This is a genomic window from Paeniglutamicibacter psychrophenolicus, from assembly GCF_030812255.1.
GTDB lineage: Bacteria > Actinomycetota > Actinomycetes > Actinomycetales > Micrococcaceae > Paeniglutamicibacter > Paeniglutamicibacter psychrophenolicus_A.
This window is the reverse complement of record NZ_JAUSSH010000014.1, coordinates 1-55,577: the sequence shown is the minus strand read 5'-3', so window position 1 is coordinate 55,577 and position 55,577 is coordinate 1. Positions and strand designations below refer to the sequence as shown.

The 55,577-nt window shown below is 66.3% G+C and carries 54 protein-coding genes; 24 read left to right on the top strand and 30 right to left on the bottom strand.

Features of this window, described 5'->3' with window-relative positions; genetic code table 11:
• Nucleotides 1-241: 241 nt before the first annotated feature.
• Together J2T21_RS16505 and J2T21_RS16500 are read left to right on the top strand one after the other, a co-directional pair.
• Nucleotides 242-2,158, top strand: a complete 1,917-nt coding sequence (locus tag J2T21_RS16505; protein WP_307582800.1) for an HNH endonuclease signature motif containing protein — start codon at nt 242-244, stop codon at nt 2,156-2,158.
• 107 nt (nt 2,159-2,265) lie between these two features.
• On the top strand, nt 2,266-2,688 hold the full coding sequence (locus J2T21_RS16500; RefSeq protein WP_307582798.1) for a GNAT family N-acetyltransferase: 423 nt from the start codon (nt 2,266-2,268) through the stop codon (nt 2,686-2,688).
• A 162-nt stretch (nt 2,689-2,850) separates the two neighbouring features.
• On the opposite strand, the gene J2T21_RS16495 is transcribed toward J2T21_RS16500, so the two are convergent.
• From J2T21_RS16495 to hemE, 9 genes are all read right to left on the bottom strand, one after another.
• A complete protein-coding gene (locus J2T21_RS16495) occupies nt 2,851-4,377 on the bottom strand; it encodes an amino acid permease (protein WP_307582796.1) in 1,527 nt (508 codons plus the stop codon).
• A gap of 379 nt (nt 4,378-4,756) precedes the next feature.
• The gene (gene hemL, locus J2T21_RS16490; RefSeq protein WP_307582795.1) at nt 4,757-6,070 is read right to left on the bottom strand and encodes a glutamate-1-semialdehyde 2,1-aminomutase; all 1,314 of its coding nucleotides are present in this window, start codon (nt 6,068-6,070) and stop codon (nt 4,757-4,759) included.
• Nucleotides 6,070-7,053: a porphobilinogen synthase gene (hemB, locus tag J2T21_RS16485; RefSeq protein ID WP_307582793.1), complete on the bottom strand. Its 984-nt coding sequence runs from the start codon at nt 7,051-7,053 to the stop codon at nt 6,070-6,072. Before hemB ends, hemL begins: the two co-directional genes overlap by 1 nt.
• A 40-nt stretch (nt 7,054-7,093) precedes the next feature.
• Entirely contained in the window at nt 7,094-8,059 is a 966-nt protein-coding gene (locus J2T21_RS16480; RefSeq protein WP_307582791.1) for a uroporphyrinogen-III synthase, read from the bottom strand.
• A 5-nt stretch (nt 8,060-8,064) separates the two neighbouring features.
• Nucleotides 8,065-9,039, bottom strand: coding sequence for a hydroxymethylbilane synthase (gene hemC, locus J2T21_RS16475; RefSeq protein WP_307582789.1), 975 nt, complete (start codon nt 9,037-9,039; stop codon nt 8,065-8,067).
• Entirely contained in the window at nt 9,036-10,241 is a 1,206-nt protein-coding gene (locus J2T21_RS16470; RefSeq protein ID WP_307582787.1) for a ferrochelatase, read from the bottom strand. The genes hemC and J2T21_RS16470 overlap by 4 nt, the downstream gene beginning before the upstream one ends.
• Nucleotides 10,238-10,951: a hydrogen peroxide-dependent heme synthase gene (gene hemQ / locus J2T21_RS16465; RefSeq protein ID WP_373458060.1), complete on the bottom strand. Its 714-nt coding sequence runs from the start codon at nt 10,949-10,951 to the stop codon at nt 10,238-10,240. Before hemQ ends, J2T21_RS16470 begins: the two co-directional genes overlap by 4 nt.
• Nucleotides 10,952-11,080: 129 nt before the next feature.
• Nucleotides 11,081-12,949 carry a protoporphyrinogen/coproporphyrinogen oxidase gene (locus tag J2T21_RS16460; protein WP_307582785.1) on the bottom strand — a complete coding sequence of 623 codons (1,869 nt, stop codon included), beginning with the start codon at nt 12,947-12,949 and terminating at the stop codon, nt 11,081-11,083.
• A 128-nt stretch (nt 12,950-13,077) separates the two neighbouring features.
• The gene (gene hemE, locus J2T21_RS16455) at nt 13,078-14,148 is read right to left on the bottom strand and encodes a uroporphyrinogen decarboxylase (RefSeq protein WP_307582783.1); all 1,071 of its coding nucleotides are present in this window, start codon (nt 14,146-14,148) and stop codon (nt 13,078-13,080) included.
• Nucleotides 14,149-14,282: 134 nt separating this feature from the next.
• Here hemE and J2T21_RS16450 point away from each other — a divergent pair, with 134 nt between their 5' ends.
• The gene (locus J2T21_RS16450; RefSeq protein ID WP_307582879.1) at nt 14,283-15,641 is read left to right on the top strand and encodes a glutamyl-tRNA reductase; all 1,359 of its coding nucleotides are present in this window, start codon (nt 14,283-14,285) and stop codon (nt 15,639-15,641) included.
• Between the two features lie 119 nt (nt 15,642-15,760).
• Here J2T21_RS16450 and J2T21_RS16445 read toward each other — a convergent pair whose 3' ends face one another.
• Nucleotides 15,761-16,831, bottom strand: a complete 1,071-nt coding sequence (locus J2T21_RS16445; protein WP_307582781.1) for an SH3 domain-containing protein — start codon at nt 16,829-16,831, stop codon at nt 15,761-15,763.
• A 154-nt stretch (nt 16,832-16,985) separates the two neighbouring features.
• Nucleotides 16,986-18,209: a molybdopterin-synthase adenylyltransferase MoeB gene (gene moeB / locus J2T21_RS16440; RefSeq protein ID WP_307582779.1), complete on the bottom strand. Its 1,224-nt coding sequence runs from the start codon at nt 18,207-18,209 to the stop codon at nt 16,986-16,988.
• Between the two features lie 174 nt (nt 18,210-18,383).
• On the opposite strand from moeB, the gene J2T21_RS16435 reads away from it, so the two are divergent.
• Complete coding sequence (locus J2T21_RS16435) at nt 18,384-18,965, top strand: TetR/AcrR family transcriptional regulator (protein ID WP_307582877.1); 582 nt, start codon at nt 18,384-18,386, stop codon at nt 18,963-18,965.
• 71 nt (nt 18,966-19,036) lie between these two features.
• Nucleotides 19,037-19,258, top strand: a complete 222-nt coding sequence (locus J2T21_RS16430; protein ID WP_071213255.1) for a DUF3107 domain-containing protein — start codon at nt 19,037-19,039, stop codon at nt 19,256-19,258.
• A gap of 72 nt (nt 19,259-19,330) precedes the next feature.
• Here J2T21_RS16430 and J2T21_RS16425 read toward each other — a convergent pair whose 3' ends face one another.
• A complete protein-coding gene (locus J2T21_RS16425) occupies nt 19,331-20,047 on the bottom strand; it encodes a 4a-hydroxytetrahydrobiopterin dehydratase (protein ID WP_307582777.1) in 717 nt (238 codons plus the stop codon).
• A 63-nt stretch (nt 20,048-20,110) separates the two neighbouring features.
• Nucleotides 20,111-20,791 (bottom strand): ferritin-like fold-containing protein, encoded by a 681-nt coding sequence (locus J2T21_RS16420; protein ID WP_307582775.1) that lies wholly within the window; start codon nt 20,789-20,791, stop codon nt 20,111-20,113.
• Between the two features lie 76 nt (nt 20,792-20,867).
• Here J2T21_RS16420 and J2T21_RS16415 point away from each other — a divergent pair, with 76 nt between their 5' ends.
• From J2T21_RS16415 to J2T21_RS16390, 6 genes are all read left to right on the top strand, one after another.
• Entirely contained in the window at nt 20,868-22,319 is a 1,452-nt protein-coding gene (locus J2T21_RS16415) for an RNB domain-containing ribonuclease (protein ID WP_307582773.1), read from the top strand.
• A 291-nt stretch (nt 22,320-22,610) separates the two neighbouring features.
• The gene (locus J2T21_RS16410; RefSeq protein WP_373458059.1) at nt 22,611-24,296 is read left to right on the top strand and encodes a DEAD/DEAH box helicase; all 1,686 of its coding nucleotides are present in this window, start codon (nt 22,611-22,613) and stop codon (nt 24,294-24,296) included.
• A gap of 91 nt (nt 24,297-24,387) precedes the next feature.
• The gene (locus J2T21_RS16405; RefSeq protein ID WP_307582875.1) at nt 24,388-25,257 is read left to right on the top strand and encodes a DNA-methyltransferase; all 870 of its coding nucleotides are present in this window, start codon (nt 24,388-24,390) and stop codon (nt 25,255-25,257) included.
• 139 nt (nt 25,258-25,396) lie between these two features.
• The gene (locus J2T21_RS16400; protein ID WP_307582769.1) at nt 25,397-25,564 is read left to right on the top strand and encodes a hypothetical protein; all 168 of its coding nucleotides are present in this window, start codon (nt 25,397-25,399) and stop codon (nt 25,562-25,564) included.
• Between the two features lie 90 nt (nt 25,565-25,654).
• Nucleotides 25,655-26,317: a DUF6318 family protein gene (locus tag J2T21_RS16395; RefSeq protein ID WP_307582767.1), complete on the top strand. Its 663-nt coding sequence runs from the start codon at nt 25,655-25,657 to the stop codon at nt 26,315-26,317.
• A complete protein-coding gene (locus J2T21_RS16390) occupies nt 26,304-27,269 on the top strand; it encodes a hypothetical protein (RefSeq protein WP_307582765.1) in 966 nt (321 codons plus the stop codon). Before J2T21_RS16395 ends, J2T21_RS16390 begins: the two co-directional genes overlap by 14 nt.
• 152 nt (nt 27,270-27,421) lie before the next feature.
• Here the strand turns inward: J2T21_RS16390 and J2T21_RS16385 are convergent, their stop codons facing one another.
• From J2T21_RS16385 to J2T21_RS16375, 3 genes are all read right to left on the bottom strand, one after another.
• The gene (locus tag J2T21_RS16385) at nt 27,422-27,553 is read right to left on the bottom strand and encodes a putative transporter small subunit (protein ID WP_307582763.1); all 132 of its coding nucleotides are present in this window, start codon (nt 27,551-27,553) and stop codon (nt 27,422-27,424) included.
• A 23-nt stretch (nt 27,554-27,576) separates the two neighbouring features.
• Nucleotides 27,577-29,259, bottom strand: coding sequence for a sodium:solute symporter family protein (locus J2T21_RS16380; RefSeq protein WP_307582761.1), 1,683 nt, complete (start codon nt 29,257-29,259; stop codon nt 27,577-27,579).
• Nucleotides 29,260-29,909: 650 nt separating this feature from the next.
• Nucleotides 29,910-30,770, bottom strand: coding sequence for a PHP domain-containing protein (locus J2T21_RS16375; protein WP_307582759.1), 861 nt, complete (start codon nt 30,768-30,770; stop codon nt 29,910-29,912).
• Nucleotides 30,771-30,990: 220 nt separating this feature from the next.
• Between J2T21_RS16375 and J2T21_RS16370 the strand changes: the two genes are divergently transcribed.
• Nucleotides 30,991-32,541: an aminopeptidase P family protein gene (locus tag J2T21_RS16370; protein WP_307582757.1), complete on the top strand. Its 1,551-nt coding sequence runs from the start codon at nt 30,991-30,993 to the stop codon at nt 32,539-32,541.
• A gap of 164 nt (nt 32,542-32,705) precedes the next feature.
• Here the strand turns inward: J2T21_RS16370 and J2T21_RS16365 are convergent, their stop codons facing one another.
• Nucleotides 32,706-33,542, bottom strand: a complete 837-nt coding sequence (locus J2T21_RS16365) for a general stress protein (RefSeq protein WP_307582754.1) — start codon at nt 33,540-33,542, stop codon at nt 32,706-32,708.
• 150 nt (nt 33,543-33,692) lie between these two features.
• Here J2T21_RS16365 and J2T21_RS16360 point away from each other — a divergent pair, with 150 nt between their 5' ends.
• The 3 genes from J2T21_RS16360 to J2T21_RS16350 are packed head-to-tail and all read left to right on the top strand — an operon-like array spanning nt 33,693 to nt 36,752.
• A complete protein-coding gene (locus tag J2T21_RS16360) occupies nt 33,693-35,030 on the top strand; it encodes a magnesium transporter MgtE N-terminal domain-containing protein (protein ID WP_307582752.1) in 1,338 nt (445 codons plus the stop codon).
• A complete protein-coding gene (locus J2T21_RS16355; protein WP_209907222.1) occupies nt 35,023-35,646 on the top strand; it encodes a DUF1003 domain-containing protein in 624 nt (207 codons plus the stop codon). The genes J2T21_RS16360 and J2T21_RS16355 overlap by 8 nt, the downstream gene beginning before the upstream one ends.
• Nucleotides 35,643-36,752: an Mrp/NBP35 family ATP-binding protein gene (locus tag J2T21_RS16350; RefSeq protein ID WP_307582749.1), complete on the top strand. Its 1,110-nt coding sequence runs from the start codon at nt 35,643-35,645 to the stop codon at nt 36,750-36,752. The genes J2T21_RS16355 and J2T21_RS16350 overlap by 4 nt, the downstream gene beginning before the upstream one ends.
• A 168-nt stretch (nt 36,753-36,920) precedes the next feature.
• Here the strand turns inward: J2T21_RS16350 and J2T21_RS16345 are convergent, their stop codons facing one another.
• From J2T21_RS16345 to sigE, 3 genes are read right to left on the bottom strand one after another with little or no spacing between them, the layout of a single operon-like run.
• A complete protein-coding gene (locus J2T21_RS16345) occupies nt 36,921-37,298 on the bottom strand; it encodes a sec-independent translocase (RefSeq protein ID WP_209907220.1) in 378 nt (125 codons plus the stop codon).
• A gap of 42 nt (nt 37,299-37,340) precedes the next feature.
• The gene (locus J2T21_RS16340) at nt 37,341-38,219 is read right to left on the bottom strand and encodes a zf-HC2 domain-containing protein (RefSeq protein WP_307582746.1); all 879 of its coding nucleotides are present in this window, start codon (nt 38,217-38,219) and stop codon (nt 37,341-37,343) included.
• Nucleotides 38,220-38,243: 24 nt separating this feature from the next.
• Nucleotides 38,244-38,858 (bottom strand): RNA polymerase sigma factor SigE, encoded by a 615-nt coding sequence (gene sigE / locus J2T21_RS16335; protein ID WP_071213253.1) that lies wholly within the window; start codon nt 38,856-38,858, stop codon nt 38,244-38,246.
• Between the two features lie 222 nt (nt 38,859-39,080).
• Here sigE and J2T21_RS16330 point away from each other — a divergent pair, with 222 nt between their 5' ends.
• The gene (locus J2T21_RS16330; RefSeq protein ID WP_071213073.1) at nt 39,081-39,716 is read left to right on the top strand and encodes an O-methyltransferase; all 636 of its coding nucleotides are present in this window, start codon (nt 39,081-39,083) and stop codon (nt 39,714-39,716) included.
• 127 nt (nt 39,717-39,843) lie between these two features.
• Here the strand turns inward: J2T21_RS16330 and J2T21_RS16325 are convergent, their stop codons facing one another.
• The 3 genes from J2T21_RS16325 to J2T21_RS16315 form a co-directional block, all read right to left on the bottom strand.
• Entirely contained in the window at nt 39,844-40,011 is a 168-nt protein-coding gene (locus J2T21_RS16325; RefSeq protein ID WP_007269948.1) for a DUF3117 domain-containing protein, read from the bottom strand.
• Between the two features lie 110 nt (nt 40,012-40,121).
• Complete coding sequence (locus tag J2T21_RS16320; RefSeq protein WP_307582873.1) at nt 40,122-40,469, bottom strand: DivIVA domain-containing protein; 348 nt, start codon at nt 40,467-40,469, stop codon at nt 40,122-40,124.
• A gap of 48 nt (nt 40,470-40,517) precedes the next feature.
• Entirely contained in the window at nt 40,518-41,306 is a 789-nt protein-coding gene (locus J2T21_RS16315; protein ID WP_307582742.1) for an LOG family protein, read from the bottom strand.
• A gap of 124 nt (nt 41,307-41,430) precedes the next feature.
• Between J2T21_RS16315 and J2T21_RS16310 the strand changes: the two genes are divergently transcribed.
• From J2T21_RS16310 to J2T21_RS16295, 4 genes are all read left to right on the top strand, one after another.
• A complete protein-coding gene (locus J2T21_RS16310) occupies nt 41,431-42,207 on the top strand; it encodes an amino acid ABC transporter ATP-binding protein (RefSeq protein WP_373458062.1) in 777 nt (258 codons plus the stop codon).
• Between the two features lie 73 nt (nt 42,208-42,280).
• Nucleotides 42,281-43,108 carry a glutamate ABC transporter substrate-binding protein gene (locus J2T21_RS16305; protein ID WP_307582740.1) on the top strand — a complete coding sequence of 276 codons (828 nt, stop codon included), beginning with the start codon at nt 42,281-42,283 and terminating at the stop codon, nt 43,106-43,108.
• Between the two features lie 87 nt (nt 43,109-43,195).
• Nucleotides 43,196-43,876, top strand: coding sequence for an amino acid ABC transporter permease (locus J2T21_RS16300; protein ID WP_307582738.1), 681 nt, complete (start codon nt 43,196-43,198; stop codon nt 43,874-43,876).
• Nucleotides 43,873-44,778 (top strand): amino acid ABC transporter permease, encoded by a 906-nt coding sequence (locus tag J2T21_RS16295; protein ID WP_307582737.1) that lies wholly within the window; start codon nt 43,873-43,875, stop codon nt 44,776-44,778. Before J2T21_RS16300 ends, J2T21_RS16295 begins: the two co-directional genes overlap by 4 nt.
• A 125-nt stretch (nt 44,779-44,903) precedes the next feature.
• Here the strand turns inward: J2T21_RS16295 and dapE are convergent, their stop codons facing one another.
• Nucleotides 44,904-46,055: a succinyl-diaminopimelate desuccinylase gene (gene dapE, locus J2T21_RS16290; protein ID WP_307582870.1), complete on the bottom strand. Its 1,152-nt coding sequence runs from the start codon at nt 46,053-46,055 to the stop codon at nt 44,904-44,906.
• A gap of 37 nt (nt 46,056-46,092) precedes the next feature.
• Here dapE and dapD point away from each other — a divergent pair, with 37 nt between their 5' ends.
• Together dapD and J2T21_RS16280 are read left to right on the top strand one after the other, a co-directional pair.
• Entirely contained in the window at nt 46,093-47,055 is a 963-nt protein-coding gene (dapD, locus tag J2T21_RS16285; protein ID WP_307582736.1) for a 2,3,4,5-tetrahydropyridine-2,6-dicarboxylate N-succinyltransferase, read from the top strand.
• Nucleotides 47,045-47,962 (top strand): hypothetical protein, encoded by a 918-nt coding sequence (locus J2T21_RS16280; RefSeq protein WP_307582734.1) that lies wholly within the window; start codon nt 47,045-47,047, stop codon nt 47,960-47,962. Before dapD ends, J2T21_RS16280 begins: the two co-directional genes overlap by 11 nt.
• 11 nt (nt 47,963-47,973) lie before the next feature.
• On the opposite strand, the gene J2T21_RS16275 is transcribed toward J2T21_RS16280, so the two are convergent.
• The 4 genes from J2T21_RS16275 to fdxA form a co-directional block, all read right to left on the bottom strand.
• Entirely contained in the window at nt 47,974-48,519 is a 546-nt protein-coding gene (locus J2T21_RS16275) for a hypothetical protein (protein ID WP_307582732.1), read from the bottom strand.
• A 274-nt stretch (nt 48,520-48,793) separates the two neighbouring features.
• Entirely contained in the window at nt 48,794-50,077 is a 1,284-nt protein-coding gene (locus J2T21_RS16270; protein WP_071213063.1) for a citrate synthase, read from the bottom strand.
• A gap of 103 nt (nt 50,078-50,180) precedes the next feature.
• Nucleotides 50,181-51,290, bottom strand: a complete 1,110-nt coding sequence (gene dapC, locus J2T21_RS16265; RefSeq protein WP_307582731.1) for a succinyldiaminopimelate transaminase — start codon at nt 51,288-51,290, stop codon at nt 50,181-50,183.
• Nucleotides 51,291-51,301: 11 nt separating this feature from the next.
• A complete protein-coding gene (gene fdxA / locus J2T21_RS16260; RefSeq protein WP_307582729.1) occupies nt 51,302-51,625 on the bottom strand; it encodes a ferredoxin in 324 nt (107 codons plus the stop codon).
• Between the two features lie 270 nt (nt 51,626-51,895).
• Between fdxA and J2T21_RS16255 the strand changes: the two genes are divergently transcribed.
• Together J2T21_RS16255 and J2T21_RS16250 are read left to right on the top strand one after the other, a co-directional pair.
• Nucleotides 51,896-52,147 carry a putative acetyltransferase gene (locus tag J2T21_RS16255; protein WP_307582727.1) on the top strand — a complete coding sequence of 84 codons (252 nt, stop codon included), beginning with the start codon at nt 51,896-51,898 and terminating at the stop codon, nt 52,145-52,147.
• A 100-nt stretch (nt 52,148-52,247) separates the two neighbouring features.
• The gene (locus J2T21_RS16250; protein WP_307582724.1) at nt 52,248-52,742 is read left to right on the top strand and encodes a helix-turn-helix domain-containing protein; all 495 of its coding nucleotides are present in this window, start codon (nt 52,248-52,250) and stop codon (nt 52,740-52,742) included.
• 102 nt (nt 52,743-52,844) lie between these two features.
• Here the strand turns inward: J2T21_RS16250 and J2T21_RS16245 are convergent, their stop codons facing one another.
• Both J2T21_RS16245 and typA read right to left on the bottom strand, forming a co-directional pair.
• Nucleotides 52,845-53,285, bottom strand: coding sequence for a hypothetical protein (locus J2T21_RS16245; RefSeq protein WP_071213054.1), 441 nt, complete (start codon nt 53,283-53,285; stop codon nt 52,845-52,847).
• Complete coding sequence (gene typA, locus J2T21_RS16240; protein WP_307582723.1) at nt 53,266-55,176, bottom strand: translational GTPase TypA; 1,911 nt, start codon at nt 55,174-55,176, stop codon at nt 53,266-53,268. The genes J2T21_RS16245 and typA overlap by 20 nt, the downstream gene beginning before the upstream one ends.
• Nucleotides 55,177-55,577 lie beyond the last annotated feature (401 nt).

The window sequence follows — 55,577 nt, the reverse complement described above, 5'->3', positions numbered from 1 at the left end:
GTTCCCCCGATTGCCGCAAGGCAAAGAGGGGCACAGCATTTTTGTCTCGGCAACATTCCGATTCGCTGCCGCAGGCCCGGCGAACCGTTCTTGTTGGTTGACGCCGGCCTGCCCAGAAGCCGCTCCCATTCGCGCCCGTTGCCGGCAACCCCCGCCCCGCGCGACGGGCAACTTCCCGCACTTATCCACAATCCCGCCGAATCCCGCCCACCCGCGTCGCACCGGGCGCATCATGGGAGACATGACCACCTCCACCGGCACCACCGAAGCGGCACTGACCGCGCTCAACGGGGCATTGGGAACCGGGACCACCGGCCCAACCCCGGATGCCGGCACGCCCATCGACCCGTTGCGGACCCTGGCAGCCCTCGAACTCCTGCTGCGCCGCACGGTTGACGCAGCGCAACGGTCGGTCGGTGACTCCCCGGTCCGCGCCGCGGCCTTTGCACGGCTTTCCGAGCGCTTCGCCCACGCCGGCAGCCACGCGCAAATCGTCGCCGCGGGCTCATGCGACCGGACCGAGGTCAATACGCTGACCGACGGCACGCTGGCCGGGCTCAACCAAGTGCTGGCCGCCCCCGAGGCCTTCGCCCGCGGCGAAGTGCCGCTTCCTGCCGATGCGGTGAGCGCCGCCGACCGCAAGCCACTGTACAAGGGCACCCCCGAATTCCTCGAGTCCCAGTTCAACCTCGACTACTTCCAGGCCGAGCACCGGGTGAAATCCCACGACCGGCTGCTGCCGCACGTTGGCGCCAACGGGCAGAACGCCCCGGCCAAGTACCCGCAACTGGGCAGGATCCTGGTGTCGGGTGCGGCCGATCCGCGCGCCATTGCCAGCGCCGCAGCCAAGCTCGCTGCTCTCGAGCCCTCCATCGAGGCCCAACCGGATCCCGCCGACGTTCGCTCCAAGCTTGAGGGCCTGGTCGCCGGCACCTTGGCCACCGCCGGACAGAAGACCGTGGAAAAGCTGATCAAGCAGGCATCCGTGGATCTGGACCGCAGTCTCCTTGACCGTGACGAGGCCCGCATGGAGCGCAATCTCAGCCTGGATTTCAAGGGCAAACGGCCCACTGGCTACGTCTGGGAGTTGACCACCGACGCGGTGGGCCACGAGCTGCTGACGAGGCTGGCCGACGACCTGAACAACCCGCGCACATCCTCCGGCCAGCTCGCGCTCCCCACCGATCTTGTCGATCGCCAGATCCCCGGAGGCAGCAACACCGAGGACCACGCGGCCAATGCCGACGCAGCCGACGCAGCCGACGCAGCCGACGGCACAGCTTCCCCCGCGGACGACGCCGACGTCACCGGTTCCCCGGCAGATGTCGAGGATGTATCCACCGACGGCGAGTCGGCCACCCCCGGAGTCCAATTCACCGTATCCGGAACTCCCCGCACGCTCGGAACCCCGTTCGACCAGGACTTCCTGCCCATCCCCGAATGGGCTGCAAACCCCGACATTCCCGTCGACCAACGCCCACGGGCAGGATTCGCCGACGTTGGCAGACCGCTTGTTGCCTCCCCCGAGGAAGCACCGCGCCCCGGGGAAACCGCCAAGGAAACAAACGCCAGGTTGCGCGCGCGCAGGCTGTACCAATTGGTGTTCGACGCGATCACCAGGTCGATCGACCCGCAAACACCCGAAGACGTGTGGATGCCGATGAATTCCCGCATCGACATCCTGGTGACGATCACCTACGAGGCCCTGGCCGGGATCACCGACGTCCCCGGATTCACCCAGCACGGCGAACTCATTTCCGCTGCCACGGCACGCCGGCTGGCCTGCAACGCAGGGATCCTGCCGCTGGTCATGGGCGGCAAGAGCCAGCCGCTGGATCTGGGCCGAAAGGTTCGCTACTTCACCAAGGCGCAGAAGCGGGCCATCGCCGCCCGCGACCGCGGCTGTGCGAACCCGGGCTGTTCGATGCCGGTGCACCGCACCGAGGTCCACCACATCAAGGGATTTGCCGAGGGCGGGAACACCGATGTGTCCAACGGGCTCTTGTTGTGCATCCGGTGCCACACCGCCTACCACGCGGGGCATTTCGACGTCGTGGTGATCGACCAGGTCCCCCACGTGGTGCTGCCCGCATCGCGGGATCCGCTGCGATTACCCAGGCGGAACTGGGTCTTCCATCCCGAGGCCGCAGCCGCCTGATTTTCTCCTTCCGCCCGTGGGACGCAGGCCTGCCACGCCCGGGCCCGCGCGCGGCGCCGCGCCGTCGCCTCCCGGCCGACACCCGCCCGCGTGATAGAACTACGGGAATGGAGAACATCGCGTATTCACTCACAAAGCAGATCGAGACCGCCGAGCTGGTCGCCCTGTACGACGCCGTCGGCTGGAGCGCCTACGCGGACTCCCCCGGGACACTGCTGGCCGCGATCCAGGGTTCGCACACTGTCGCCGTGGCCCGTGCCGGTGGCCAACTGGTGGGGTTGGCCCGGAGCATTTCCGATGGTGCTTCGATCTGCTATCTGCAGGACATCCTCGTGCTCCCGGGGCACCACCGGGCGGGGATTGGCCGCGGCCTTGCCGAGCTGCTCTTCGCGCAGTACCCGGGTGTCCGGCAGAAGGTCTTGTTGACCGACGACGAGCCGGGGCAGAAGGCCTTCTACGAGTCCCTCGGCATGACGCAGGCCAGCGACTTCCCCTCCGGTGAAATGCGTGCCTTCGTCAGGTTCGACTGAAACCTCCGCGGAAACCGCTCCGCAGCCCGCCGAGGTTTCCCGGGATCGCGGCAGGTACGGCAAAGCGCCGGCTTCAACCCTGGATCTCGGGGATCCTGGTGGCACCGACGCCTTGCCGGGCAGCTGCTGCCGGCTGCTGTGGCAGCCACCTGCCCACGGGAACTACTTTGCGGCGAGCTCCGGCTCTGCGGTCTTTTCCATCGCCGCCACCTGATCTGAGTACTTCTGGTTCAGTCGCGAGTGGCGCCGTCCGTAGCCGAAGTAGATCAGCACGCCGAGCACCAACCACACGACAAAGTAGATCCACGTCTCGACGGCAAGGTTGACCATCAGGTAGGTGCACAGCAGTGCCGAAACGATCGGGATGACCGGGCCGAACGGAACCCGGAAGGCTGGCTTGAGGTCCGGGCGCTTGCGGCGCAGCACGATGATGCCCAGGCTGACCATCACGAAGGCCGACAGCGTACCGATGTTGATCATCTCCTCGAGCACATCCACGCGGGTGAAGCCGGCCACCAGGGCGACCAGCGAACCGCAGATGATGGTGATGCGCACCGGGGTGCCGCGCTTGGCGCTGGTCTTGGACAGCGCATAGGGCAACAGCCCGTCGCGGCTGATGGCGAGCACGACCCGGGAGAGCCCCATGAGCAGCACCATGACCACCGTGGTCAAGCCGATCAGCGAGCCGACGGCAATGACCGAGGCCGCCCCTTCGTTGCCCACCAGCGAGAACGCGGTGGCCAGCGTCGGGGTTTCCACTGCTGCCAGCTCCTTGTAGGAGACCATTCCGGTCAGCGCGAACGATACCCCGACGTAGAGCAGCGTGGTCAGGGCAAGGCCGGCGAAGATGCCGCGGGGCAGCGTCTTGTTCGGGTTCTTGACCTCTTCGGCACTGGTGGCCACGACGTCGAAGCCGACGAACGCAAAGAAGACCAGTGCGGCGCCGGCAAGCACGCCCATCATTCCGTATTGGGCCGGTGCGGCGCCGGTGGCAAAGGCGAAGAGCGATTGCTTGAGCACCTCGGCGGTGCCATCCCCCGTGGCCGGAACCGCCTCGGGGATGAACGGAGTGAAGTTCTCCGCCTTGATGTAGAACAGACCGGCGACGATGACGAAGAGCACGACGGCGATCTTGATGATGGTGAACACATTCCCGACCGTGGCTGACAGCTTGGTGCCCATGACGAGCAGCAGCGTGAACAGCGCAACGATCAGCAATGGTCCCCAGCTCATGGTGACGATGCCTAGGTCAATGGTGGGTGAGAGGTGTACTCCCACGAGCTGGAAAACTTCGGTGAGGTAGATGCCCCAATACTTGGCGATCACCGCTGATGCGGTGAAAAGTTCGAGGATCAGGTTCCACCCGATGATCCACGCAATGAACTCGCCCATGGTGGCGGAGGAAAACACATACGCCGAGCCCGCGACGGGAATCGCGGTCGCAAATTCCGCGTAACACATGATGGCCATGGCGCAGGTAAGCGCGGCAATCACAAAGGAGAGCGTGACTGCGGGTCCGGAAAAGTTTGCTGCGGCCCGCGCGCCCACGGAGAAGATGCCTGCGCCCACCGACACGGCCACACCCATGATCATCAGATCCCAGGTGTTCAGGGTCCGCTTGAGCTGGCGGCCGGGTTCCGCGGCGTCAGCCAGGAAACTCTCCACGGGTTTTGTACGAAAAAGGCTCACTGATTTCCTCGGCGGCAATGAAACGCGAAAACTAACCGGACAAGCCTAGCCGCGTTGCCCATGCGCCCCGGTGGACCGATTACTCCCCGATGCGCCCCGGCGCCGGGTATCCTTGCACCTGCCCCCACAGCCGGACATGTTGACCAATCGCTATCTGACGTGTTCTTTTATCGTATTTCGAATGCCCCAACCCCGTCGGCGCGACTTTCCCCCACGGGCCTCGGTCCGACAAATTCACCGGAGCGAAAAGTGGTCTAGAGCTCACCAAATTTCATCTCCCGGGCGGCACGAGCTGCCCAAAAACATGAAAAGGCCCCCGGAAACCTCTGCATCAAGCGATTGACGCGGCGGCTTCCGGGGGCCTTGCACCCCTGTCGGGCTAGGAGGCGGGAACAGCCGAAGCCGCCGCACGGGCCGCGGCCGGGAGTGCGTCGAAGATCTTGTTCATGGCCTCGTCGTCGTGGGCCGAGGAAAGGAACCAGGCCTCGAAGACGCTCGGCGGCAGGTAGATGCCCGACTCGAGCATCGAGTGGAAGAACGGCGCGTAGCGGTAGGCCTCTTGGGCCTGGGCCTGGGCGTAGTTGTGCACGCCGTTTTCCGAGGTGCCGAAGGCCACCGAGAACAGGTTGCCCGCTCTCTGGATCGAGTGGTCGACGCCCGCGGCGGCAAGCGCCCCGGTGAGGGCGGCCTGCAGCTCGAGGGACTTTGCATCGATGTGCGCGTAGACCTCGGGCGTGGCGTGGGTCAGCTGGGCGATACCCGCGGCCATGGCCACCGGGTTCCCCGAGAGCGTGCCGGCCTGGTAGACCGGGCCCAACGGGGCCAGGTAGTCCATGACCTCGGCGCGTCCGCCCAGCGCGGCAGTGGGCAGGCCGCCGCCGATGACCTTGCCGAAGGTGTACAGGTCCGGGGTCCAACCCTCGGTGCGGCCGGTCAAGCCCCAGTAGCCGGCATCCGAGGCGCGGAACCCGGTGAGCACCTCGTCGAGGATCAGCAGCGCGCCGTTGGCGGTGGTGGTCTCGGCCAGGAACTTGTTAAAGCCCTCGTCCGGGGTCACGACGCCCATGTTGCAGGGGGCGGATTCGGTGATGACCGCCGCGATGTTCGCGCCGTGCTCGGCGAAGGCCGCGGTGATGGCCTCGCGGTCGTTGTACGGCAGCACCAGGGTCTCGGCTGCGGTGGCCGCGGTGACTCCGGCGGAGCCGGGCAGGGCAAGGGTGGCCAGGCCGGACCCGGCGGCGGCCAGCAGGCCGTCGAGGTGGCCGTGGTAGCAGCCGGCGAACTTCACGATCAAGTCGCGGCCGGTGTAGCCGCGGGCCAGGCGCACCGCGGTCATCGTCGCCTCGGTCCCGGTGGAGACCATGCGCATGCGCTCGACCCCGCCGAAGCGGTCCATCACCAGGCGGGCCAGCTTGCCCTCGTCGGGCGTGGAGGCACCGAAGGACAGCCCGCGGTCAACCGCCGCGTGCACCGCATCCTGGATGGCCGGGTGCGCGTGGCCCAGCAGCGCCGGACCCCAGGAGCAGACCAGGTCGACGTAGGAGTTCCCGTCGGCGTCGGTCAAATAGGCACCCTTGGCGCCGACCATGAACGGGGGCACCCCGCCGACCGAGCCGAAGGCGCGCACCGGGGAGTTCACCCCGCCGGGCATGAGCTGCTGGGCGGTGGCGAAGAGTTCAGCGGAGCTGGTCATTACTTTCCTTCTTTCAGCCACTGGGCGATTTCACTGGCCCAGTAGGTCAACACGGTGTCGGCGCCGGCGCGGCGGATGCCCAGCACTGATTCGAGAATGGCGGCGCGGCGGTCGATCCAGCCGTTGGCGGCGGCGGCCTCGATCATCGCGTACTCACCGGAGATCTGGTAGGCGGACACCGGCACCGGGGACATCGCCGCGACGTCGGCCAGCACGTCGAGGTAGCTCATGGCCGGCTTGACCATGACCATGTCGGCGCCCTCGGCGAGGTCGAGCTCGACCTCGATCATGGCCTCGCGGCGGTTGGCGGCATCCATCTGGTAGGTGCGGCGGTCCCCGGTCAGCTGGGAATCCACGGCCTCGCGGAACGGGCCGTAGAAGGCACTGGCGTACTTGGCGGCGTAGGCCAGGATGGACACGTCCTGGTGCCCCGCCTCGTCCAGCGCCTGGCGGATGACGGCAACCTGGCCGTCCATCATGCCCGAGGGGGCGACGATGTGCGCACCGGCGTTGGCCTGGGCCACGGCGAGCTTGCCGTAGATCTCCAGGGTGGCGTCGTTGTCCACGTTGCCTGCCGCGTCCAACACGCCGCAGTGGCCGTGGTCGGTGAATTCGTCAAGGCAGACATCCGACATGATCACCAGTTCGTCGCCGACCTCGGCGCGCACCGCCTCGATGCCCAGGTTCAGGATGCCGGCCGGGTCCAGGCCCGCGCTGCCGACCGCGTCGCGGGTCTCGGGGATGCCGAAGAGCATGATGCCGCCCAGTCCCAGTTCGACGGCCTCGGAGGCCGCGGCCTTGAGGCTGTCCATGGTGTGTTGCACGACCCCGGGCATCGAGGTGATCGGGTTGGGCTCGGTGATCGCCTCGCGCACGAAGGCGGGCAGGATCAGTTGCTGCGGGGCCAGCACCAGCTCGGCGGTGAGCCGGCGCATGGCGGGGGTGGTGCGCAGGCGGCGGGGCCTGCGGGCGGGGAATGACATTCTTCGCTCCTTGTGAAGCTGGTGTGGTGGTAGCCAGGTCTTAGGTGGCTGGATCGGTGGAGGCTGGACGGGCGGAAGCTGCCCGGGTGGAAGCTGCCCGGGTGGAAGCTACCCGGGTGGAAGCTGCAAGCGTGGAGGATGCGTGGCGGGAGGCTGCAACGGCGGCTTCCCAGGCATCGGCGAGCCCCTCGGGGGTGGGCAGGGCGGCGATGCCCGCGGGTTCCAGTCCGTGCTCGCGCAGCCGCTTGGCGGTGCTGTCCCCGATGGCGATCAGCTCCTGGCCCCTTCCCGGGCGCGCTGCAAGGTCCGGGAACAGTGCCAGGAACTTGTCGACGGTGCTCGGCGAGGAGAACATGACCGCATCGAGCCCGGCCAGGGCCCCGGGGAGCTCGGGGACCGCGAGCAGGTACCCGCCCCCGGGCAGGTCCACCGGGGTTGAGGCCGGCGGTCCATGCAGCGCGCGTGCCGGATCCGCCGGGGCGGTGACGGTGTTGTAGGCGGTGACGATGTCCGCATGCCAGCCGTGGGCCGCGAACCCGTCGCGCAGCGTGGCCGAGGCGATGTCCGCCTGCGGGGCAAACACCCGTGCGGCCGAGGTGCGCAAATCCGGCCAGTCGGCGAGCATGCCGCGGGCCGAGTGGTCGGTGGCGGGCATGAAGTCGATGGGCGTGCCCAGTGCCTGAACGGCCCGCGCGGTGGCCTCGCCGACCACCGCGACGCGGGTGCCGGAGGGGATGCGCAATTCCACGCCCAGCCCCGCGGCCCGGACACCCAGCGCGGTGAGCGTGTTGACGGAGGTGAACACGCACCAGTCGTAGTGCCCGGACAGCATCCGGCGCAGGTGCGCATCGAGTTCCGCGGTGTCGGCGGGCAGCTCGAAGTCGATGAGCCGGCACACCGCCGTGCGTGCGCCGCGTGCCGCAAGGACCTTTACGGTCGCCGCGGCACGGTCGGCGCTGCGCAGCAGCAGGGCGGTGCGCCCCGCCAACACCCCGGGATTCGACATGGTTCCTACAGTCCCGCCAGCTCGGCCGCGCCCTCGCGCAGCAATTGCTCGGCCAGCGCGACGCCCAGGGCCGCGGCGCCGTCGAGCGTCAACGTCGAGGTCCGCGCCGAGCGGCGCATGGTGTCGGACCCGTCGACCTTGCAGGCCACCGAGTCGAGCACCAATTCATCCCCGCGGACGGTGGCCAGCGCGCCGATGGGCGCGGCGCAGCCGGCCTCCAGGCGGGCCAGCAACGCGCGCTCGGCGGTGACGGCCAGGCGCGTGTCGATGTCATCGAGCTGCACCAGGGCGGCATCGACGGCAGCGTGGCCGCTGCCGCCGGTCCGGACCTCGACGGCCAGCGAGCCCTGCCCGGGTGCCGGGAGCATGATGTCCGGGTCCAGGTACTCGGTGATGTGCGCATCCAGCCCCAGGCGCTCCAGGCCGGCGGCGGCCAGGACCACCGCGTCCAGGTCGCCCTGCGCGGTGCGCCCCACTCCCCCGTCGTCCTTCTGCACCGGCGAGCCCTTGACCCGTCCCAGCCGGGTGCCGACGTTGCCGCGGATGTCCACGATTCTCAGGTCGGGCCGGAAGGCCAGCAGCTGCGCGGAGCGCCGCGGGGAACCGGTGCCCACGGTGGCGCCCTCGGGCAGCTCGGCCAGGAACAGCCCGTCGCGGGCGCACAGCGCGTCGCGCACATCCGCGCGCTTCGGGGTCGCGGCGATGAGAAGGCCCGCCGGCTGCGTGGTGGGCAGGTCCTTCAGCGAGTGCACCGCCAGGTCGCAGGTGCCCTCGTAGAGTGCCTGGCGCAGGGCCGCGGCAAACACGCCGGTGCCGCCGAGCTGCGAGAGCGGACCGGTGGTCACGTCCCCCTCGGTCTTGACCAGCACGGTGTCGGTCTCGACGCCGGAGAGCCGGTTCAGTTCCACGGCCACGTGCCCGGTCTGGGTCGTGGCCAGCGCGGAGCCGCGGGTGCCGATGGTGAAGCGGGAGGCGCTCATGGTGCCGGCACCCCGACCTCTGAGTCGACCGCGGCGATGGTCGGCTTGACGGTGCCGTCGCGCATCACCTTGGAGCAGCAGTTGGGGCGGCAGACGTCGAACCAGGGTCCGAGCCCGGCGACCGAGGCGCGGCCCGGCTTCAGCGCGGCACCGTCGGCCCCGGCCAGGCGCTCGGCCACCAGGTCGACCATGCCGGAGACGAAGTCCGCGTGGGTGCCGGGGGTCGGGGCGCGGTGGAAGGCCAGGCCGAGTTCGGCGCAGGTTTCCCTCGCCTCGGTGTCAAGGTCCCAGAGGACCTCCATGTGGTCCGAGACGAAGCCGATGGGCATCACCACGACCCCGGCGACGCCGGCGGCCTGGTACTCGGTGAGCGCGTCGTTGATGTCCGGTTCCAGCCACGGCACGTGCGGGGCGCCGGAGCGGGACTGGAAGACCAGGGAGTGCGACAGGCCGGCGGCCTCGGGCACCCCGGCCAGGATCGCGTCGGCGACGGCCAGGTGCTGGGCCGAGTACAGGTCGGTGTCCAGCGTGGCCACGAGGTCGCGCGGACCGGCGGCCTGCGCGTCGGAGGTCGGGATCGAGTGCGTGACGAACACGATCTTGATCTCGCCCTCGGGGTTCCCGGCCGCGACCAGCTGCGCCCGGACCTCGGCCAGCGAATCGCGCAGCCCGCCCATGAACGGGGTGACGAATCCGGGGGTGTCGAAGTACTGGCGCACCTTGTCGACCTCGAGCTTGCCCTCCAGTCCGGTCTCGCGCAGCGCGACGCCCAAATCCTCGCGGTACTGGCGGCAGGAGGAGTAGCCGGAGTAGGCGCTGGTGGAAAGCATCAGCACCTTGCGGTGGCCCTCGGCGTGGATCTGCTCGATGGTCTCGGCCACGTACGGGGCCCAGTTGCGGTTGCCCCAGTAGACCGGCACGTTGATGTCCCGGGCGGCCAGCTCGGCCTCCAGGGCGGCCTTCAGCGCGCGGTTCTGCGCGTTGATCGGGGAAATGCCGCCGTTGGCCCGGTAGTGGGTGGCGACCTCCTCGAGGCGCTCGTCGGGGATCCCGCGGCCCTTCGTGACGTTGCGCAGGAACGGGATCACGTCTTCCTGTCCCTCCGGGCCGCCGAAGGAGGCCAGCAGGATCGCGTCGTAGGCCTTGGGGGCCATGACCCCGTTCTCGTCGTACCCGGTGCGCGGGTCGAAGCCCTGGCTCATCGCAGGACCTCGGCGACCTCGGCGGTGGAGATGCGGCGGCCGGTGTAGAACGGGATTTCCTCGCGCACGTGGTTGCGGGCCTCGGTGTAGCGCAGGTGGCGCATCATGTCGACCAGGTCGATCATGTCCGGGGCCTCGAGGCAGATCTGCCATTCGAAGTCGGAAAAGGCGAAGGCCGCCACGGTGTTGGCCAGCACGCCCGGGAAGTCGCGGCCCAGGATGCCGTGGTCGCGCAGCATCTTGCCGCGTTCCTTCGGATCCAGCAGGTACCAGTCGGTGGAGCGGACGAACGGGTAGACGGTCATCCAGGCCTCGGGGGCCACGCCGCGGGCGAAGGCCGGCGAGTGGTCCTTGGAGAACTCCGCCTCGCGGTGCACGCCCATGGTGGAATAGACGATGGAGGTCTCGGCGAAGAGGTAGGAGCGGCGGATCTTGCGCACCGCGGCCTGCAGCGCCTCGGGGGTCGGGCCGTGCACCCAGGTCATCACGTCGGCGTCCTCGCGCATGGCCGAAACATCGTAGGTGCCGCGCAGGGTCACGCCCTCGGCGGCCAGCTCGGCAACCAGTGCGTCGAACGCCTCGACGCCCTCGGACCGGTCCAGGTCCGAGTCGCGCTTGAAGACGGTCCACAGGGTGTAGTACATGGTCGCGTCGGCCCCCGCCGCTTCGCGGTCGCGGATGACGGGTGAATTGGATTCCACTGCACTCATGGGTTGGTTCTCCTGCTTTCTTTGCGGTACTTCGCCTTCCGGCGAAGTGGTTCTCGTACGTGTTGCGAAAGTCTGTGGTGCCGCCCCCGTCCGGCACGCCGGGGCGGCGCCGGGCGGGACGGTCGGGCGTCAGCTGGCGGTGATGCGCAGGCGCTTGCGGGTGTCGTTGACAACGGAGGCCAGTCCGGTGCCCGCCAGCCAGGCGCCGACCAGCTCGAGGCCCGGGTGCGTGGCGGCGATCTCGCGGATCGCCGCCACGCGCGCGGCGTGCCCGGTGGTGGCGAAGGGCAGCGCGCCGGAATAGCGCACGACGTCGAAGCCCAGCACGTCCCCGGCGGTGATTTCCATGCCCAGCAGCACCGAGGCGTCGGCCAGCGCCGCGTTGCGCAGCGAGGCGTCGTCGGCGTTCACCAGCGCGGAGGCCACGTCGTTGAGCCGGCCGTAGGACAGGCGCAGCACGTGCGATCCGGGGCCCGATTCGTCGCCCAGCCAATGCCACTTGGCCGTCGCGTGGGTCAGTGCCTTGGCCCCGACGTTGTCCGCGGTGGGGGCGACCAGCAGGCCGGTCCCGCGCGGGGCGTCGTCGAGCTCCGGCTTGTCGATGACCAGGGTGACCAGGGAAATGCCCGCGCCGGGCGCCGGGCGGTGGACGGCGAAGGCCGTATCGATGCCGACCAGCAGGTCGACGGCGACCGACCCGCCGGTGGCCACCACGACGCGCTCGGCCAACACCTCGCGGGGCGCCGCCGGGGTCTCGGCCTTGGCCGCCTTCTCGTGCCTCTCCTGCTTTTCGTGCTTCTCGGCCTTGCCGGGACGCGCGGGCGCGGCGGCGTCGGCTGCGGCCGGGGCAGCCAGCAGCACGCGGAATCCGGCGGGTTCCCCGGTTGCCGCCAGCGCCTCGACCCGGCTGTTGGCGTGCAATTCGACGCCCGCGGATTTCAGGTCTTCCAGCAGGGCGGCGGTGAGCCGGTTCATGCCCCCGACCACCGAGGCGACGGCGGATCCGGCCGGGGCCGCGGCGCGCATGGCCGCCACGGCGCGGGCCAGCGAGCCGTGCTTGAGCACCGCGGCGCGCAGCCCGGGGGCGATGGCATCGACGTCGAGGGTGTCGGGATCGGCCGAGTGCACGCCCGAGACCACGGGGGTCACCAGGTTTTCCAGCACCGCCGAGCCCATCCGGGAACGGACCAGCGCGCCGAGGGACATCTGGCCCTCGGTGATCTTCTTCGAGACCGGGGTGATCAGGTCGGCCGCGGCGCGCAGGGCCCCGGTTCGTCCCACGGCGCTGCGCACCTCTTCGGCCCACGGGTCCCCGGGGATGCCCAGGATGCCGGTGGCCGGCAGTGGCTGCGCGATGTTTTCGCTGCCGCGCTTCAGGTACAGCCAGGCTCCCCCGGGTTCCGGGGTGACGATGTCATCGCCCAGGCCCAGCTCCCCCAGGAGGTCGGCGACGGCGGTGGAGCGGGTGGCGAAGGATTCGGCGCCGGCATCCAGCCGGAGCCCGGCAACCTCGTGGACGCCCACGCAGCCGCCGAAGGCCGCGGAGGCCTCGTGGACCTGGACGCGGTGTCCGCTGGTGGCCAGTTCGCGGGCGGCCACGAGCCCGGAGATGCCGCCGCCGATGACCACCGCAAGCGGGCCATCGGGCACCACCGGGGCGGGCGCCGCGGCCTCGGTGCCGCGGGCACGGGCCAGCAGGCGCATCGCGTGGGCCGCGGCGTTGGAGGCGACGGGGGTGCGCCGGGCCTTGGCCGGAGCCTTTTCGGCGGCACCGGCGAGAACTGCCGGCGGTGTTGCCGGCGGTGTTGCCGTGCCGGGCGTTGACGCATCCGCGGTGCCGTCGGCGTCCAAGGGCGTGTCGGCCACCGGTGCGTTCCCGGTGCCCGGTGCACCGGCCGATGTCCCGTCGTCGAGGTCCGCCGCGGCGCCCGCGGCGGACCGGGCCGTTCCGGCTTCATTGGCCGAGCCGCGGCGTGGCTGCTCTTCGACGTTTGGCACCATCAACTCTTTTCAGGGAAACGAATGTGTATCTTCGAAGGCGCCGGACACGATGCGCTTACGGCCGCGCGGCGCTGGGCCGTTCGGCCGGCGCACCGTGTCCTGCACCCGGTGTTGCTTCTTCTAGCTTAACGCCCGGCCACGGGGATCGAGTGAATGAGTTCGACCACACGCGTGAGGGTTTCCGGGTTGGTTTCCGGCGGCACGCCGTGGCCCAGGTTCGCCACGTGCGAGACGGCGGTGTCGCCAGCGGCAAGCACCTCGCGCACGTGGGCCTCGAGAACCTCCCACGGGGCCGAAAGCAGCGCCGGGTCGATGTTGCCCTGCAACGGGATGTCCCCGCCCAGGCGGCGGTTGGCCTCGTCCAACGGCAGGCGGTAGTCCACGCCCATGACATCGACGCCGACATTGCGCATGGCGCCGAGCAGTTCGCCGGTGCCGGTGCCGAAGTGGACCAGCGGGACGCCGGTGTCGCGCACGAGGTCCAGGGCACGCGCCGAGGCCGGGGCGACGTGGTTGGTGTAGTCGGCCAGCGAGAGCGATCCGGCCCAGGAGTCGAAGAGCTGCCCGGCGGAGGCGCCGGCCTCGATCTGGGCGCGCAGGAACGCACCGGAGGCGTCGGCGGCCCAGTTGGCCAGTTCCTCCCAGACACCCGGCTCTGCATGCATCATGGTGCGCGGGCCCATGTGGTCGCGGGACGGGCGTCCCTCGACCATGTAGGCGGCGACGGTGAACGGGGCGCCGGCGAAGCCGATCAGCGGGGTGTTGCCCAGCTGTTCCACGGTCATCGCGACGGCCTCGCGGATCGGGTCCAGCGAGGCGTCGGTCATCTTCGGCAGCGCCCGCACGTCGGCGGCGGTGCGCACCGGGGTGCCCAGCACCGGGCCGACGCCCGGGACGATGTCGACCTCGATGCCCGCGAGCTTCAGCGGGATGACGATGTCGGAGAAGAAGATCCCGGCATCCACGCCGTGGCGGCGCACCGGCTGCAAGGTGATTTCCGAGGCCATCTCCGGGCGCAGGCACGATTCGAGCATCTCGGTGCCCTCGCGCAGCTTGCGGTACTCGGGCAGCGAACGGCCTGCCTGGCGCATGAACCACACGGGTCTGCGGCTTGGCTTCTGGCCGCGGTAAGCGGTAATCAACGGGGAATTGGCGGTACGACCGTCCATCAGCGGGTGGTTCTGGCTCAACGTCATGTTATTGATTCTGCCAACATATCGGCCCGAACCGTAATCCACACGCCCCCAGCGAACGTACGCTGCGTGGTATTGGGCGACCTCGTCACACCCGATGCTCTACAACCAGTAGAAGCGCTATCATGGGAGGCACTGTGGTTTTACTATCTCTCGTTGCCTCCCATTCAGACATCGACCTCGAGACCGTGGCAAAGATCAGTGCCGACGCCTCCCAGGTCGCTTCCGTCGTGCTCGCTTCGGCCAGCCCTGTTGCCGGCGCCATCACCCTGGCCACCTGCAACCGCTACGAAATCTATTGCGAAGTGCCGCAATCCGAGGACGTACCTGCCGCGCGCTCGGAGGTGATCACCCAGATCGCCGCCAGCACCGGGCTTTCCGAGGCCACCATCTCCACCGCGCTGGTCTCCAAGACCGAGACCGAAGTCATCGAACACCTCTTTTCCGTCGGCGCCGGACTGGATTCCGCCGTCATCGGGGAGCGCGAGATCGCCGGCCAGGTGCGCCGCGCGCTGAACGAGGCGCAGGCCGCCGGAACCGCCACCGGTTCCCTGGTCCGGCTCTTCCAGGCCGCCTCGCGCACCGCCAAGGACGTCGGTTCGCGGACCTCGCTGGGATCCCGCGGCCTCTCGGTCGTCTCCGTGGCGCTGGACTTGGCCACCGACCTGAGCCGCGAGTCCGACTGGGGCTCCAAGAACATCGTCATCTTCGGCACCGGCGCCTACGCCGGGGCCACCATGTCGCTTTTGCGCGAGCGCGCCGCCCACAACGTGTCGGTGTTCTCCGCCTCGGGACGGTCCGAGGCATTCGTCGCCACCCGCGGGGGCACCGCGCTGGACGAGTCCACGCTCGAGGCCGCCCTCGAGGCCGCCGATGTCATCATCGGGTGCAGCGGTTCGGACCACCGCCTGATGGCCGCCGACATCGCGACCCTTGACCGCGGCTCGCGCCCGTTGATCGCCATCGACCTGGCCCTGACCCACGACTTCGACCCGGAGCTCGGCTCGCTGGAAAACGTGGAGCTGATCAACCTGGAGTCGGTGCGCATGGCCGCCCCCGAGGAGCAGGCGCAGTCGCTTCGCCAGGCCCGCGGGATCGTGGTCGACGCGGCCGAGGCCTTTGCCGCCGAACAGCGCGAACGTGCCGCCGATGCCGCCATCGTGGCCCTGCGCCGGCACACCCAAAAGGTCCTGGAGGCCGAGGTCGAAAAGGTCCGCGCCCAGCACGGCTGCACCGCCGCGGCCGAGGAAGTCGAATTCGCGATGCGCCGGATGATGCGTCAGCTGCTGCACGTGCCCACGGTCCGTGCCCGCGAGCTGGCCGCAGCCGGGCGCGCCGGGGACTACATCGATGCCCTGGAGACGCTGTACGGGCTGGAGGTCGAGGTGCCCATGGCGCCCTCGATGAAGAAACAGGGCACCTGCCCGGTGACCGGCATCCAGGGCAGCGATGCCGGGAACCTCGCCGAGTCCGCCCCCATCCAGCAGGCCGGATAGCCAACCCCCGCCGCGTCGATGCCGGGCCGGTCGGGCCGGGCACAAGACGCCACGCAAAGGGCACCGCGGGAATTTTCTTCCCGCGGTGCCCTTTGCCGTCCACGGCGTGCCGGTGCCGGTCAGGCCGGCCGCTTGCCGGCGATCAACCGGGCCGCCGCCCGCTTCTGCGCGCTGCTGCATTTGCCGTGGTACCCGGTGTAGTAGGTGCTCCCGTCGGCCAGGCGTCCGCTGCGCTTGGCACCCATGGAGTCGGACATGCAATCGGCCAGGTGCTCGATCCCGTATCCGTCACGGCGCGGATTGATCTTCTCCGCATGCCGAACCAGCTTCGAGAAGCCCCGGGGATACGCCTTGAACTGCATGATGTGCGCGCATTCGTGCAGGGCCACGGCCTTGATCGGTGCAGTGCTCGGGTCAGGGTGGCCCACCCGGCTCAGCGTGATGCGCCGTGGACTGGACTGCGCGTAGTACTCGTCCTTGCGGTGGCTCACCCGCACGGTGATCCGCGGGCAGTACCTGGAGATGTTCCTGGACACCGCCGCGCCCCATGCCGCGTCCGAGTACGTCCGGGCGCCCGGGCCCACGGCCTTGCCCAGTGAAACCTTCTTCACGTGCTTCAGCGCGACCCAGCCGGTCTTTCCCTTGTACTGGACCCGGACCCGGGAACGCGGCTTGTTGCGGGCGTTGTCCACGGTGCCGAGGGTGTAGTCCCGCCCGATGGTCGCCAGCTTCTTGCCGCCGTTGGCCTTCGAACGCAGGACGGTCGACTGCTTGGCGGTATACTTGGCCACGACCAGGCGCTTGAGCTGGTTGGACCTGACCCAGCCGGCGCGGCCCAGGAACTTGATCTGGGTGTAGCCCTTCGAGGTCTTGCCGGTGCCCCACACCTTGTATCCCTTGGTCGCCGACCCCAGCCGGGCCCCTGTGCCCTTGCCGCTGCGCGGCTTGATGGTGATGGTGGCCATGTAGTGCGGCTTTGACGCGCCCACGGTGCTGGACCCGGCCAACACGATCGGCTGGGCGGATGATTCCGCGTGCATCGCCGGCGCCTTCGACGAAGCGGCGGCCGGAGCCGCCAGGGGCATCCCGGGGATGGCGGCCTTACCCGGCCCCTCGCCGGCCAACGGTGCGGTCAGCAGGCACTGCGTGAGGGCCAGTGCGCCAACGAGCGCAAACAGGAATGCTTTCATGTGGTGCCTTAAACCTCAGTGCCCTCCCCAACGAGCAACACTTCAGTGTGAACACTCACAGGGTAGTGGAACCCCGGGCGCACCGTGGCCGCCGCGGCACGGCCACATCGCCCGGAAACCGGACAATCCACCGCTGGCAAGCTGGCTCAAGGCCTCAGTAGGCAGGCATGCGCGGATCGACATCACTGATCCAGTCCAGGATTCCGCCCGCGACATGACGCACCTGCGCGAAGTCCCGGTCCAGCAGGTAGCGCAGCACCTCCCCGGAACGGCCCCCCGACTTGCAGTGCAGGATGATTTCCCGGTCCCGGGGCAGCTCGATTTCCCCGCCCAGGATCGCCCCGCGCGGGGCGAGGATCGCCCCGGGAATCGAGGCGATTTCGGCCTCGCCCGGCTCCCTGACATCGACCAGCAGGAAGTCTTCCTTCCCCTCGGTGCGCAACTCGAGCAGGCGCGCCAGCTCCCTGGCATCGATGCTGTGCGCGGCCATCTGCGCAAGCCCCCGGGCATCCAGCACGGGAGCCGAGCAGAAGTCGTCGTAGCTTTCCAACAGGCCGGTGATCGGCGGGACATCGGGATCGGGCAGCAGCGACACCTCCCGCCAGGTCATGTCCAGCGAGTCCAGGATCAACAGGCGCCCCAACAGCGAGCGGCCGACCCCGGTGATCAGCTTGATGGCCTCGGCCACCATCACCGAGCCGATCTGCGAGCACAGCACCCCGAAGACCCCGCCCTCGGCGCAGGAGGGAACCGTGCCCGCCGGCGGCGGGGTCGGATACAGGTCGCGGTAGTTCGGGCCGTGGGCGTCCCAGAAGACCGACACCTGGCCGTCGAAGCGCAGGATCGAGCCCCAGACGTACGGGATGCCGGCGAGCGCGGCCGCATCGTTGACCAGGTAGCGGGTGGCGAAGTTGTCGGTCCCGTCCAGGACCAGGTCGTATTGGCCGAAGAGCTCCACGGCGTTGGAGGCATCCAGCCGGTGGTTGTGCACCCGCACGGTGACCAGCGGGTTCAGTTCCTTGATGCGCGCGGACGCGGACTCGGTCTTCGGCTGGCCCACGGTGAGGGTGGAGTGGATGACCTGGCGCTGCAGGTTGCCCAGGTCCACCTCGTCGTCGTCGATGATGCCCAGGGTCCCCACCCCGGCCGCGGCCAAATAGAGCAGCGCGGGGGCGCCGAGCCCGCCGGCGCCGATGACCAGCACCCGGGCATTCTTCAGCCGGCGCTGCCCCGTCATCCCGATCTCCGGGATGATGATCTGGCGCGAGTAGCGCAGCAATTCCTCCGGCAGCAGTTCGTCCCCGGGCGGCACGAGGGCCGGGAGCCGGCCGGCGGTGGCGTTCCCGAACCGGGTGGTGGGGTCGTTGCTATGGTTCATGTATTCACCATAATGCTTGTGCGGCGCATTGGCGTCGGTCCGGCATCCGTCGTTACCCAAGAGTAGACTTGTGCGGAATGTCGCCCGATTTCGATGCGGGCGGCGAGCTTTCGCGAAAGGGCCGATGTGACTACTCCCCCAGGCCGCGGCGGCCGGACGCAGCGGACGCAGCGGATGCCGCGCGAGGTCCGTCGCCGCCAGCTGCTCAACGCGGCCCACCAGGTCTTTGTGGCCCACGGGTACCACGGGGCCTCGATGGATGAGATCGCCGAGGTTGCCGAGGTGTCCAAGCCGGTGCTGTACCAGCACTTCCCGGGCAAGCGGGAGCTGTATGTGGCGCTGCTCGATGCGCACATGGACGAGTTCAGCGCGCTGCTGCAGCAGGCCATCAATTCCACCACCGACAACAAGTTGCGGGTCGGCGCCACGATTCGCGCCTACTACGAGTACATCTCGCGGGATTCGCAGGCGTTTCGGCTGATCTTCGAATCCGACCTGCTCAACGACGAGTTGATCGGCGGGCGCATCGAGGCGTTCAACGCGAAGTTCGCCGGCCGCATCGCCGACGTGGTTGCCGAGGACACCAGGCTTCCCCCGGCCCAGGCCCTGCTGATGGGCCGGGCCATGGCCGGGATGGCCCAGGTCTCGGCCCGCTACTGGGTGGATATGGCCGACGAGGTGTCCATGGAAGAGGCCAGCGATCTGGTCTCGCGTTTAGCTTGGCGCGGAATCGGTCGATTCCCCAAGGAATCCTGACGTAAATTCGACACTAGATGTTGGTCGGCGCCACCGGGCTCCGGCACATGCACCAAACCAGGAAGGCCACCATGGACGTTCGCATTGGAATTCAGAATGTTGCCCGCGAGATCGTGATCGAGTCCGCCGAGGATGCCGAGGAGTTGGCCAAGCGCGTTTCCGACGCCCTGGCAGCAGGCGGGGAACTTCGCCTCACCGACTCCAAGGGCCGCCTCATGCTGGTGCCCGTCGCGGGCATCGCGTATGTCGAAATCGGTGTCGAGGAAGCACGCCGCGTGGGCTTCGCCCACTAGGCACCAGGTCACCAGGCAGGTGGGGAGGAACGGGAAACCGTTCCTCCCCACCTGTTTAAGCCCCCACCGGGGCTACTGGAACGCCGGCGGTTCGTCGCTCACCTCGGTGTTCAGGCCCACGCGGTTGCCGTCGGCGTCCGTGTAGATGCTCAGGGCCGGCGCGTGGGTCCGGTCCCCGGCGCCTGCGTGCGGCTGAAGTGCTTCCTGGAGCGCTTCCAGCCCGGAATGGGACATGAACTTTTCGATGTGGATGCGGTTGGCACGTGGCGTTGCGGTGTCCTCGAACCGGATCCGCGGGTTGCGTCCCTCGGGATCCACCAGGAACCCGTCGCGCCCCTTGCGGTAGCCCATGGCACCGATCCAGAAGTCCTCCAACCTGGCCGGATCCTGCGTCTCGATGCCCAGGGTGACGTCCTGGTGGCGATCGGGCACCGCAACGGCGCCCGAGTCGGAGGCGGCGAATTCAAGCAGCGATGCCAGGGCCACGTCGCGCAGGGTGACTTCGTCGCCCACGTCGCAGGAGGTGGTGCGAAGGAAGATGGTGCTCGCCCGCCAGTCGACATCCGGGTGGTGGCCCTGGTGCTCGGCGGCCTCGGCCACCAGTGCGAGGAAGTCGACGGCGTCCCGGGTGTCCGGGAACGCCCAGGCGCAGACCAGCGATCCTTCCCGCTTCCTCCACGACGGCAATTCCTTCAGCGCCCTGGCGATCTCGTAGTCGGTCAGGACGCGGGTGGGTGAGTCCTTGTCAAGGCCCATGGTGGCGGTTCTCGTTTCTTGTGGTGCTGTCATTGGTCGGTGTGTGCCCCGGCGCGGGCGGGCGGCACGGCCCGGGGCGGGCCCAGGCGGGCCGGCTCAGGCGGTCATGCCCAGCTGGCGCATGCGCCGCGAATGGTTCTCCACCAGCCGGGCAAAGAGCCGCGTCATTTCCTGGCCACGGCCATCGGGGCCCTGAATCTGCAGGGCGCCCCAGTAGTCGTACGTCTCGCCGATCTCCCTGGCCTGGGTCAGCGCCTCGCCCAGCAGCCGCCGGCCCCAGAGCGCCAGGCGCGAGGCCCGCTCGGGACGGTCGGTGATGGCCAGCTGCAGCCGCTCGCGCAACCACTCGGTGTTCGCCTGCGACGTCTTGACCTCGTGCACCAGGGTGCGCACCTCCGCTTCCAGCCCGGAGGCAATCAACGCGTATAAGTCGGCGGCGACCCCGTCGATCACATACGCCTTGGTCAGCGACTCGTACCAGTCCCCCGGCTTGGTCCGCCGATGCATCTCGTCCAGCGAGGCCATGAACGGCTCGATGACCTCCTGCGGGTCAAGTCCCCGCTCGGCAATGCGCTCGCGCACCATCTCGAAGTGCCCGAACTCCTTCACGGCGAAGCGGCCCAGGGTTTCGCGGTCCACCAGGGTCGGCGACAGCCGCGCATCGGAGGACAGGTGCTCGAAGGCCGTCAGTTCCTGATAGGCGATCAGCCCCATCAGGGCCAGCTCCGCGTCGTCGGCTGCGGCCGCCGAACCATAGGTCAAGGGTGTTTTGGTCATGGGTTCAGCGTACTCGGGGCCCAACACGCCCGGCACGTCGATGCCACGGCGGCGGCCGGGTGGCTATGCTGGCGTTGTGAGCCACCAATACATCGCCTTGACCCCCGAGGCCCGAAGCACCGCACTGGCCCAGGCCCTCAAGGCCCTGGAAACGGAGTTCGAGGTTCGTTCCGAATTTCCGGCCGAGGTGCTGGATGAGGCCGAACGCGCGATCGCGGACTTCGAGCTGCCGGCCATCGACAAGCGCGACATCGAGCTGGTCACCATCGACCCGGCCAGCTCCACCGACCTGGACCAGGCCCTGCACCTGTCGCGCAGCGGCGACGGCTACCTGGTGCACTATGCGATCGCAGATGTCCCCGGCTTCGTGGCCCTCGGCGGCACCCTCGACGCGGAGACCAGGCTGCGCGGCCAAACCGTGTACCTGCCGCACCGGCGGATCTCGCTGCACCCCGAATCCATCAGCGAGGACGCCGGTTCGCTGTTGCCCAACCGGGACCGCAGCGCCTACCTGTGGACCTTCACCCTCGATGCCGAAGGCGCCGTCGCCGACACCGGACTGCAGCGGGCCATCGTCCGCAGCCGGGAGAAGCTCAGCTACGTCGGCGTCCAGGACTCCCTCGATGCGGGCACGGCCAGCGAGATGCTGCAATTGCTGCGCGAGGTCGGGCTCAAGCGCATCGAACTGGAACGGGCCCGTGGCGGGGCCTCGCTGCGCATCCCCTCCCAGGAGGTCGAATGCATCGACGGCACCTACAAGATCGTCTCCGACGCCCCGCTGCCGGTGGAGGACTGGAACGCGCAGGTCTCCCTGATGACCGGGATGGAGGCGGCCCGCATCATGCTCGAGGCCAGGGTCGGGCTGCTGCGCACCATGCCCGCCCCGGCACAGAAGGACATCGACATCTTCCGGCTCCAGGCCAAGGCGCTGGGCGCCGTGTGGGAGCCAACCCAGCCCTATGGCGAGTTCCTGCGCTCGCTGGACCTGGCCGATCCGCGGCAGCTTGCCCTGATGCACCAGGCCACCAGCCTGTTTCGCGGCGCCACCTACACCGCGATCGACGGCGAGTTGCCCCGGGACACCGTCCAGGCCGCCATCGCCGCGCCCTACGCGCACACCACGGCCCCGTTGCGCCGGCTGGTGGACCGCTTCGCGCTGCTGGTCTGCTCCTACGCGGTCACCGGCCAGGAAGTTCCCCGGGGACTGCGCGAGGTGCTGCCGACGCTGCCGGAGTTGATGAACGACTCCAACCGCGTCGTGAACAAGATCGAACGCGCGGCCATCGACACCGTGGAGGCCGCCTCGCTGGCCCACCGCGTGGGCGAACGCTTCCGTGCGGTGACCCTGACCGCTTCCGGGGAATCCTCCAACGGCAACCACCGCTCGCTGGGGACCCTCCAGCTGGAATCCCCCGCCGTCATGGCTCGGTTCGAGGGCAGCTCGCAGGCCGGGGTGCAGGTCGAGGTGGAACTGGTGCATGCCGATCTGGCCAGCCGCAAGGTGCTCTTCCGCATCGTGGGCGCCTAGCGTCTCCTCCGGGCCCGGCAGCGAGGCCCGGTCGGTAAATACCGCGATTTGACCGGGTGCACGATATGCTTGAACGGTATACAAGGATGCCCGGTCGCGTACCTTGAAAAGAATTCATGCGGGATTACCCAGCGACTTCCGCGCCCCACGTGGTCAGATCCACTTGACCGCTAGCTAAGCCTGCGATCGGCTCCGCTGGAAGCACCTCGATTGTGGTGGACCTCCGACCCCTCCTTCCCGGCAGTCACGGGAACGGTCGTCGAGCACCCCTTTCCCAAGGTGCCTAAACGAATGAGACCCCCTGTGTTGAATACAGAACACCAGCTCACCGCCGATTCGGCGTCTGAGGCAGTGGACATCGAAGAAACCCTGTCCACCGATGAAACCCCGCACGAAATCCCGCAGCTGACCTTCGCCGACTTCGGCGTGCGCGCCGACATCGTCGAGTCCCTGACGGATGCCGGGATCATCCACCCCTTCCCGATCCAGTCGATGACCCTCCCGGTCGCACTGGGCGGGCACGACATCATCGGCCAGGCCAAGACCGGCACCGGCAAGACCTTCGGCTTCGGCATTCCCGCGCTGCAGCGCGTGATCGGCCCGGACGACGAGGGCTACGACAAGCTCCCGGTCCCCGGCGCCCCGCAGGCCCTGATCGTCGCCCCGACCCGCGAACTCGCGGTCCAGGTCGCCACCGACATCGCCAAGGCCGCCACCAAGCGCAACGCACGCATCGCCACGATCTACGGCGGACGTGCCTACGAACCGCAGATCGAGCAGCTGAACAACGGCGTCGAGATCGTCGTGGGCACCCCCGGGCGCCTGATCGACCTGCACCGCCAGCGCCACCTGAACCTGAAGAACGTGCGCATCGTGATCCTCGACGAGGCCGACGAGATGCTTGACCTGGGCTTCCTGCCCGACGTCGAGACGCTGCTGGCCGCAACCCCCGCGATCCGCCAGACGATGCTCTTCTCGGCCACCATGCCCGGCCCGGTCATCGCGATGGCCCGCCGCTACATGACCAAGCCGACGCACATCCGCGCCGCGGACCCGGACGACGACTCGATCACCAAGAAGGACATCCGCCAGGTCGTCTACCGCGCCCACCAGCTGGACAAGGACGAGGTCGTCGCCCGCATCCTGCAGGCCGAGGGCCGCGGCCGGACCATCATCTTCACCAAGACCAAGCGCTCGGCGGCCAAGCTGACCGACGAGCTGATCGACCGCGGATTCGCCGCAGGCGCCATGCACGGCGACCTGGGCCAGGGCGCCCGCGAGCAGGCCCTGCGCGCCTTCCGCAACAACAAGGTCGACGTGTTGGTCGCCACCGACGTCGCGGCCCGCGGCATCGACGTGGACGACGTCACCCACGTGATCAACCTGCAGTGCCCGGAAGACGAGAAGACCTACCTGCACCGCGTGGGCCGCACCGGCCGCGCCGGCAACAAGGGCACCGCGGTGACCTTCGTGGACTGGGAAGACGTCCCGCGCTGGGGATTGATCAACAAGGCCCTGGGCCTGAACGTCACCGAACCGGTGGAAACCTACTCATCCTCCCCGCACCTCTATGCGGACCTGAACATCCCCGCCGGCACCAAGGGCCGCCTGCCGCGCCACGCGCGCAAGCTCGAGGGCCTGGCCGGAGAGAAGCTCGAGGACCTGGGCGAGACCGGCAAGAAGAACGCCCCGCGTTCCGGCGGCCGGTCCTCCGAAGGCGGGCGACGCGGCGAACGCACGGAGCGCCCGGACCGTTCGGAACGCAGCAACAGCGGTGAGCGCGGCGGACGCCACGGCCATTCGCGCGGCCGTTCGGACCGCCCGGCCCGCGAGGGCGAACGCCACCGCGAAACGGCCGTCGCCGGCGATGCCGGAGAGCAGTCCGCTGCCGCCGCCGATCGCCCTGCCCGCAACCGCAGCCGCAGCCGCACCCGCCGCCGCGACGGCGAAGTCGTGACCAACAACGACGCCGAGTAGATTGACGCCCAGCAACTAGATGACGTTGACCAGCATTCCTGACGGGCCCATCGCCGATCCCTTGCCGGAAACCGATGGGCCCGCCGAGGCCATGGCGGCCCGCACCTGGGACCCCACCGGGCCCAACCTGATCGTCCATGCGGAAAATGCGGCGTTCCTGCCGACGCTTCCGGACGAAACATTCACCCTGATCTACGTCGACCCCCCGTTCAACACCGGGCGGACGCAAAAGCGCCAGGTCACCACCGCGGTCCGCGCGGCCGCCGGCGAGGGCGACCGGGTCGGCTTCCAGGGCCGGAGCTACTCCACCCTGCGCGGGGACCTGCACAGCTACGACGACGCCTTCGACGACTACTGGTCGTTCCTGGAACCGCGCCTGCGCGAGGCCTGGCGGCTGTTGGCCGACGACGGCACCCTGTACGTGCACCTCGACTACCGCGAGGTGCACTATGCCAAGGTGATGCTCGATGCGATCTTCGGCCGCGAGTCGTTCCTCAACGAGATCATCTGGGCCTACGACTACGGCGCGCGCGCCAAGTCCCGCTGGCCGGCCAAGCACGACAACATCCTGGTGTACGTGAAGAACCCCAAGGCCTACCACTTCGACAATGCCGAGGTGGACCGAGAGCCGTACATGGCGCCCGGTCTGGTCACCGCCGAGAAGCGCGAGCGCGGGAAGCTGCCTACCGATGTCTGGTGGCACACCATCGTCTCGCCGACGGGCAAGGAAAAGACCGGGTACCCGACGCAGAAGCCCGAGGGCATCCTGCGCCGGATCATCAACGCCAGCTCGCGAGAGGGCGACTGGGTCCTTGACTTCTTCGCCGGCTCCGGCACCACCGGGGCCGTAGCCCAGGCGCTGGGCCGCCGTTTTGTCTGCGTGGACGAGAACCCGCAGTCCATTGCCGTGATGACCAAGCGCATCCCGAAGGCCACGGTCCTGAGCACGTTAGAAGACTGAGCACCTGCGCGCAAGCTGCATCCGGTCGGCGGTCGGGTGACCGCCATGTTCACCCGCTGGATCTGCCGCTACACTGAACCCCAAGTAGTCTCGATTCCCCGAGGCGACTTGGGGTTCAGTCTTTTCAGGAGTGATCACCATGGCCGATATGGATTCGCGAGCCCAGCTTGCGGCAATGCTTGCCGAACAAGCCCTCCAGGTGGCGACCAAGCTCAAGCCCGGATCCTGGGAGTCGGTGCAGGCCTTGTCCACGCTGTCCATCGCACAGAGCCTGCTGACCATGAACCAGCAACAGCAGGAGCCCTGACGGCCGGCCTGTGGACAACCCCTCCCAAACATTTGGCAACGGGGTTAGGATGTCTGCTAATTGACTCCAACCGAATCGTAGGCCGTTGGCATGTTTGCGAAATCCAAGAAGGTCATGCTCATCTTCTGCTCCGGCGCGCTCGTGCTCACTGCGGCGGGTTGCGGCGGAAACGCGGAACCGGTCGAGCCCACCGGCAAGTCACCGGCACCAACTGCAACTGCAAGCAGTTCGCCCCCGACATCGTCGCCCAGCCCCACCGCGAAGCCCACGCCAACACCGGTACCTGCCAGTTCCAAGGGGCCAGCCAAGAATTGGCCGGTCCCCCAGATGCCGGAAGCCGCGAAGGAGAACTCAGAAGAAGGCATAGCAGCCTTTACCAAGTACTACTTCGAGCTTGTCGACTATACGGTGCTGACCTACGACACCAAACCAATCAAATCTGTAACAGAACATTCGTGCAAACTATGCGGCGAGCAATTAATCGACCCTGCCGATAGCAACGCAGGTCAAGGTGGCTGGCAGGTAGGCGGCGAAACTGAGCTGCGGGTTAACTTCACTAAATTGGTTGAAGGCAGTGCCTTTGCAGGGTTTACTTTTCATCGAACAAAGACCACGATCTACCTTGCTGAAGGCGAAGTCCAAGGCGAAGTTCCAGCTACTAAAACACCTGTCGCGGGAACACTCCACTTGGTCTATGCACCAAGCAGAAAATGGAAAGTCGTGGACATCGAATTCATAGATGCTGGCAAGTGACGCAATGCCTTTTCTCTCAAAGTTTTTCGTCGTTTTGTTTGCCGTGGCTCTTCAGATCACAACGTCATCGTTAGTAGACACGCCTTCAACAATGGCATGCATTAACCTTAGTTATCTGGGCGGTGACAGTGCCCATACCCGTGAAGGCAAATGCGAGGGCAAAAGTGCTCCGCAGCCTCCTCCAAACAAGTTCTTTCGTGACCAGCAGAAATCCAAGCAAGTGCGGTACGGCCCAAAACTAAAGTACCGCGTAGAGTACTATCGCCAATGCGAACCTGCTTTGATGCGACAGCTGGGGTGCGATGCGAATCCTGATTCTCCCTGTGCCGATGGGAGCTATCCCCTGATGCGACTGATCTACGCGATCAATGGGCCGAGACAAGGACAGCTGGTGGGGTCAACTTCGTACTGCAGCATAGAGCCAAAAGTCGAAGTACCGGGAGCGGAACAAGATGTCGCCAAGGTGACTCCCGAACGGTTCCGAGACTTGCCGATCTTGGCTTCAACCATCATCAGCCAGCCGGAGGGGTTTTCGCTTCGTAATGGTCACGCACACATGTACGCAAAGTCCAAGCCTCAGACATTCGATGTGTTGATCTTTGCGCAAGAAGTTCGAATCCGAGCCTTACCGGTTTCATATTCATGGACTTACGGTGACGAAACAACGCGGCGACTGAGCTTTCCCGGTGGGCCCGTTGTACAACGTGGATTTGACGAGGCGACCACGACCAGTCACGTTTACAAGGAAACTGGCGACTTCAGAGTCAGCCTATCAACTGCGTTTCGCGGAGAATACTCGACAGAGGGTGGACCTTGGACACCGATCCCGGGTGTCGCCAACGTGCCAGGCGAACCGATCTTGATGAGCGTATGGCGGACCAAGAAGATTCTGGTGGCCGAGAACTGCAATGAAAACAGTGAAGCTCCGGGCTGCAGGTCAATATACGAATGAAGCAACTATACGATGACAACAAGTAGAATTCGCGATGCATGATTATGCATGAGCGATAACGCAAAAGCCTCGGTGCTCTACCAATACGGGCAGAACACCGAGGCTTCAACTATCTACGAAGATACGGTCCCTACGGACCAACTGACGAGCGCCTAGACCAGGCCTCGTCCTTCGGCGCGGGCCTGCTTCCATTCACGGAAGAATGCACGAGTGATCACGAAGAGGGTTCCTGCAACGATGACAGGCCAGATCAGGACATATACGGTCAACCAAAAAATATCCATTGTTGTCTCCTGCTTCCTTTTCTCTACTTGCTAGTGGCTACGGGGTCGGTGTCGCGCTTGATCGTCTCGATGGGGTCGAAGTCACCAACGCGATCCTTGATCGTGCTGAAGTCGAAGTTCTGCTTCGAACGCACCGACATCGCGTAGCAAATGACGGTCGAAACTGCATAGGCCACCAGCGATCCGCTGAGCACTGAATACTCGTGCAGTGCACCCATGGCGAACGGCGCCGCGACGACAACGGCCACAATTCCCACAATGCGGGCTACCTTCAACCCAAAGAAGCCAAAGGTCATCAGACCAAGGACGACGCCGACACCGACAATACCGAGAACGTCCACCGCGTAACCGGTGAATCCCGACATCGAGATCCATTCGAAGCGCACCGGCAAGAACAACGCCAGCGCCACCAGGGTCGAGATGGTGAAGGCCTTGTTGGTGACCTTCTTCCAGTAGAAGCTTGCGATGACAGGGAAGACCAACGCTCCCCATAGAGCGCCTACAAAGACCAACAGGTCCAGGATGTTCATTTGGCCACTGGCGAAGAAGAGACCCGCAGCGGTGGCAAGGATCATGGTGATGCGTCCAACCAGCAACATGGTTTTCGGCTTGACGTTCTTCTTGCCAACCGTCTGGCCGTAGAGGTCCGTCATGGCGATGGATGAGAGCGCTGCCAAGTCAGAATCGGCTGTGGACGACAACGACCCAAGGATCATGATGAAGAAGACGCAGAGCAGGACCGGGCCGAGATAAGTGACGGCCATCTGCGGGATCAGGTTGTTCGTGTCGCCGTCCATCGGGGTGATGCCCGCATACAGGGCGATGACGCCGAGCATGCCGAATCCGATCACCGTGGCGCCGTAGCCAATGGTCGCCGTAATGAAGGTCGGCTTGATGAGGTCTTCACGCACGGCAAAGAGCCGCTGGGCAATGGTCTGGTTGCCGATGGCATAGGCCAGAACGGCTGCAATGTACGGGGCACCCTGGTTCAGGAAGGCCTCGGACGAGAAGAAGTTCGCCTGCTGCACCGTCAGGTTTGAGGCGCCGGTTTCAAAGAGTCCGGGTCCTCCAGCGGCAAAGAACACCACCGGAATGATGATGACCACGGCACCGAGCATCGCCACCACTTGCGCGAAGTCGGTCAACACCGAGGCACGGAATCCGGACCATAGCGTGTAGAGCAAGATGCCAGCGGCAACCGCGATGATTCCTTGGCGGAAGCTGAAAGGCGAGAGCAGCGCAATCAGCGCGCCGCCAGCGATGAAATTCGACGTCAGGGAGATGACGCTGCCCAGGATGTTGGAGCCTGCAAGCATGAGCTGGCTGGACCGTCCGTGACGGGCATACATGACCTCGGCCAGGGTGTGTGCCTTTGGCGCAACCGCACGGATCCTACGGCCAAAGGGGTAGATGAATAGAATCATCAAGGCCCCCCAAAGGCCATAGTGAATCGGCCCGGAAATGCCATAGGTGTAGCCAGACGTAGCCGAGGCGTACATCGACGCAGCCCATATCCACGTCGCAGTCATACTTGCCGCCGAGACACCGAATCCAATTTTATTGCCGGCAGTCATATAACCATCGGCATTTTCTTTCTTTTTGCCAATAAACAGAGTCATCACGAATGTGCCTCCGTAAAAAAGCACCAACAACCCCAGGACAACCGATCCCGCGAGAAGTTGATATTCTCCGTTTTGGAGATCCATTTCTGTCCTCTCATCATAGGAATTCCGCCGGAATAATTCCTATTACTTGCGCGCTGGCCAACAAAGGGCACAATTGAGATCGACTTCGCGTACACGAAATCGACAAAGCATCCGGCGTGGACGCATTCGGAGCGCGCCAAACCACCCGGGCATCACGCCGGACTATTGGACTTCGGCTATTGGTCGCGGGAGGTTATCCTCACCAACGCGACGCCGTTCCATGTCCAATATGACGGCGAAATTCATGCCGTCGTGGTTGTGAGCTGCTTCGTGAAACCTTGGAACAAAGCTCAACAAAAATATTTCATTCAACGAAGCAACCAAAATGATAGTAGCAGGAATGCGATGAGGTCGCTCACGGAGTAGGTCATGATACGGGGCAACTGTAGCTGGGAACGGCCCGCCACTCCCCCCGCTGATGCGCCCACAACCAGCAATGGAATTTAGAAAGATACACAATTTTCCAACTTGTTATTTCGTTGGGTATTGATATTCTCACCGCCTATCCATGACGGCGAACTTGGCTCGTCAAGACCATGCAGAATGCACCGGACAATGAGCCATGCAGCGCACAGTGCCGAGTCGGGAATTGCACCAAAAAAACCGCTGCCCGTTCGGGACGGGCAGCGGAGGTGTTCCGAAGCAGCTGTTCAGGTCAGGTCGGGCATGCCCACCGGGGCTGTGCCGGTACCTGCTTCGAGAATCCTCTGGAGCATCTCGACGGTGGTGGTGTTTTCACCAAGCATGTTCGGCTTGCCGGTGCCGTGGTAATCGGATGACCCTGTAACGATCAAGTCGTGTTCGGCGGCGATGGCACGCAAATACCCCCGGCCTTCTTCCGGGTTGTCACGGTGGTTGATTTCCAGGCCCAGCAGACCAGCCTCAATCATTTGTTCGAATGTTTCCGCGCCAACCACCCTGCCCCGGGCGGATGCAACGGGGTGCGCAAATACGGGCACTCCCCCCGCCTCGCGCACGAGTTTGACGGCGGTCACCGGATCCATGGCGTAATGCCCCACGTAGTAGCGCGAACGCGCGGTCAGCACCTGGGCGAAGGCCTCGGTGCGTGTCCTGACGACCCCTGCGGTCACCAGCGCGTCGGCAATGTGTGGTCGACCGATGGTTGCGCCGGGGGCCGTGTGGCGGGAAATCATGTCCCAGTCCACCGGATAGTCCTCCGCCAGCAGCTCCACCATGCGACGGGCACGGGTGATGCGGGCGTCGCGGGCCTTGTCGATTTCCTCAATCAGCCCCGGATGCAAAGGATCGTGGAGGTAGGAAAGCAAATGAACGCTGATGCCGAGCTCCGTCTTGCAGGAGATCTCCATCCCCGGGACCAGCCCGATGCCAAGCGCGAGCGCGGCTTCACCGGCCGCCTGCCACCCGGCGGTCTGGTCGTGGTCGGTCAAGGCAACCACGTCAAGTCCGGCCAGCTTGGCCGAAGCAACCAAATCGGCGGGAGGCTCCGTCCCGTCGGAAACGTGTGAGTGGGCATGAAGGTCGATCCGCATAGCTCTCAGGGTATCCCCTCCCTGCCCGGCAACGGACGCGGTCCCCCGGTGTTCTTCCCGGGACGAACACCACCGGAACCGCCGAGGGGCGATACCGCGACATCGACGGACGGTTGGCAGGTGCCTGATCGGGCCGATCGCAGGGGCCGCGCCGGCTCCAGCACCACGCACAGTGCCGGGCGCCTTGGCGTATGCGCCCGGGCTTTGAGACGATTGGTCAATGAGCACTGATGCAACCACCACCACCGGCAGCGACCAGCCCCTCGAAGAGCGCGTGAACAACCGTTCCCAGCGCCCCAACTCCGAGGCTTTCAAGGCATTCATGGCGTCCTCTTGGGCTCCCGACACCGCCGAACTTCCCGGCCAGGACGAAGTGGCACCGTATGCGGCCAAGCGCCGCGCCGCGATTTCCGCCCGCTTCCCGGGCGAGCGCCTGGTCATTCCGGCCGGACCGCACAAGGTCCGCTCCAACGACACCGACTACCGCTTCCGCCCGCACTCGGGCTTCGCCCACCTGACCGGCCTGGGCCTTGACCACGAGCCCGACGCGGTGCTGGTCATGGAGCCGGCCGCCGAGGGTTCCGGCGACAACGGTTCGAACCACGTTTCCACGCTCTACTTCGCACCGATGGCCGGACGCGATTCCGAGGAGTTCTACTCCAGCGCCCGCAGCGGCGAATTCTGGATCGGCCCGCGCCCGACCCTGGCCCTGCTGCAGGCCCGCTTGGGCCTGCCCACCGCAGACCTCACCGGCCTGGAGTTCGCCATCACCACCGATGCCGGCGTGGTGGAATTCGGCGGCATGCGCATCCGCCTGCTGCGCGATGTCGATTTGAACTGCGACGCCCTGGTCGATACCTCCCGCATCAACACCGGCGTGGACCTGGAAGCCTCCGATGCACTGGACGGGGAGCTCACCGAGGCCTTGAGCGAGATCCGCCTGGTCAAGGACGCCTGGGAAATCGGCGAGATGAAGAAGTCGGTGGCCGCCACCATCAACGGCTTCCACGACGTGGTCAGGTCACTGGACCGTGCCATGACCCACGAACGCGGCGAGCGCGTGGTCGAGGGCGCCTTCTTCGCCCGTGCCCGCGAAGAGGGCAACGACCTGGGTTACGACACCATCGCCGCCTCGGGCAACAACGCCACGGTGCTGCACTGGATCAACAACAACGGCACCGTCAACGACGGTGACCTGCTGCTGCTGGACGCCGGTGTGGAGGCCGAGTCGCTGTACACGGCCGACGTCACCCGCACCCTGCCGGTCAACGGCAGCTACACGGAAGTGCAGCGCAAGATCTACCAGGCGGTGCTCGACGCGGCGGATGCCGCCTTCGCAGTCGCCAAGCCCGGCACCAGGTTCCGCGACCTGCACACCACCGCCGTCACGGTGCTGGCGCAGAACCTCGACGCCTGGGGCCTGCTGCCGGTGTCGCTGGAAGAGGCGCTGTCCCCCGAGGGCCAGCAGCACCGCCGCTGGATGCCGCACGGCACCAGCCACCACCTGGGCCTGGACGTGCACGATTGCGCGCAGGCCAAGGCCGAGCTGTACCTGGACGGGATCCTGGAGGAGGGCATGGTCTTCACCATCGAGCCGGGCCTGTACTTCAAGAACGAGGACCTTGCCGTGCCGGCGGAATACCGCGGCATCGGCGTGCGCATCGAGGACGACGTGCTGGTCACGGCCGACGGATGCGTGAACCTCTCCGCGGCGCTTCCCCGCACCCCGGCCGACGTCGAGGCCTGGATGGCGCAGGTCCGCAAGGGCTAGATCCGGCTGCGGCCCGGCGGATGACCCCGGGCATGGCAACGGCGGTCCCCCACCCTTTCGGGTGGAGGACCGCCGTTGTTGTTTCACGTTGTGGCCCGGGCCGCCTGTGGCCTTGCTTCCCTCCGGTTCGCGTACCGTTTTGGCCGGGTCTGCGCCCGCCCGGTCTAGGAATGCTTGCCGTGTTCCGCCTGGTTCTGCTTGTGCGACTCCGGGCCCGATCCGTTCGGCGCCGGTGCATCGCCCTCAGCGGGTGCGTCGGCTTCGGGCTTCGTTTCCGGCCCTGCGGCCGGCTCGGGTGCGGGCTCGGGTGCGGGAACAACGACAGGGGGGTTGTCCTGGATCCGGATGCCGAACTGGGGGCGCCCGTCGGGCAGGTCCGAGTAGCTGCCCGTCGACGGGGCGGACGGCACCGTGGGTGCCTCGGGCTGGGCGGGTGCCTGGGTCTGCGCCGGAGGCTGGTGCTGGTGCGGGCCGTGGTTGGCGCCGACCCCGGCGTCCGCGGCCGTGCGGCTCATTGGCAGCTTGGCGGCCATCGCGCGTGCAGCATGCGCATGGGAGAACGAGACCACCACGTCGTAGCTGGTGGCCAGCACCTGGGACTGCGAGGCGAAGTCGCGCTTGCCGCGCCTGAACGAGTAGCTCACCACGCCGACCAGCATCCAGATGGCCATGCCGATGCCCACCGACGACAGGATCTGCGCCAGCGCGTTGGAGCCCGGGCTGAAGATGGTCAGCACCAGGCCGACGAACACGCCGAACATCGCGCCCTGCGCCGCACCCGCGGCGGCCACCTTCGGGTAGCTGAGCTTGGCGGTGACCCGCTCCACGGATTTGAGGTCGTTGCCCACGATCGTGAGGTTCGCGACCGGGAAGTTGTTGTCGGCCAGGTAGTCCACCACTTTCTGGGCATCCAGGTACGTGTTGTAGCGCCCCAAAAGCTCGCCGCGCGGCAGGCCGAGCGAGTTCGGGTTGGACGGGGACGCACCAAGTGGGGAAGACATATATCCATTGTGCACGTTGCACGGGCAGAAGACCGGGCTTGATCGCTGAAGGTGAAAGCACGGGCGGTCCGCCGCGGGGTTGGGCGGCGTCGCGCTCAACACATCGGCCAAACCGGGTCCGGGTGCGGCGCAGGCAGTAGCCTAGAGAGCGTGAGCAGCAATTCTACGAAGGTCTTCATCGCACGCCTGCTGGGCCTTGACGTCTTTGACCCCCTGGGCGACCGCCTGGGACGGCTGCGCGATGTCGTGGTCATCTCGCGCCTGGCCACCAAGCCCGCCCAATGCGTCGGCGTGGTCGTCGAGGTGCCCGGAAAGCGCCGGGTCTTCGTGCCGATGACCCGCATCCAGGCCATGGAGTCCGGGCAGATCATCTGCACCGGCCTGGTGAACATGCGCCGCTTCGTCCAGCGCGGCGCGGAGATCCTGGTCGCCGCCGAGCTCTTCGACCGGCGCGTGGTCTTCGAGGACGGCAGCGGCAACGCCGTGGTCGAGGACATCGGGCTGGCCCGCGAACGCAACGGGGACTGGATCATCTCCGACTACTACGTCCGCCGCGGCGACCCGGCCTCCGGGCTGCTGGGGCTGCGCCGGGCGCGCGGGGAACGGCTGCTGGTGCCCTGGGACGCGATCATGCACACCGCGCTGCACGAGCCGCAGGCCGCCAGCACCTACGTCGCCGCCCATGACGAGATGAAGCCCGCCGACTTCGCCGACGCGCTGCACGAGATGAACATCAAGCGCCGCGTCGAGGTCGCCTCCGAGCTGCAGGACGAACGCCTGGCCGACGTGCTGCAGGAGATGCCCGACAATGAGCAGGTGCAGATCATCTCCGCCCTGGACATGGAGCGCGCCGCGGACGTGCTGGAGGAAATGGATCCCGACGACGCCGCCGACCTGCTCTCCGAGCTCTCCGAGGACACCAAGCACGCGCTGCTGGAGCTGATGGAGCCGGAGGACGCGCGCGACGTGCGCCGCCTGCTCGAATACGCCGAGGGCACCGCCGGGTCGATGATGACCCCGGTCCCGGTGATCCTCTCCCCCGAGGCCACCGTCGCCGAGGCCTTGGCGGCGGTCCGCCGCGAGGAGCTGAGCCCCGCGCTGGCCTCCACCGTGTTCGTCACCCGTCCCCCGCTGGAGACCCCCACCGGGCGCTACCTGGGGGCGGTGCACATCCAGGCGCTGCTGCGCACCCCGCCGCCGGAATCCCTGGGCAACATCCTGGACTCCGACGTCGAGCCCATCGACGACCTGGCGCAGGTCGCCGAGGTCGCCCGCACCCTGGCCAGCTACAACCTGACCTCGCTGGCCGTGGTGAACGACGACGGCCGGCTGGTCGGCGCGGTGACCGTCGACGACGTGCTGGACCACCTGCTGCCCGACGACTGGCGCACCCACGACGACCACTCCGACGGCGCCGCCGCGCATGTCCCGGACACCGAGGTGTCCGGAACCCCGAAACCACCAGTGAACGGAGGGCCCCATGGCTGAAAACCGGCGGGTGTCGACCGGCCTCGACACCCCGATGACCGCGCGTGCCCGCTTCTTCCCGCGCTTCGCCCCGAACCCCGACCGGTTCGGGTCCAGCACCGAGAAGTTCGCACGCTTCATGGGCACCCCGCAGTTCCTCTTCTACATGACGATCTTCTGCGTGTTCTGGCTGATCTGGAACACCTTGGCCCCCGAGGGCTGGCGCTTCGACTCCGCGGCGCTGGGCTTCACCGCGCTGACCCTGATGCTCTCGCTGCAGGCCTCCTACGCGGCCCCGCTGCTGCTGCTGGCCCAGAACCGGCAGGACGACCGCGACCGGGTCTCGCTGTCCGAGGACCGCGGCCGGGCCGAGCGCAACCTTTCCGACACCGAGTACCTCACCCGCGAGCTGGCCGCGCTGCGCATCGCCCTGCGCGACGTCGCGACCCGCGACTACGTCCGCTCCGAGCTGCGCTCGGCCCTGGAGGACCTGCTGGAAACCAGCGACGGCGAGGAACTGAACCTGCGCGCCCGGAACCCGCGGCGCCGCGACCGCACCTCCACCAACACCGGGCTTATCCCCCAGGTCCCCGCACCGCGCCGCGAACGGCGCACCCGAAGGAACGACACCCCATGAGCCTTGAACCCCGGCTCCTCGAAGCCCTGGCCACCGTCCAGGACCCCGAGCTGCGCCGTCCCATCACCGAGCTGGGCATGGTCGAATCGGCCGTCCTGGCCGATGGCGCCGCACACGTGAAGGTGCTGCTGACCATCGCCGGCTGCCCGATGCGCTCCACCATCGAGTCCGACGTTTCCGCCGCCCTGGCGGGCCTGCCCGGGGTCAGCGAGGTGAAGCTGGAGCTGGGCGTGATGAGCCCGGCGCAGCGGGCCGAGTTGCGCGGGTCGCTGAAAAGCCGCGCCGTCCCGTTCTCCGACCCCTCCTCGCTCACCCGGGTCATCGGGATCGCCAGCGGCAAGGGCGGTGTCGGCAAGTCCTCGCTGACCGCCAACCTGGCCTGTGCGATGGCCGCCGACGGGTTGCGCGTCGGGCTCATCGACGCCGACGTGCACGGCTTTTCCATCCCCGGGCTGCTGGGCATCCCGGAGGTGAAGCCCACCCGCGTGGACGAGATGATCCTGCCGCCCGTGGCGCACGGGGTGAAGGTCATCTCCATCGGCATGTTCGTCCCGGACAACAAGCCGGTGATTTGGCGCGGGCCGATGCTGCACCGGGCCCTGGAGCAATTCCTGACCGACGTGCACTTCGGGGACCTGGACGTGCTGCTGCTGGATTTGCCCCCGGGCACCGGGGACATCGCCATCTCCGTCTCCCAGCTTTTGCCCGGTTCCGAGCTGGTGGTGGTCACCACCCCGCAGGCCGCCGCCGCCCAGGTCGCCGAGCGCGCCGGGTCCATTGCGGTGCAGACCGGGCAGAAGGTCGTGGGCGTCATCGAGAACATGAGCTGGCTGGTGTTGCCCGACGGGTCCACCATGGAGGTCTTCGGCGCCGGCGGCGGGGCGGAGCTGGCCAAGCGCCTGGAGCTGGTTCTGGGCACCGAGGTTCCGCTGCTGGGGCAGGTGGCACTGGATCCGATGCTGCGGGCCGGGGGCGACGCGGGGGTCCCGCTGGTGCTCTCGCACCCCGAGTCGCCGGCAGCGGTGCAGATCGTTGCCATGTCACGGGCCCTCACCCGCCGCCCACGCGGCCTGGCGGGCCTGAAACTGGGCGTCACCCCGGTCTAGGTGCCCCGACGCCCCCACGGGGCTCCTGTTGCGCAGGCCGCCCAAGCCGGACACCCGCCCGGCGGGCAGAACGAAGGCGGCATCCGGTGGATACCGCCTTCCTTGTTCACGTTCTTTGTCCGGGCCCCGATGTGGGCAGATCCGCTCCGGAGGCCACGGGCCGCGGGATCAGGTCGCCTCGTTGTCGAAGGGCGCAGGTTCGTGCGGGGCCAGCGGGGCGCTGCGGGCGATCGCCACCGGACGCTGCTCGATGGCCGGGGTTTCCTTCACCGCGGACACCGCATCCTCGAAGTCCTCGAGCAGCGCGTCCTTGATGATCTTGCGCGGGTCGTATTGGCGCGGGTCGAGCTTGCGCCAATCCATGTCGGCGATGTCGTCGCCGACCTCTTCGCGCAGCTGTTCCTTGGCCCCGGTGGCCATGCGGCGCAGTTCCTTGACCAGGCGCGCCAGCTGTGCGGCGTATTCCGGGAGCTTTTCGGGTCCCAAAATAACAACGGCCAACACCGCAAGCACCAGCAGTTCACTGCCATTGATTCCCAAAAACACCTTTGTAGACTACCTGCTTTCGAGCGGCGGTGAGGCCATTTGCTATTGGAAGTCCAAAACCATGAGGCGGGAAAAGCCTCGCAGCAGGCGCTGGGAGAAATTCTCGGCCGCCGGGTCCAGCGACACGATGCGCGTGTGCTCCCCCACGACCAGCCGCTGAAGGATCCCTTCCACGTCTGACTTGGAAAGATTCGTGGTGACCTTGTACTTGACGTCTTCCATGTTCAACGTGGCGGTTCCATCGGCATACGTGACCGCGGCCGCCGCCTTGGCGCCCAGGCGGTGCCCCAGCTCGGTGAGCATTCCCGAGGTCGGGTCGGTGGTTGCCCCGGCTGCCACGGACTTCTGCAGCGACGCGGCCGGGCTGCCGGAAAGGGCCCGGGTCTCGGCCACCTGCACGGTGTGCCGGCTGTCGCTCAGCACCAGGGTCACTGTCGCCTCGCCCTGGTTCAGCGTCCCGGTGGCGGAGGTGAGGGTGAACCCCGCGGCTTCGATCACCGGGCAGGTCCAGCCGGCCTGGCGCAATTGGTTGATGGCTTCGGCATCCAGGTTGCGGGCCGAGGCACTGAAGGATTCGGTCGGATCATGCTCCGGCACCCCCTGGGCGGCCGGTGCGCCGAGGAACCATGACATCGCGGCGATCGTGCCCACCAGGGCGAAGACCATCAGCAACACGGCCATGGGCACGAAGGCGGCGGCACGGCGGGAACCGACTTCGCGTTCACGCGGCAGCGAGTAGTGTGTGCCCAGCAGGGTTTGCGCGTTCAGCGGGCCCAGAGGAGGGGGCACCGGCGCTGGCCCGCGCGACCCGGCGCGCCGGGCATGTCCCAGCGCCGCCGAACACTGCGCGCAATGCCGCACGTGCTGTTCCAATGCCTGCGCGCGGCGCCCGTCCAGGGAGCCGGCGACGTATTCACCCATCCAACGTTCATAGCGATGCATGCCCTAGCGCACTCCCGGGATCGTCCGCCGAATCTTGGGCAACGAGATCGTTGCAGGCTGCCGGGCGGCGGGGTTGCGGTGCGCCAGCTTCTCGCGCAGCATCCCCCGCCCGCGGTGGATGCGTGAACGAACCGTGCCAAGCTTCACGTTTAGCGCCTCGGAGACCTCTTCGTAGGACAGCCCCTCCAGGTCGCACAGGACCACGGCCGCCCGGAATTCGGGGCCCAGCGCTTCGAGCGCCGCCTGCACGTCGACATCCAGGTTGTTGTATTCAAAACTGCGTTCCGGTCCCGGCGCGGTCCCGGGGATCTTGGCCTCGGCATCCTCGGCCAGTCCGTCGAAGCGGATGCGGGACTTGCGGCGGGCCTGGTCCAGGAACAGGTTCGTGGTGATGCGGTGGAGCCACCCGCCGATGGTGCCTGGGGTGAAGGTGTGCAGGGAGCGGAAGACCCTGACAAAGGTTTCCTGGGCCAGGTCCTCGGCGTCTTGCCTGTTGCCGGTCAGCCGGTAGGCCAGGCGGTACACCCGCGGCGAATGGTCCCTGACGATTTCGTCCCAGCTGGGCACCGTGTGCTCCGCAGGCTCCTCAAGGGAGCGTACGTTGCTGGTCACGGACAATTTCGATGCATTCACGACAACAAGTCTCGCGTAGGCTCCTGAGCAGAAGCTGAAAGCGGCCTGTGCCCCCACTTTGGTTTGGCGTCCCGGGCGGGGTCGCCCGCACGGGGATAAGATGGGCGCAGGGTTTTCCCTTCGGTGCGATCGGCTTCGCTGCCGCATCCCGGCCGCACCGCTCGCACACTTATCTCTTTCGCACTGCAAAGGACTTGCTGCACAACCATGAACCTGGACATCTTTAGCAGCTGGACATACGCACAGGCCCAGGCCCCGGAGGATGCCGTGCTCGAGCGGGCCCGCGAACGCGGACGTGAGCTGGGGGTCGAATCAGTGGGTTCTGCCACCGCCGGTTTCCTCACGGTCCTGGCTGCCGTCTCCGGGGCCCGGAACATCGTGGAAATCGGGACGGGAGTCGGTGTGTCGGGCACCAGCCTGCTGCGCGGGGCGGGAAAGCAGTCCGCATTGACCACGATCGACATCGATGTCGACCACCTGGCCGCGGCCCGCGAGGCGTTCCATGACGCCGGCGTCGACGGTTCCCGCACCCGCGCGATTTCCGGCCGGGCCCAGGCCGTGCTGCCCAGGCTCACCGACGGCGCGTACGACCTGGTGTTCATCGATGCCGACAAGACGCATCTGCTCGAGTACGTCACCCAGGCCATTCGCCTGGTCAAGGTCGGCGGGATGGTCATCATGCACGACGCCTTCGACCAGCATCGGGTCCCCAAGCCGGCGGTCCGACGGCCCAGCACCGTGGCCACGCGCAATGCGACCCGCATGCTGCGCGAGGATGAACGATTCGTCTCCACGCTGGTGCCCACGGGACTGGGTCTGCAGATCGCAGCCCGCATCGGCTAGCTTGCCCCCGCGGCCTGAAACGCCGCCGGGTTCCAACATCGCCAGGTGCCCGCCCCGTGACACACCCCGGGGCGGGCACCTGGCCTTACCGGCCAAGTCCCGCCCCGCGGCATTTCGACACCGAGCACTACTCGGTGGCACCTACCAGGCATTCGCGCAGCTCGGCGGCCTCGTCGGCATTCAGCTCGACAACCAGACGTCCGCCACCGTCAATCGGTACGCGCATGATCAGGCTACGGCCTTCCTTTGTGACTTCCATCGGACCATCCCCGGTACGTGGTTTCATCGCAGCCATTAGCGCTGTTCCCTTTCATTTGAGGTAAAGGGCTTTTGGTCCTTCACCCAGTGGTGAGTTAATCGGCAAATCATGACTTTAGTGATCCGCTTTCAACTTGCTACGTCCTATTATTCCGAAGAATGGCTCGTGTTGCTAATCACAGGGTCTTTTCCGTGTGCCGCGATGACCTCATGCAACCGGGCAATCTCGGCCGAAAGTGCATCGAGGACCTCGTCGACCTGGTCGCAGCGGTACCCCCGCAGGCCCAGGGAGAAATTCACCGAGTCGACATCCTCGGCGCGTGGACGCGCGGGAAGGAGGACCGGAGGCAAACTGGCGACAGGCTCCACCAGCCCTTGGAGCGGACCACGAATCGGTTCGAAACGGCGTCCGTCCTGGCTGGTGCGACTGCGTTTGGTGCCGACTCCGAGGCACACCCCGGCACCGAGTATGACGATGGCGACCACCAACAACATGTACACCAACCTGGACTCCTTCGGTGTGGGGAATGAATCTGTTGGGTCTTATTCGGCAGCGATAAACCCATTGGGGCGGGCGGAATTCACCACGATATCCACGGCCTCTTCGATATCGTCGGTGATGTGGACCAAGTCAATGTCCGAAACGGAAATTGCGCCCTCTTCGGCAACGGTGTTTCTCAGCCATTCCAGAAGCGGACCCCAATAGGAGGTGCCCACCAAAACAATCGGGAATCCCGTAACCTTTTCCGTTTGGACCAGAGTCAGCGCCTCGAATAGTTCATCCAAGGTTCCGTAGCCGCCCGGCAAGACAATAAATCCTTGCGAGTACTTGACGAACATCGTCTTTCTGGCAAAGAAATACCGGAAATTGATTCCCAGGTCCACCCACTCGTTGAGACCGGTTTCGAAGGGCAGCTCGATGCCCAGGCCGACGGAGATCCCACCGGCAGCCACGGCGCCCTTGTTTGCCGCCTCCATGGCTCCGGGTCCGCCGCCGGTTATCACTGCCACCCCGGCGGCGGCAATGAGCTCGCCGATCTTCTCGGCTTGGTTGTATCGTTCCGATCCACGCTGCGTGCGGGCTGAACCGAACACACTGATGGCCGGCCCCAACCCGGCAAGCGCGCCGAATCCCTCTACGAATTCGCTCTGGATGCGCAGCACCCGCCAAGGGTCGGAATGGGTGAAATCCTGGTTTTCGCGCGTATCGAGCAAGTAGGCGTCGGATTGCTCGGTTTTCGCCTGTGCCCGGCGCAAGACAACCGAGCCCTTCCTGCGTGCGGGATCCGGCAGGGGATCAAAGTTTTTGGATTGCGAATTCTGGCGTTGCATGCCCCCCACTGTATCGGCAATACACGGTCCCACTGGCCGCGTCACGGCGCATTTAGGCAAAGATTTGGCATCGACTGGCCGAAATGTCGCCGTGAAGAGCGTCACTTCGGATAGGGTTCATGTCATGAGCACCGATTCCCACTCGAATAGCGCTAAGTCGGACCTGACTCCCATCGTCAGGCTATCCGCAGTGAACAAGCACTATGGCCAACTCCATGTTCTGCAGAACATCAACCTTGAAGTCACCAAGGGTGAGGTCGTCGTGGTTCTGGGCCCCTCGGGCTCGGGCAAATCGACCCTATGCCGCACCATCAACCGCCTGGAAACCATCGATAGTGGGACCATCGAGATCGATGGAAAGATGTTGCCAGAAGAAGGGAAAATGCTGGCCAAACTCCGTGCCGATGTCGGCATGGTTTTCCAGTCGTTTAACCTTTTTGCACACAAAACGATTTTGGAGAACGTTACCCTCGGTCCGATCAAGGCCAAGGGGATGAAGAAATCCGAAGCCGACAAGCTCGCGCTCACCCTCCTGGAGCGGGTTGGTGTTGCAAACCAGAAGGACAAGCTTCCGGCGCAGCTCTCCGGCGGCCAGCAGCAACGCGTTGCCATTGCCCGCGCCCTGGCCATGCGTCCGAAGGTCATGCTCTTTGACGAGCCGACCTCCGCATTGGACCCGGAAATGATCAACGAGGTGCTCGACACCATGGTCGGCCTGGCCAAGGAAGGCATGACCATGATCGTGGTGACCCACGAGATGGGCTTCGCCCGCAAGGCCGCCGACCGCGTGATCTTCATGGCCGATGGCCTGATTGTCGAAGAGTCCACCCCCGACCAGTTCTTTACCAACCCCCAAAGTGCCCGCGCCAAGGACTTCCTTGGCAAGCTCATCACGAACTAGGGCCGACCTCGGGACAATTCATGCTCGATGGATGAGAAACTCGCTCTCATCCTTGACCAAACAAGGAGAAACGATGCGTAAGTCTCGCATTTCAGCAGTAGCAGCCATGGCCGCGGCCGCGGCGTTGGCCCTGACCGGCTGCGGCGGTTCCGGCGGAGATACCGGCGACGGCGACACAGTCAAGATCGGCATCAAGTTCGACCAGCCGGGCCTCGGGTTCAAGGACGGCGAGGCATACAAGGGCTTCGATGTTGATGTCGCCAAGTACGTGGCGAAGGAACTCGGCTTCGCCGAGGACAAAATCGAGTGGGTCTCCGCACCGTCGGCCAACCGCGAAACCCTGCTGGAGACGAAGCAGGTTGACATGATCTTCGCAACCTACTCGATCACCGATACCCGCAAGGAGCGCGTTGCCTTCGCCGGCCCGTACTTCGTCGCAGGCCAGGATCTGCTGGTCCGCCAAGATGACACATCCATCACCGGCCCGGACACCTTGAAGGGCAAGAAGCTTTGCTCGGTGACCGGTTCGACCTCGGCCAAGAAGGTCTCCGATTCCTACCCCGGTGTCGCCCTCGTTGAGCAGGGCGGCTACGCCGACTGCCTGGGCCTGCTGGAGACCGGCGGCATCGACGCCGTCACCACCGATGACATCATCCTCGCCGGCCTGGCAGCAACCGAGGCAAACAAGGGCAAGTTCAAGGTCGTTGGCAACACCTTCTCCGAGGAGAAGTACGGAGTTGGCCTGAACAAGGAAAACACCACCTGCGCCGACATCAACACGGCCATCACGAAGATGATCGATTCCGGTGAATGGGAGAAGTCGCTCAAGGCCAACACCGAGGGCACCGGCTACACCCCGAATGCCAAGCTGAACCCTCCGACGCCTGAGCCCTGCGCCTAGTCGTTGGCTGTTTCCTCATCGGACCCATCCGGCAAGCAGTCCGTGCCGGGTGGGTCCTCCACCAACCGCACCCTAAAGGAGTAAGCCGTGCAAGGCTACCTTTCCCTATGGGATGAATACGGCGGACAAATGATGTCCGCCTTCTGGGGCAACCTGCAGCTGACATTTTGGGCAGCCATCGGGTCGTTGGTCTTGGGCACAATCCTGGCACTGATGCGAATTTCGCCGGTGCCCAGCTTCCGTGCATTCGGGACCTCATACGTGAACATCTTCCGAAACACCCCGCTGACCATCATCATGACCTTTGGTGTGCTGGTGCTCTTCGGCGTTTTCAAGGTCCAGTTCAGCTCGGATTTCAATCTCAACTTCTTCCAGATCGCCATCGTTGGCTTGACGATCTACCACTCGGCATTTGTCTGTGAAGCCATCCGTTCCGGCGTCAACACCGTACCGTTGGGACAGGCTGAGGCGGCCCGGGCCATCGGGCTGAGCTTCCTTCCGGCCGCCCGCATGATCATCTTGCCGCAGGCCTTTCGCGGGGCCATCGCCCCGCTGGGCAATGTGCTGATCGCGTTGATCAAGAACACCACGGTCGCGGTGGCCGGTTCGGTGGCCGAGATCTCCGGACTCATGAAGACCATGCTGGAGTTTCGCGCAGATGTCGGAATCCTGATCTTCCTCACCATCGCCGTGTTCTTCGTGATCGTCGTGATCCCCGTCGGATTGCTGACCACGTACCTATCCAAGAAATTGGCGGTGGCACGATGAAAGTCTCCGAATCGGTTCTTTTCGACGCCCCGGGCCCCAAGGCCCGCCGACGCGTCGTCATCATCAACATCATTGGCGTGCTGATTGCCCTCGCCCTGGTCTACTACCTGTACAAGGTCATGAACGACGCCGGGCAGCTGACGGCCGAGAAGTGGGTCGTGTTCGGCAAGGGCTCCATCTGGGAGAACTACCTGCTCCCGGGCCTGCTGAACACACTCAGGGCAGCAGCCGTCGCCATCGTCACCTCGATGGTGTTCGGGTTCATCTTCGGCATCGGGCGCCTGTCCACCAACAAGATCATCAACTGGATCAGCTCCGTCGTCGTGGAATTCTTCCGCGCCGTCCCGGTGCTGCTGATGATGATCTTCCTGTGGATCATCCTGGCCCGCTCCGGGATCGTGGCTCCGAGCGATGCCCCGTTCGTCGCAGTGGTCGTGGGCCTGACCCTGTACAACGGCTCGGTGGTTGCCGAGCTGATCCGCTCGGGCGTCTTCGGCCTTCCCAAGGGCCAGCGCGAGGCCGGCATTGCCATCGGGCTGACCCGCGGGCAGTCGCTGCGCAACATCGAGATCCCGCAGGCGCTCATTGCGATGCTGCCGGCGTTGATCGGCCAGTTCGTGGTCATCTTGAAGGACTCCGCGTTGGGGTACATCATCAACTTCAACGAACTGCTCTTCAACGGCAAGCTCATCGGCACCGGCAACGCGAACGTGCTGCAGGCGCTGGTGGTTGTGGCCGTCATCTTCATCCTGATCAACTTCGGGCTCTCGAGGTTGGCCACCGTGGTGGCGGGCCGGCTCAGCAGCCGCGGCATCAGTGCCGGCAAGCCCCTGGACCCCGCGGTTCCCGTGGTGGTCGCCGATTTGAACACCACCGTCCCGGGAGGCAACCCCAAGGGTTGATCCCGCCCAATCGGGCTACGCGCCCGTGCGGTGCGGCCAAGGGCCGGGCAGCAGTCGACCTCGTGTTCCACGAGGCCCGACTGGCGCCCGGCCCTTTGCCTGTGCGCGCCCCGTGGGTTCCCGGGCTACGACCCGTCTCCGGTGGCCGGTGCCCCGCCCAGCCACTGGTTCAGGGCGGCCAGGCACTCGTGGATGGCCGCACGGGTGATGTGTTCGTCGTCGGAATGCGCCAGCAGCGCATCGCCCGGGCCGAAATTCACCGCGGGGATCCCCAGCTCGGAGAAGCGGGCGACGTCGGTCCAGCCGAACTTCGGCTTCGGTTCCCGGCCCACGGCCGCCACGAAGGAGGCCGCCGCCGGGTGCTGCAGCCCGGGCCGTGCCCCGGGCGCGCCGTCGGTGCGGATGACCTCGAAGTCCTTGAACAGCTCGAACACATGGGCCTCGGCGGCAGCCACATCCTTGTCCGGGGCGAAGCGGTAGTTGACCTCGACCTCGCAGAAGTCCGGGATCACGTTCCCGGCGATGCCCCCGGTGATGCGCACGGCGTTGAGCGATTCGCGGTAGGCCAGGCCGTCCACGTCCACGGTCCTGGGAGTGTAGTCGGCCAGGATGCGCACGATGGGCGACGCGGCGTGGATGGCGTTCTCGCCCATCCAGGCGCGCGCCGAGTGTGCCGCCACTCCGCGGGTGCGCACCTTGTAGCGGCTGGTGCCGTTGCAGCCGCCCTCCACCGTCCCGTGGGTGGGCTCGAGCAGGATCGCGAAGTCGCCGGCGAGCAGTTCCGGGCTGTTGCGCAAGAGGCGGCCCAGGCCCGATTTGGAGCCCTCGACCTCTTCGTGGTCGTAGAAGATGAAGGTGACGTCGCGGTTGGGGTTTTCCAGGGTGGCCGCCAGGGCCAGTTGGACAGCGACCCCGCCCTTCATGTCGGTGGCCCCGCGCCCGTAGAGCGTCTCGCCGTCCCAGCTGACCGGAACGGTTCCCCGCGCCCCGGGCGTGGTGGGCAGCGGCACGGTGTCCAGGTGCCCGGCCAGCACCACCCGCTCCGGGCGGCCGAGCATGGTGCGGGCCACGATCGCGTCCCCGTCCCGGTGCAGCACCAGGTGCGGGAGGTTGCGCAGGGCCGCTTCGATGGCGTCGGCCAGGGGCCCCTCGTTGCCGGAAACCGACTCGATGTCCATCAGGCGGGCGGTCAGCTCGGCCACGTCCCCCCTCAGGTCCAGGTCGATGGGCGCGGCGGGGCGGACGGCGGAAGCGGGGCTGGGTTTGCTGTGCACAATCCAAGATTAGTACCGGCGCCCGCGCTAGGATTGATTCATGACTCCGGTAGACACCAGACTGACGCATGCTTCCACCCAAGACCTCAGGATCGCCTCGGCCCACGGCCTGGCCACCTATGCATCCGACGGCACGGTCCTGGACGTCTGGTTCCCCCATCCGGTGCTGGCGGTCCTCGAGGATGCCGCGCAGGTCTCCGGCGACCTGGCCGCCGCCGCTTCCAACGATGAGGCCCGCGGCACCACCCAGTCGGTCATTTCGCTGGAGATCAACCTCGATGTGGCCCCCGCGGACGGACCGGATGTCTGGCTGCGCCTGCACCTGCTCTCCCACCGCCTGGTGGCGCCGAACAACGTCAACCTCGACGGGGCCTTCGGCCTGCTGCAAAACGTGGTGTGGACCAACTTCGGGCCCTGCGCCGTGGGCAACTTCGAAGCCACCCGCCTGAAGCTGCGCTCGCGCGGCACCCTGACGGTGTTCGGGGTGGACAAGTTCCCCCGCATGCTGGACTACGTCGTGCCCACCGGCGTGCGCATTGCCGACGGCGGGCGGGTGCGCCTGGGCGCGCACCTGGCCGAGGGCACCACCGTCATGCACGAGGGGTTCGTGAACTTCAACGCCGGCACCCTGGGCCATTCCATGGTCGAGGGGCGCATTTCCTCCTCGGTCGTGGTCGGCGACGGGTCCGATGTGGGCGGCGGCGCCTCGATCATGGGCACGCTCTCGGGCGGCGGCAAGCAGCGCATCACCATCGGCCAGCGCGTGCTGCTGGGCGCCAACTCGGGCGTGGGCATCTCCATCGGCGACGACTCGGTGGTCGAGGCGGGGCTGTATGTCACCGCCGGCACCCGGGTCCAGCTCGGCGACACCGTGGTCAAGGCCGTGGAACTCTCCGGCGTGCCCAACCTGCTCTTCCGCCGCAACTCGCTTTCCGGTGCAGTGGAGGCGCTCCCGCGCGCCGGCCAACACGTTGAATTGAACAGCGTCCTGCATGCCAATTGACGCACACCAACGCGTGCTCGCGCTGGGCTCGGGGCAGGTGCAGGAGCGGCACGGACGGCACCGCGGGCCGCGCCGCTGGGGCCGCACGCTGCTCGCCTTGACCCTGGCCGCCGGGCTGATTGGCGGCGGGCTCTACGCGGCGGTGAACTTCATCGGACTGGACACCGCGGTGGCGAGGCAAAAATGCACCGCGCTGGTGGGTTCGACGCTGCACACCCTGAGCCCCGACCAGGCCTCGAACGCGGCACTGATCGCCGCGGTGGCCACCCGGCGCGGGATGCCCACGCGGGCCGCAACCATCGGCATCGCCACCTCGCTGCAGGAATCCAAGCTCACCAACATCGGCTACGGCGACAATGCCGGACCCGATTCCCGGGGCCTGTTCCAGCAGCGGCCCTCGATGGGCTGGGGCACCGAAGCCCAGGTCATGGACCCGCTGTACGCGGCCAACCGCTTCTTCCAGGAGCTGGAGACCTTCGACTACGCCTCCATGTCGCTGACCGACGCCGCGCAGCGCGTGCAGCGTTCGGGGTTCCCGCTGGCCTACGCCCCCCACGAGGAGAAGGCCGCGGCGTTCGCCTCGGCGCTGACCGGTGCCTCGCCCTCGACGCTGAATTGCACGCTGCGCCCGGCCGAAGGCGCCGGGTCGGCCAAGGACCTGGCCGCGGAGCTGAAGGCGGCCACGGGCCAGGCGGCGCAGGTGCTGGGCGGGAACCGGGTACGGGTCCCGGTGCGCGGGAAGCAGGGCTGGGCCATCGCCCAATGGGCCGTGGCCAACGCGGACAAGCAGCACACCGAGTCGGTCTCCTACGCCGGGCTGGTGTGGAACCGCTCCGAGGGCCATTGGGTGCCCGCGGCGACCAGCGACGGTTATGTCGTGGTGTCCCTGGCCGACAGCGGAAAATAGCCGGCCGGGAGCTAGGCCAGCATGTCGATGATCGGCTGCAGGTAGCTGCGGAAAAGCGTTGCATCGCGCATCAGGTCCTGGCTGAGGATCACGGTGTCCGGCTCCACGAACCAGGCGCGGCGCTCGGCCAGCGGCAGCTCCACCAGCTTCAGGTGCAGGTCCGAGACGTTCTTGCCTTCGAGCTCGCGCTCGGCAAAGAGCTGCGCGACCAACGCCAGGCGCTGCCTGGTGTTGTCCAGGCAGAATTCCCGGTACTCCCCCAGCCGGTTCTGCGTCCAGGTGTAGGCATTGCCGTAATGGGCGCGCAGAAGGTGCTGCAGGGTCGGGGAATCGGAGAAGTCCGCGAAGTCCGGCTCCGCGTGGATGTCGATGGCCGGGTGGGTGTCGGAAACGATGCTCTCCCACCAGCTCTGCCACTCCTGGCGCAGTTCCCCGGCCGAATGGTCCCCCAGTTCACTGGCTGCAGCAGGTTTGACCTTGGGGCTCAGTGGTGCCAGGCACGGGGTTCCAAGTGGCTCGATGGCCGCCAGGTCCCGAAAGTACAGTGCCAGCATCATCTCCGTGTGGGTATCAGCCGAAACCTTCCAACCGGATCCAGAATCCTGCACCATGCGGGCACACTCGTTTCTTTCCATTCCCTCGCCTATCTCAAGGATAAGCCCGAAACCGCACAATTGGCCCGAAAACCCGAGGGCCGGGCAGCTGCCCCGGCACGGCAAAGGGGGCCGGTGCCGTGGAAGGATCTTTCCTTCCACGACACCGACCCCCTGCGGGAACGCTGTCGTGCACCTGGGCCCACGGGATGCAATGGCCCGAGGGAAGGCCGGCGGTTTAGCGGTTCGGGTAGTTGCGTTCGGTTTCACCGACGAAGAGCTGGCGCGGACGGCCAATCTTCATTTCCGGGTCCTGCAGCATTTCGCGGTACTGGGCGATCCAGCCCGGCAGGCGGCCGATGGCGAACAGGACGGTGAACATCTTCTCCGGGAAGCCCATGGCCTTGTAGATCAGGCCGGTGTAGAAGTCCACGTTCGGGTAGAGCTTGCGCGAGATGAAGTAATCGTCGCTCAGGGCGCGCTCTTCCAGGGACATGGCGATGTCCAGCAGTTCGTCGTTGCCGCCGAGCTTGTTGAGGATCTCGTGGGCAGTCGACTTGATGATCTTGGCGCGCGGGTCGTAGTTCTTGTAGACGCGGTGTCCGAAGCCCATGAGGCGGACGCCGTCTTCCTTGTTCTTGACCTTCTCCATGAAGTCCGCGGGCTTCAGGCCCTCGGACTGGATCTCGCGCAACATCTTCAGCACCGCTTCGTTGGCGCCGCCGTGTGCGGGGCCGGAAAGCGCGTTGATGCCCGCGGAGACCGAGGCAAACATGTTGGCGTTGGACGAACCCACCAGGCGCACCGTCGAGGTCGAGCAGTTCTGCTCGTGGTCGGCGTGCAGGATCAGCAACTGGTCCAGGGCCTTGACGATGACCGGATCCATGTCGTACGGCTCCGCGGCCAGGCCGAAGCTCAGGCGCATGAAGTTCTCGACCAGGTTCATCGAGTTGTCCGGGTACAGCAGTGCCTGTCCGATGGACTTCTTGTGGGCGTAGGCGGCAAGCACCGGCATCTTCGCCAGCAGGCGGATGGTCGAGAGCTCGACCTGCTCCTCGTCAAAGGGATCCAACGAGTCCTGGTACCAGGTCGACAGTGCCGTGACCGCGGAGGAAAGCACCGGCATCGGGTGCGCGTCGCGGGGGAAGCCGCCGAAGAAGCCCTTGAGCTCCTCGTGCAGCAGTGTGTGGCGGCGGATCTTCTGGTCGAAGGCCTCCAGCTCGGTGGCCGAGGGAAGGTTGCCGTAGATCAGCAGGTAGCTGGTCTCGAGGAAGCTGGACTTCTGCGCCAGTTGCTCGATCGGGTAGCCGCGGTAGCGCAGGATGCCCGCGTCGCCATCGATGAAAGTGATTGCGGACTTGGTCGCTGCGGTGTTCATGAAGCCGGGGTCGTACGTCACGCCACCTGTCGCCTTCAAGAGCGGCGCGATGTTAAAGCCGTTGTTGCCTTCTACCGCGGGCACAACAGGTAGTTCGATGCTGTTGCCGCCAAAGCTGAGCTGAGCAGAATTGTTTTCCGTCATTGTCTCTCCTAACCGGAATGCAGATGAGTCCGATGGTCAGTAATCACTGTCACGCTACCTTTTAGTAGGCTCTTGACACCAATTGGTTGGTCACGTTTGTGTATCAGGCTGCCGCATTCAGCCGTTGGACAGCGCTGGCGATCCGCTCGTCACTCTCGGTCAGGGCAATGCGCACGAAGTTCTCCCCGGCCGTGCCGTAGAAGGCCCCCGGGCCGGCGACAATGCCCAGGTCGGCGAGCCGGCCAATGGTGGTCCAGCAGTCCTCGTCCGCGGTGCACCACAGGTACAGTCCGCCCACCGATTCCTCGATGCGCAGCCCGAAGGCGGCAAGCGCCGGAACCAGCGCCTCGCGGCGTGCCCGGTACGTGTTTTTTTGCACCTTGACGTGCTCATCGTCGTTCAGGGCGGCAACCATGGCGGACTGCACCGGGGCCGGCACGATCATCCCGGCATGCTTGCGGTTGTTGATCAGTGCCGGCATCAGGTTCGGCGCCCCGGCCACGAAGGCCGCACGGTATCCGGCAAGATTCGACTGCTTGGACAGCGAGTACACCGCCAACAGGTCGCTGTGGTCCGAGCCGCTGACCGACTCGTGCAGGATGCTGGGCACCCCGGCCTCGTGTTCGCCCCAACCGAGTTCCGCGTAGCATTCGTCCGATGCCACCACGGCACCGAGCGAACGCGCGTCATCGACCAGTGCCTTGAGGTCCGCGGCCCCGCGGATGATACCCGTGGGGTTGCCGGGGGAATTGACCCAGACCAGTTTGACCCGTGCACGGTCCACGTCGGAGAGAGACGCCAGCGAGTCGGCGGCGATCGAGTCCGCACCGGCCAGTTGCGCGCCGATGTCGTAGGTGGGGTAGGCAACCAGTGGACGGACCACCAGGTCCCCGGCGCCAAGGCCCAGCAGCAGCGGCAGCCAGGCAACCAGTTCCTTGGAGCCGACCGTCGGCATGACGTCGTCGCTCGACAGGCCGTGCACGTCGCGCCGGCGTGCAAACCAGTTCACGATGGCCTCGCGCACCGCGGGCGTGCCGTGGGTGGTGGGATATCCCGGGGCGTTCGCGCCGTCGCGCAGCGCGTTCACGATGATCTCGGGGGTGGGGTCGACCGGCGTGCCGATGGACAGGTTCACCGCCCCGCCTTCATGCTCGGCGGCACGCGCCAGGTAGGGGGCAAGGGCGTTCCACGGGTAGTCAGGGAGCGTCAGCATGGTGTCGCGGATCAGCCCTGTGTCTGCGCCGGAAGCGCGGCGACGATCGGGTGGTCGATGCCCATGTTGCCGAGCTTCGCGGCCCCGCCCGGGGACCCCACCTCGTCGAAGAACTCCACGTTGACCTTGTAGTACTCGGCCCACTGCTCAGGGGTGTCGTCTTCGTAATAGATGGCTTCAACCGGGCACACCGGTTCGCAGGCGCCGCAGTCAACGCATTCGTCGGGGTGGATGTACAGCGAGCGTTCGCCTTCGTAGATGCAATCCACGGGGCATTCCTCGATGCACGCCTTGTCTTTGACGTCGACGCACGGCTGGGCGATGATGTAGGTCACGGTACCCGGGGCCTTCCTTCACTACTGAGACATTCGGTGATTTGCATGCGGCTAGACATGCATGACACCAGCTTAGTCCCGTCCTGCCCCGAATGCCGCAGCAGCTCCCCCGCCGGGTAATTCTTACGTTCTGCGTCACGGTGCGGGTCGCCCCTGCTGCCGCTCCCGGTGAATTCTTACGTCCCGCGTCGCATCCGGAACCCGCCATGCCGGAAATCTTACGAATTGCGTCACCAACGGAGGGCACGACCCAGGACCTAGTATTGGTGCATGAGCACGGACTTCTTGGATTCCCTGGACCCCGGCGCCCGCGTGGTGCTTCGCTATCGCCTCTCCCCCGGCGAGCAAGGGCAGGCGGGCGAACAGATGAGTGACGCGCTGGGATACCTGCTGGCGGTCGACGAGCACTCCGTGACGGTCCAGACCCGCACCGGGGATGTGCAGGTCAGCCGGGCGGCCATCACCCACGCCAAGAGGGTGCCCCCGCCCCCTGCGCGCAGGCGCTCCGCGCCCGGCAACTGAGCCGGCAAGCCGCACACTGGCGCCAACGCGGTGAATTCGCACCCCGGACATGTGATTTGAATGATTCAATCAGTGGCGGATTTTCCCGTATGCTGATTCCATGGCCACAGATGAAGAGGTACAGGCCCGTGCACGGGCGTTGAGCTCCCCGCTCCGTCTCCGTATTTTGCGACTTTGCCTGCACGAATCCCGTACCAACAAGGAAATAGCGGACCTGTTGGAGATCAATCCGGCAACATCGCTTCACCATGTGCGCACGCTGCTCTCCAACGGGTTCCTCGCGGCCGAGGAAACCCGCCGGGGAAACCGCGGGGCCAAGGAAGTGCCATACCGCAGCACCAAGCTCTCCTGGGGCACCAAGCTGCCCGACGCCGCACCGCTGCTGGTGGACACGTTCCTGCAGGAAATCGACGGCCTGGCCCCGCAGGAGATCCAGGTCATGCGGGTGGGACTGAAGCTCAGCGAAGGAACGCAGAAGGAAATGATGGCCCGCATCCACGCGGTCATCGAGGACTACGCCATGCGCGACGCCGAGGCCGACGGGGTGGCCACCTCGCTCTTCCTGGCCCACCACCTGGACCTCAAGTCGGCGTAGCCGCCCCGTAAGGCAAATAGCTTGGCCCCCGCAAGAATCCTTGCGGGGGCCAAGCTATTTATTCGATGTTCGGTTCCTGCGTTGTCCGGGCCGGCCGACGAATCAGCGCCCGGAGCGCGCCAGAAGTCGCAACTGCTTGGAGACCAGCAGGATCGCCACGACGACCGGGACGATGATGCCGTACACCCAAATGCCGCCGGCCAATGCCGGGCCGGGCAACATCTTGAAGAACTGGGTCGAGACGATCATCTGGTTGTGCTGGTCGGTCGAGATCAACGCGACAAACACATACGTCGCCAGTCCCGTCAGCGCACTGACCCACAGCTTTCCCCGCACCAGGCCAACCCAGTAGGTCAGGGTCCCGGTGAGGAGCAAGGCGAGGGCAGCGCCCCACGGCACCGGGACGTCGCCGACATAGCCCAGCGAGGCATGCAAGATCGTGCCGACCACCGCGGCCAGCGCCCCGGCCGCCAAGGCGACCAGGACGCTGCCGATTGCCGAGGCGCCGGCGCCTTGGGCCTGGTTAGGCCTTGGCCCGGGCACGGTAGGCCTTGGCGCGGTCGTTGGCGTTCAGGATGAGCTTGCGGATGCGGATCGCTTCGGGGGTGACCTCAACGCATTCGTCCTCGCGGGCGAATTCGAGGGACTCTTCCAGCGTCAGCTGGCGCGGGGGGGTCATGTTCTCGAAGGTGTCCGAGGAAGCCGCACGCATGTTGGTGAGCTTCTTTTCCTTGGTGATGTTCACGTCCATGTCATCGGAGCGCGAGTTCTCGCCCACGATCATGCCTTCGTAAACCTCGGAAGTGGGCTGCACGAAGAAGGACATGCGTTCCTGGAGGTTGATCATCGCGAACGGGGTCACGACGCCGGAGCGGTCAGCCACGATCGAACCGTTGTTGCGGTATTCGATCGGGCCGTGCCACGGCTCGTAGCCCTCGGCCAGCGAGGAAGCGATGCCTGCACCGCGGGTGTCGGTCAGGAAGCGGGTGCGGAAGCCGATCAGGCCACGGGCAGGAACGATGAATTCCATGCGGCACCAGCCGGTGCCGTGGTTGGCCATGTTGGTCATGCGGCCCTTGCGGGCAGCCATCAGCTGGGTCACGGCGCCAAGGTATTCCTCGGGCACGTCGATGGTCATGTGCTCCATCGGCTCGTTGATCTTGCCGTCGATCATCTTGGTGACAACCTGCGGCTTGCCAACGGTCAGCTCGAAGCCTTCGCGGCGCATCTGCTCCACGAGGATGGCCAGGGCCAATTCGCCACGGCCCTGGACTTCCCAGGCATCCGGACGCTCGGTCGGAAGGATGTTCAGCGACACGTTGCCGATCAGTTCCTTGTCGAGGCGATCCTTGACCTGGCGTGCGGTGACCTTGGCGCCCTTGACCTTGCCGGCCAGCGGCGAGGTGTTGATACCGATGGTCATCGAGATGGCCGGCGGGTCGACGGTGATCAGCGGCAGCGGCTTCGGGTTCTCCAGGTCGGTGAGGGTTTCACCGATCATGATGTCTTCGATGCCTGCAACTGCGACGATCTCGCCCGGTCCCGCGGACTCGGCCGGAACACGGCTCAGGCCCTTGGTGGCCAGCAGTTCGGTGATCTTTACGGTCTTGAGCTGGCCGTCCTGGCGGGCCCAGGCAACCTGCTGGCCCTTGCGCAGGGTGCCGTTGAAGATACGCAGCAGGGCCAAGCGACCCAGGAACGGGGAGGCGTCAAGGTTGGTGACGTGTGCCTGAAGGACTTCGCCTTCGGTGTACGTCGGGGCCGGGACGTGCTTGATGATGGTCTCGAACAGCGGCTCGAGGTCCTCGTTGTCCGGCAGGGTGCCGTCTGCAGGCTGGTTGGCCGACGCGTAGCCGGCCTTGCCCGAGGCGAAGACGATCGGGACGTTCAGGATCTTGTCCAGGTCCAGGTCCGGTGCTTCGTCGGCCAGGTCCGAGGCCAGGCCCAGGAGCAGGTCCATGGAGTCGGAGATGACGCCGTCGATGCGGGCATCGGGGCGGTCGGTCTTGTTGACCACGATGATGACCGGCAGGTTTGCGACAAGCGCCTTGCGCAGCACGAAGCGGGTCTGCGGAAGCGGGCCTTCAGAGGCATCCACGAGCAGCACGACACCGTCGACCATGGACAGGCCGCGCTCGACCTCGCCGCCGAAGTCGGCGTGGCCCGGGGTGTCGATGATGTTCATGGTCATGTTGTGGCCGTTGGCGGCCGGGCCGCTGTAGAACACGGTGGTGTTCTTGGCCAGGATGGTGATGCCCTTTTCGCGTTCCAGCTCGCCAGAGTCCATCACGCGGTCTTCGGTTTCACCGTGGCTGTCGAACGCACCGGTCTGCTGGAGCATTGCGTTGACCATGGTGGTCTTGCCGTGGTCGACGTGGGCAACGATGGCAACGTTGCGCAGGTCTTCACGACGAATGGTGGTGGTATCTGACATGCGAAAAGGCTCACTTCTTCTAGAGAATTTTGGGTCTCGGGGATCGGGGCCACGACTGACCCAATTAACCATTCTAGTCCCAATGGGAAATCTGGTGTAAAACGTGCCTTATCTCACGCGGAGAAATTTGCACGAAGGGCGGCTGTGCCCCGTCATCCCGGGATTGTTGCGGCCGCGGACACGATGCCGCTGCTGCCAGGCGTGGTCAGATCCGACGGAAAGGGGGCGGCCGCGGGAAACCCGTAACCGCCCCCATCTTCCCGTGGAACTTGCAGAAATCAACTACTGCTTGCTCGGCAGCGCCGCCTAGACGATTGATTCCAAGGGGTCAGTGGTCATAGGCGGTCAAGGAGCGCAGCGGATGGGCACCGATGTTTTGGTTGTGCCAGATCGCCGCGGCC

What these genes read in the sequence shown, in the direction of transcription:
- J2T21_RS16255 (WP_307582727.1), top strand. Translation starts at nt 51,896, where the DNA reads ATGAGCACGGACTTCTTGGATTCCCTGGACCCCGGCGCCCGCGTGGTG.
- J2T21_RS16370 (WP_307582757.1), top strand. Translation starts at nt 30,991, where the DNA reads ATGAGCACTGATGCAACCACCACCACCGGCAGCGACCAGCCCCTCGAA.
- hemB (WP_307582793.1), bottom strand. Translation starts at nt 7,053, where the DNA reads ATGTCATTCCCCGCCCGCAGGCCCCGCCGCCTGCGCACCACCCCCGCC.
- hemL (WP_307582795.1), bottom strand. Translation starts at nt 6,070, where the DNA reads ATGACCAGCTCCGCTGAACTCTTCGCCACCGCCCAGCAGCTCATGCCC.
- J2T21_RS16400 (WP_307582769.1), top strand. Translation starts at nt 25,397, where the DNA reads ATGGCCGATATGGATTCGCGAGCCCAGCTTGCGGCAATGCTTGCCGAA.
- J2T21_RS16340 (WP_307582746.1), bottom strand. Translation starts at nt 38,219, where the DNA reads ATGGGTGAATACGTCGCCGGCTCCCTGGACGGGCGCCGCGCGCAGGCA.
- J2T21_RS16405 (WP_307582875.1), top strand. Translation starts at nt 24,388, where the DNA reads ATGGCGGCCCGCACCTGGGACCCCACCGGGCCCAACCTGATCGTCCAT.
- J2T21_RS16375 (WP_307582759.1), bottom strand. Translation starts at nt 30,770, where the DNA reads ATGCGGATCGACCTTCATGCCCACTCACACGTTTCCGACGGGACGGAG.
- J2T21_RS16500 (WP_307582798.1), top strand. Translation starts at nt 2,266, where the DNA reads ATGGAGAACATCGCGTATTCACTCACAAAGCAGATCGAGACCGCCGAG.
- J2T21_RS16320 (WP_307582873.1), bottom strand. Translation starts at nt 40,469, where the DNA reads ATGTTGTTGGTGGTCGCCATCGTCATACTCGGTGCCGGGGTGTGCCTC.
- J2T21_RS16250 (WP_307582724.1), top strand. Translation starts at nt 52,248, where the DNA reads ATGGCCACAGATGAAGAGGTACAGGCCCGTGCACGGGCGTTGAGCTCC.
- J2T21_RS16380 (WP_307582761.1), bottom strand. Translation starts at nt 29,259, where the DNA reads ATGGATCTCCAAAACGGAGAATATCAACTTCTCGCGGGATCGGTTGTC.
- J2T21_RS16280 (WP_307582734.1), top strand. Translation starts at nt 47,045, where the DNA reads ATGCCAATTGACGCACACCAACGCGTGCTCGCGCTGGGCTCGGGGCAG.
- J2T21_RS16310 (WP_373458062.1), top strand. Translation starts at nt 41,431, where the DNA reads ATGAGCACCGATTCCCACTCGAATAGCGCTAAGTCGGACCTGACTCCC.
- J2T21_RS16395 (WP_307582767.1), top strand. Translation starts at nt 25,655, where the DNA reads ATGTTTGCGAAATCCAAGAAGGTCATGCTCATCTTCTGCTCCGGCGCG.
- J2T21_RS16355 (WP_209907222.1), top strand. Translation starts at nt 35,023, where the DNA reads ATGGCTGAAAACCGGCGGGTGTCGACCGGCCTCGACACCCCGATGACC.
- J2T21_RS16315 (WP_307582742.1), bottom strand. Translation starts at nt 41,306, where the DNA reads ATGCAACGCCAGAATTCGCAATCCAAAAACTTTGATCCCCTGCCGGAT.
- J2T21_RS16430 (WP_071213255.1), top strand. Translation starts at nt 19,037, where the DNA reads ATGGACGTTCGCATTGGAATTCAGAATGTTGCCCGCGAGATCGTGATC.
- J2T21_RS16350 (WP_307582749.1), top strand. Translation starts at nt 35,643, where the DNA reads ATGAGCCTTGAACCCCGGCTCCTCGAAGCCCTGGCCACCGTCCAGGAC.
- J2T21_RS16305 (WP_307582740.1), top strand. Translation starts at nt 42,281, where the DNA reads ATGCGTAAGTCTCGCATTTCAGCAGTAGCAGCCATGGCCGCGGCCGCG.
- moeB (WP_307582779.1), bottom strand. Translation starts at nt 18,209, where the DNA reads ATGAACCATAGCAACGACCCCACCACCCGGTTCGGGAACGCCACCGCC.
- J2T21_RS16390 (WP_307582765.1), top strand. Translation starts at nt 26,304, where the DNA reads ATGCTGGCAAGTGACGCAATGCCTTTTCTCTCAAAGTTTTTCGTCGTT.
- J2T21_RS16505 (WP_307582800.1), top strand. Translation starts at nt 242, where the DNA reads ATGACCACCTCCACCGGCACCACCGAAGCGGCACTGACCGCGCTCAAC.
- typA (WP_307582723.1), bottom strand. Translation starts at nt 55,176, where the DNA reads ATGTCAGATACCACCACCATTCGTCGTGAAGACCTGCGCAACGTTGCC.
- J2T21_RS16470 (WP_307582787.1), bottom strand. Translation starts at nt 10,241, where the DNA reads ATGAGCCAGGGCTTCGACCCGCGCACCGGGTACGACGAGAACGGGGTC.
- hemE (WP_307582783.1), bottom strand. Translation starts at nt 14,148, where the DNA reads ATGACGTTGAGCCAGAACCACCCGCTGATGGACGGTCGTACCGCCAAT.
- J2T21_RS16420 (WP_307582775.1), bottom strand. Translation starts at nt 20,791, where the DNA reads ATGACCAAAACACCCTTGACCTATGGTTCGGCGGCCGCAGCCGACGAC.
- J2T21_RS16435 (WP_307582877.1), top strand. Translation starts at nt 18,384, where the DNA reads ATGCCGCGCGAGGTCCGTCGCCGCCAGCTGCTCAACGCGGCCCACCAG.
- J2T21_RS16365 (WP_307582754.1), bottom strand. Translation starts at nt 33,542, where the DNA reads ATGTCTTCCCCACTTGGTGCGTCCCCGTCCAACCCGAACTCGCTCGGC.
- hemC (WP_307582789.1), bottom strand. Translation starts at nt 9,039, where the DNA reads ATGAGCGCCTCCCGCTTCACCATCGGCACCCGCGGCTCCGCGCTGGCC.
- J2T21_RS16385 (WP_307582763.1), bottom strand. Translation starts at nt 27,553, where the DNA reads ATGGATATTTTTTGGTTGACCGTATATGTCCTGATCTGGCCTGTCATC.
- J2T21_RS16480 (WP_307582791.1), bottom strand. Translation starts at nt 8,059, where the DNA reads ATGTCGAATCCCGGGGTGTTGGCGGGGCGCACCGCCCTGCTGCTGCGC.
- dapD (WP_307582736.1), top strand. Translation starts at nt 46,093, where the DNA reads ATGACTCCGGTAGACACCAGACTGACGCATGCTTCCACCCAAGACCTC.
- J2T21_RS16330 (WP_071213073.1), top strand. Translation starts at nt 39,081, where the DNA reads ATGAACCTGGACATCTTTAGCAGCTGGACATACGCACAGGCCCAGGCC.
- J2T21_RS16325 (WP_007269948.1), bottom strand. Translation starts at nt 40,011, where the DNA reads ATGGCTGCGATGAAACCACGTACCGGGGATGGTCCGATGGAAGTCACA.
- J2T21_RS16410 (WP_373458059.1), top strand. Translation starts at nt 22,611, where the DNA reads ATGAGACCCCCTGTGTTGAATACAGAACACCAGCTCACCGCCGATTCG.
- J2T21_RS16425 (WP_307582777.1), bottom strand. Translation starts at nt 20,047, where the DNA reads ATGACAGCACCACAAGAAACGAGAACCGCCACCATGGGCCTTGACAAG.
- hemQ (WP_373458060.1), bottom strand. Translation starts at nt 10,951, where the DNA reads ATGAGTGCAGTGGAATCCAATTCACCCGTCATCCGCGACCGCGAAGCG.
- J2T21_RS16445 (WP_307582781.1), bottom strand. Translation starts at nt 16,831, where the DNA reads ATGAAAGCATTCCTGTTTGCGCTCGTTGGCGCACTGGCCCTCACGCAG.
- J2T21_RS16295 (WP_307582737.1), top strand. Translation starts at nt 43,873, where the DNA reads ATGAAAGTCTCCGAATCGGTTCTTTTCGACGCCCCGGGCCCCAAGGCC.
- dapC (WP_307582731.1), bottom strand. Translation starts at nt 51,290, where the DNA reads ATGCTGACGCTCCCTGACTACCCGTGGAACGCCCTTGCCCCCTACCTG.
- J2T21_RS16275 (WP_307582732.1), bottom strand. Translation starts at nt 48,519, where the DNA reads ATGATGCTGGCACTGTACTTTCGGGACCTGGCGGCCATCGAGCCACTT.
- J2T21_RS16270 (WP_071213063.1), bottom strand. Translation starts at nt 50,077, where the DNA reads ATGACGGAAAACAATTCTGCTCAGCTCAGCTTTGGCGGCAACAGCATC.